Below are 57,044 nucleotides of genomic sequence, written 5' to 3'. Positions count from 1 at the left end.
CTGCTCCACGCCCGGACCCACGGCGGAGGCACGGTCCCGGCACCACCCCCGGCGCTCCCCCCCCCCCCCCCCCCCCCGGGCCCCCCCCCCCCCCCCCCCCCCCCCCCGGGGCCCCCCCCCCCCCCCCCCCCCCCCCCCCCCCCCCCCCGCCGCTGTTTCCCGTCGCCGTCCCCCGGAACGGATGCCGGCGCAACGGTCGTCAGACGGTTCCGCGCCTGATCCGGCGCAGGAGCAGGAAGCCGGCGATCAGCAGCACCGCTCCGGCCGCCGCCGGCCACAGCTGGGTGCCGGTCTCGGCCAGGCTGCCGCCCGCCGTCTGCGGTTCGGTCTGGTTGCCGGCGGGCTGGGCGTTGCCGGCGGGAGCCGGTGTCTGGGTGGGCGTGCCCACCTCGCCGCCGGTGCCGTTGCCGTTGTCCGAGCCGCCCGATCCGGCGCCCGCGCCGCCCTTCCCCGTGTCGGGGGAGGTGTCGGACTTGGGCTCCAGCGTGCCGGGGGCCGTCGAGGGCGCCGTACCCGAACCGTCGTCACCGGGCTGCGCCGGCGGGGTGTCACCCCGGCCCTGACCGCCGTCCTTGCCGCCGTTGCCACCGTCGTCCTGCCCGCCGGGCGTCCCGGCCGCCGGCGGCTGCTCGGACTGCTGGGGCGGCTGCGGCTGCTCGGACTGCTGGGGCGGCTGCGGCTGCTCGGACTGCTGCGGGGGCTGCGGCTGCTCCGACTGCTGCGGGGGCTCGGGCTGTCCGGTCGGCTCCGCACCGCCCTGGCCCGCCCCGGCACCGCAGGTGCGGCCCTCGTTGATGCAGTCGACCATCTGCCGCATCAGGTCCTCGTCGAAGACGTTGATGAAGTCGCCGTGGTCCGTGACCGGCTTGTGCAGCTGCTCGGGGAAGGAGTCCACCGCGAACAGCGGGGTCGTCCGGCCGCCGTCCTGCAGGCTCGGCGCGTCGATGTCGTAGACGATGCGCTGCACCAGCTGCGGGATGGCCTTGAAGCCGTCGGGGCAGTTGCCGTCGGCGTCGGCGAAGGCGACGTGCGTGCGGTGATTGGCGCTGTCGATGTTCCGGCCGTCCCAGCAGCTCTGGAACCGGAAGGTGCGGACCACGTCGCTGCCCTGCGGGCACAGCGGGTACTTGTCCTTCAGCTGCCGGTCCTCGAAGCCGGTGCAGCTCCAGGAGGCGTTGGCGTTGGCCGGGCCGTTGACGAACGCCTTGGCGTCACCGGTGATGATGCGCAGGAAGCGGGGCATCTCCGTGACCTTGCCGCGCGGGCTGCCCTCGAAGGTCAGGGTGACCTGCTTGGGCGTGACGATCTTTCCGGCGTTGCCCTCGGTACCGCCGCCGGGCGCGTTCGCGTCCCGCTCCTGGGTGCCGTCCTGCAACCGCACCACGGGCCAGTAGTACGTGGACTTGTCGCCCTTGTCCTCGCAGCTCGTGTCGCCGCCCGCGAGGTCCCCGTCGCTGGCGAAGGCGTTGTTGGCCTGGTTGCCGACGTAGTCGTGGAAGTGGTGGGCGCCGTTGGTGACGCCGGGGGCGACGATCACGTTGTCCGAGTTGAACACGCCGTTGGCGTTCACCCCGCAGCTGGAGCTGAAGCTGCCGCGTGAGGCGTCGCCCTGCTCGTCCGGCTTGCGCACGTTGGGCTGCACCGTGGTGATGTCGACGTAGTCCGCGGCCACGGGACCGTTGCCGGCCTGCCCGCCATTGCCCTGCTGGCCCTGACCCTGCTGGCCCTGCTGGCCCTGCTGGCCCTGCTGCTGTCCGTCACCGCCCTGGTTCTGGCCGCCCTGGTCCTGACCACCTTGCCCCTGACCGTTCTGATCCTGACCGTTCTGGTCCTGACCGTTCTGGTCCTGACCGTTCTGGTCCTGGCCACCCTGCCCGCCGTCACCCTGACCGCCGGACCGGCGCAGGTCGCAGGCCGCCATGGAGTCGAGTCCCTCGGGACGGTCCCCGACGCGGTCGATGGCGTCGGCGATGCGTCCGAGCGTGGCGCCGCGCTGCTCCTTGAGCGGATTCATGATCGTGTCGTTCACGGAGCCGGCGTCCTGCTGCCCCGTGCGCGCCGCGTTCTGCACCTGCTGGTAGGCCTTGGCGATCTGCCGGTCCAGTTCGGCGAGTTGCTCGTCGACCGTCGCCTTGGCCTGCTCCGGCACATCGGTGAGCCGGGTGCCGACGTCCGGGCAGTCGATCGTGGTGCCCGCACCCCAGCGGTCGCCCGGGGCCGACTTCTCCACTGCCTGTCCGCCCCACGTGCCCTCGGTGGCCGAGGCGTAGACGTTGGCCACCATCAGCCCGCCTCCGCCCAGCATCAGTCCGACCGCCGCGATCGTGGCGCGGCGCGGGCCTGTGGGTCGTCTGCGCGTGTTGCGTCTCACGGAACTACTCCTAGGCTTGTGGCCGGTCCGGGCATGGGAATCCCCCCGTCCCATACGGAGTTGGACGGGAGGATGTTCAACCGCCCCGGGAATTCTCAGCAACCTCATGCCTTGCCTGCATCGACCGGGCTCGCCACCGCGTCCGCGAACAGGCGCCCGCACGCCGGGCTTCCCACATCGGGCACGCGCGCGCACGACGGGGGGCGCACGGACGGCGGCGCCCGAACGGTGGAATCCCCGGCGTCGCGCCCGGTCCGACGCGACGTCATGAGCGGGAATTTTCGCCGCCGTGATCGGCAGACGCGCCGCACCACTTCTCCCACATAACGTCGGAAAACGTGTGTTATTCAGTCATGCACACACATACGCGGCGAACCTTGCTCAGCGCCTCGCTCATGGCGGCCGGCTCGGGACTCCTTGGCGCCTGTTCAGGGACCGGCTCGTCCCCGCGTCCCCGGTCGCAGTGGGGGTCCACGCGGGGCCCGGGGACAGGTGGCGCCGGCCTCGCGCCGCACCATTTCGTCCCCAGGGGACCCAAGGGGTATGTGAACCCGTCCGACCCCGAGGTGCTGGCCGCCGAGCGCAGGCGCGGGCCGGGAGCTGTGCACACGTACCGGTTCACCGCCGCGGAGACCTCGCTCGACCTGGGCGGCCGGACCATCAGGTCGTGGGCGTACGGCGACACCGTGCCGGGCAGGGCGATCCGGGTGACCAAGGGCGACGTGCTCGACCTCACCCTCACCAACCACCTCCCGGTGGCGACGACGCTGCACTCGCACGGGGTGCGCCTGCGGTGCGACATGGACGGCGTGCCGGAGCTGACCCAGGCGAGCATCGAGCCCGGCGCCGACTTCAACTACCGCTTCACCGTGGCCCACCCGGGCACCTACCTGCTGCACTCCCACTCCGGAGTCCAGCTCGACCGCGGACTGTACGCGCCGCTGATCGTGGAGGACCCCAGGGAGCCGTTGAAGTACGACAAGGAGTGGCTCGTCGTCCTGGACGACTGGGTGGACGGCGTGGACGGCTCCACACCGGACGCGGTGCTCGCCCAGCTGCACGGGGGCAGGATGCCGGCGGGCATGGACATGGGCTCGGGCGGCGGGCACGGGCCCGGCGCCCACGAGGCGGCCAAGGGGCCCTCGCGCGTGCTGCACCACTCCCACAGCGACATGCTGCACAGCATGGGCGGCCATGTGGACTATCCGTACTACCTCGTCAACGGCCGTCTCCCGCACGCGCCCACGGTGTTCGGGGCGCGGCCCGGCGACCGCATCCGGCTGCGCATCGTCAACGCCGGGGCGGACACCGCCTTCCGGGTGGCGCTGGGCGGCCACGAGATGACGGTGACGCACACGGACGGCTACCCGGTCGAGCACCGGCGGACGGACGCGCTGCTGGTGGGCATGGCCGAGCGCTACGACGTGGTGGTCACCGCCGGGGACGGGGTGTTCCCGCTGGTGGCGCTGGCCGAGGGCAAGAAGGGCAGGGCGCTGGCCGTACTGCGCACCGGCGGCGGCAAGGATCTGCCGTCCCCTGACGTCCGTCCGTCCGAGCTGGACGGACGCGTGGTGCCGGCCCGGCGTCTGGTGCCGCACGAGTCGGTCGCCTTCCGCGAGCGTGATCCGGACCGGCAGATCCGCATCAGACTCACCGGCAACATGAAGAAGTTCAACTGGGAGTTCGACCACCGGCCGTACTCGGTCGAACAGCGCCACCCCGTCCGCGCGGGCGAACGGGTGCGGCTCACCCTCATCAACGCCACCGACATGTGGCACCCCATGCACCTGCACGGCCACACCTTCGCGCTGATGGGCCTCAACGACGTGGGGACCCGCAAGGACACCGCCATCCTGCTGCCGCACCGCAAGCTGGTGGTGGAGTTCGACGCCGACAACCCCGGTCTGTGGATGCTGCACTGCCACAACCAGTACCACTCCGAGTCCGGCATGATGACCGTGCTCGGTTACCGCAAGTGACCGGGGCCGGGCGGGAGACGGACGGCGCATGGCGCGGGTGACGACCGGACAGGCGCGCCGGGCGCTCGAGGCGCCGCGGGCCGCCGGGCTCGCGGGGGTGCTGTTCGCGCTGCTGCTGGCGGCGGCCATCGTGCTGATCCGGCTGGGCATCCCGCAGGGCGCCGACGCCGTGACCGCGCGGGGGTTCACCGACCCGGCGCGGCGCGAGGCCGTCCGGGCGGCGCTCGCGCTGATGCCGTTCGCGGGGATCTTCTTCCTGTGGTTCCTCGGCGCCGTACGCGCGCACGTGGGGGAGGCCGAGGACAAGTTCCTGGCCACCGTCCTGCTGGGCAGCGGGCTGGTCTTCGTCGCCACGCTGTTCGGGGCCGCCGCGGGAGCCGCCGCCGTGCTCGCCACCGCCCAGCCGGCCACGGCCGCGCCGGACCTCGCCTCCTGGAACTTCGGCCGCCACTTCGCCTATCTGCTGCTGACCGGCTACGCCATGCGCATGGCCGCGGTGTTCACCTGCGTCCTGTCGTCGATCGGCAAGCGCATGGGGGTGCTGCCCCGCTGGCTCACCCTGCTGGGGTTCCTCACCGCGCTCGCCCTGCTGGTCATGGCCTCCAACGTCCCCTGGGCCGAGCTGGTGTTCCCCGCGTGGTCGCTGGTGCTCAGCGTGTACATCCTCGTGGTGAGCGGCCGGCGCCGTGACGTGGCGGACGCGCCCGCGGCCTGAGCCCCGCGCGGAGGCGGCCGCCGCCCGTCACTCCTTCGGCGGGTCCGGGCGGGCGGCGGGCCGGGCGGGGCCCGGATCCTGGCACAGGGAGGATGACCACCGTCCGAGGGCGCCCCGTGAACGGGCGGTACCCGAGGACCTGGCCGCCGGAAGGGCGGGACACCGATGAGGCTTGTCGTCGATCTCAACAGGTGCCAGGGATACGCCCAGTGCGCGTTCCTCGCACCGGACGTCTTCACCCTGCACGGCGAGGAGTCGCTGGTCTACAACCCGCGGGCGGGTGCGGAGCAGCGGGAGAAGGTGGCGCGGGCGGTCGCCGCCTGCCCGGTGCAGGCGATCACGGTCGACGGACTGGACGGCGCGGACACCCCCGCGGCCGCGAACCCCGCGGGCTCGGGCGCGGGACGGGCCGGGGCGGGGCAGGAGGCGGGCGATGGGCGCTGAGGAATTCCACGAGTGGCTCAGGCGGGAGGGCCGCATCGTCGTCGTGGGCGCCTCGCTGGCGGGTCTGCGGGCCGCCGAGACACTGCGCGCGGAGGGCTTCACCGGCTCCCTCACCATGATCGGCGACGAGCCGTACGCGCCGTACGACCGGCCTCCGCTGTCCAAGGCGGTGCTCCTCGGCAAGGCGGCCCCGGACCGCACCGAGCTGCCCCGGCGCCGGGAGATCGACGCCACCTGGCGCCTCGGCGTGGCCGCGACCGGGCTGGACATGACGGCCAAGCGGGTGCGGCTGGCGGACGGCGACGAGGTGCCCTACGACCGGCTGCTCATCGCGACCGGGGTGCGCGCCCGGCCCTGGCCCAAGGAGGAGGAGGCCCAGCTGGACGGGGTCTTCGTGCTGCGCACCCGGGACGACGCGGTGCGCCTGCACCGGCGGATGACGGGGCCGCCGCGCCGGGTGTTCGTGATCGGCGCCGGCTTCACCGGCTCGGAGATCGCCTCCGCCTGCCGCGACCGGGGCATCGAGGTCACGGTGGCGGAACGCGCGGACGCGCCCCTGGTCGGCGCGCTGGGCGGGGTGATCGGCGCGGTGGCCGCGGAGATGCACCGCGACAACGGGGTGGACCTGCGCACCGGTGTCATGGTCACCGGTCTCCAGGGCGACTCCACGGGCCGGGTGCGCACGGTCCACCTGTCCGACGGCAGCGTGGTCGAGGCGGACGTCGTGGTGGTCTCGCTGGGCGCGACCCGCAACACCGACTGGCTGGCCGGCTCGGGGCTGGGCGCCGGTCCGCGCGGCATCGCCTGCGACGCGGGCTGCCGTGCGTTCGACTTCCGCGGGATCGTCACCGACGACGTGTTCGTCGCCGGCGACGTCGCCCGCTCCCCGCACCCGCTGTTCGGCTACCAGTTCCTCTCCCTGGAGCACTGGGGCAACGCGGTCGCGCAGGCGGAGATCGCCGCGCACAACATGATCAGCCCCAGCTCCGGCCGGCGTCCGCACATCTGGGTCCCGGCCTTCTGGTCCTCGCAGTTCGGCGTGAACATCAAGTCGGTCGGCGTGCCCAGCATGGGTGAGGAACTCATGGTCACCCAGGGCTCGCTGGCCGAGCGCCGGTTCGTGGCCGTGTACGGCTACCAGGGCCGGGTGATCGCCGCCGTGAGCTTCGACAACTCGCGGTGGCTGGAGTTCTACGAGCGGCAGATCGAGAGGGGCGCGCCGTTCCCGGTGGAGTACGCGACGGTGGACCGCCGCCCCGAGGGGCGCAAGCCGGTCCCGGCCGACTTCCCCGACCCGTCCCTGCCGACGCACGGCCCGACCGTGACCCTCAGCGGCTACTCCCCGGCCGACCGGCGCCTGGTCTTCGCCCCGGCCCGCCACTGAGCCCGGGCCGGCCGCCACCTCTCCTGGCCGCCCCGCTCCGGCCGCCCCCACCCCTGGCCTCCCCCACGGACCGCTCCTCAAGGACTGCTCATGACGCACGCCTCGCTCCTGCGCCGGATCACCGACTACGCCAACCGCGCCGACCCGTACCCGCTGTACACGGAGCTGCGCAGAACTCCGGTGCTGCACGAGGAGGAGGGCGGCCCGTACGTCATCAGTTCGTACTACGACATCCTCGCGCTGCTGCACGACCCGCGGATCAGCTCCGACGCGGCCAACCTGACCGCCGCCGGCGACGACGAGTTCGGCGGGGCGGAGGCCACGGGGCTGCCGCCCAGCTTCATCCGGCTCGACCCGCCCGAGCACGACCGGCTGCGGCGCATCGCCAACAGTTCGTTCGGCCCGCCGCACCGGCCGCGCCGGATCGACTCCATGCGCGAGGAACTCGGCCGCATCGTCTCCGAGCTCATCGACGGCTTCGGCGACGCCTCGGAGATCGACCTCGTGGACCAGTTCGCCTACCCCTTCCCGGTGACCGTCATCTGCCGGCTGCTCGGCGTGCCCCGGGAGGACGAGCCGCGCTTCCGCGCCTGGGTCGACCCGCTGGTGGCCAGTCTCGACCCGGACACCCGCAAGGGCGCCGACGCCGAGTTCCAGCGCACCGCGCAGGAGGCGCGGATGCAGCTCGGCATGTACCTGGCGGAGCTGGTCGAGCAGCGCACCAAGGAGCCCCGCGACGACATGCTCTCGGACCTGGCGGCCAGTCAGGGCCCGGAGGGGAGCATGTCGATGATGGAGGTGCTCAGCACGGCCGTGCTGCTGCTGATCGCGGGCCACGAGACCACCGTCAACCTCATCACCAACGGCATGCTGACCCTGCTGCGCCACCCCGAGGTGCTGCGGCGGCTGCGCGAGGACCCGGGACTGTCCGTCAACATCGTGGAGGAGCTGCTGCGTTACGAGCCGCCGGTGCAACTGGTGCCGCAGCGCACCTGCATCGCCGACATCGAGCTGCGCGGCGTGACGATCCCGAAGGGCTCGCGGATCTGGCTCGTCCTGGCCGCGGGCAACCGGGACCCGGAGCGCTTCACGGACCCCGACCGCTTCGACCCCGACCGCGGGGACATCCAGCACCTCGGCTTCGGCAGCGGCATCCACAGCTGCTTCGGCGCGCCGCTGGCCCGCCTGGAGACCCAGTTCGCGCTCGCCGCGCTGGCCCGCCGCCTGGACGACCCGCGCCTGGTCGAGGACCCGCCGCCGTACCGGCGGAACGCGGTGCTGCGCGGCCCGCGCCATCTGCGCCTGGCGATCGACGCGGTACGCCCCTGAGCCCCGCCCGCGGGGAACGCACGGGGCCCCGGCGTCCGCCCGCAGCGGGGCGGGAGCCCTCCGGAACCTCGGCTGCGGAGGGTGAGGAACCGATTACTTCAAAGAATTTCTGGACATCCTGGAAAAATCAACCAAAAATGGTGTGCATTCGCTCGCCGCTACTACGAGGAGCCCGCCCCCGCATGGCGTACGGAGCCCCCCACAGTCCGACCCCGAATCCCCACCCCGATCTGCGTCGCGCCCGCGACTGCGAGCACTGCCTGGGCTGGGGAACCGTCGTCACCCGGGACGGCGGCCACGAGCTGTGCGACACCTGCCAGAGCAACGACGGCGAACTGCCGCCGGCCGCCCCCGCCGGACTTCCCTGGCAGCCCGACGCCGCCCGCCGGCGGCCCGCCGGGTGAGCCGCGGCGCGGTCCTTTCGAGGCACGGTCCGTTCGAGTGGTGCGCCCCACCGCACGGTCGTAGCGTCATTACGGGGTCAGGCCACGTCGACCGGGAGCGGAGATGCGTACACACACCCTGCGGACTGTGATCACGCTCTGTGCCGCGGCCCTGCTCACCGCGGGTCCGGCACCGGCCTCCGCCGCACCGGCGGCGTCGCCCCCGGCCGCACGCGAGCAGGCCGGACGGCAGCCCCGGCAGCCGGTGCTCGTCGACTGCCTGTGGCACCCGCGGACCCAGCCCGGCGCGTTCATCCTGGCCTGCGGTGACGGCAACAGCCGGCTCTCCTCGCTGGGGTGGACGCAGTGGAACGCACAGGCCGCGGTGGGCCGGGGCGTGAACCTCGTCAACGACTGCAAGCCGTACTGCGCGGCCGGGAAGTTCCACTCCTATCCGGTCCTGGTGCGGCTGGAGCGGCCCGCGCCGTGGAAGAAGGACCCGCAGGTGCGGCGCTTCACGCAGCTCACCCTGGTCTTCACCGGCGCCCGGCCCGAGGGCTACGACCGCGTGGTGACCTACCCGCTCTGGGACTGAAGGGTCAGCCGCGCCCGGGACGGAAACGGTCAGCCGCGCAGGATCCGCGTGAAGCGCTCGGTGTCGATGTTGCCGCCGGAGACTACGACGCCGACCCTCGGCGGCAGACGGTCGATCCGGTGCGCCAGGAGCGCGGCGAGGGCGCTCGCGCCGCTCGGCTCGACCACGATCTTCAGCCGTTCGAAGGCGAACCGCATCGCCTCGCGGATGTGATCGTCGCCGACCAGGGCGATGTCGTCGACCAGGCGGGAGTTGACCGAGAAGGTCAGCTCTCCGGGGATGTCGGCCGCCTGGCCGTCCGCGATGGTGCGCGGCACCGGGACGGACACGCGCCGTCCGGCTTCGAGGGAGCGCTTGGTGTCGTCGCCCTGCTCCGGTTCCACGCCGACGACGCGCAGCCCGGGCAGCAGGCCCTTGCCCGCGATCGCGCTGCCGGCGATCAGGCCGCCGCCGCCGACCGGGACGACCAGCGCGTCCAGGTCGCCGGCCTCCTCGATCAGTTCCAGCGCGGCCGTGCCCTGCCCCGCGATGACGTGCGGGTGCTCGTAGGGCGGTATGAGCGACAGACCGCGGTCGGCGGCGAGCGCCTCGCCGATGGCCACGCGGTCGCCGGTGTAGCGGTCGTAGGTGACGATCTCCGCGCCGTAGCCGGCCGTGGCCTCGCGCTTGGAGCGGGGGGTGTCCTCCGGCATGAGGATCACCGCGCTCGTGCCCAGTTCACGGGCGGCGAGGGCCACCGCCTGCGCGTGGTTGCCGGAGGAGTACGCGGCGATGCCCCTGGCCAGCTGCTCGGGGGACAGCCGGGAGGCGGCGTTGTAGGCGCCGCGGAACTTGAAGGCGCCGACCCGCTGGAAGTTCTCGCACTTGACGAGGACCTCCGCACCGACCAGGGCGTCCAGGGTGCGCGAGCGCAGTACGGGGGTGCGGTGCGCCACCCCCTTGATGCGCTCCGCGGCGTCGCGGACGTCCTCGAGGGTGACGGGCGGGGTGTACGTCATTGCGGTGCTCCATCCTGGTTCGGTGCGGTGGGCCCGGGTCCGGCCGCGCCGGACGCCTCGGCCCCGTCGGGTGCCTCGCGGTCGCCGGGTGCGCCGGCCTCGCCGGGTGCCTCTCTGTCGCCGGGTGCGCCGGCCTCGCCGGGTGCCCGGCGGTCGCCCGGTGCGCCGGCCTGGGGTGCGGCGCCGGCCGGGCCGGCGGACGCTCTCGCCCTGGCGAGGTAGTCGTAGGCGGACGCCCGGGAGATGCCGAGGCGCCGCGCGACCTGCTGGACGGCGCCGCGCACGGCGAACACGCCCTGCTCGTCCAGGCCCCGGAACAGCTCCAGGCGCTCCGCCCGGCCGAGGCCGGACCACTGCCGCTTCGCGCGCAGCTGGTGGGCGTCGACGATGGCGTCCACCACGGAGCCGATGTCGTCGGTGAAGGTGGTGGCCGGCACCGCGGCCGGGCCGCCGGGGCCGCCGGGGCCCCCTAGACCGCCGGCGAGCTCGCCGAGCAGGGTGTGCGCCTGGCCGACGGCGGTGATGTCGAGGTTGACGCACAGCGCGCCGAACACGGCTCCCGAGGAATCCCTCAGCAGCATGGTCGAGGCCTTCACCAGCGTGCCGTCGCCGGTGCGGGTGAGGTAGTTGAGTGCGTCGGACGCCTCGTCGCCGCGGGCGAGCAGGCCCATCCCGATCTCGCTCATCGCCCCGCCGACCGTGCGTCCGGTGACGGTGCCGGCGATGGCGACGACGGAGTTCTCCGGGCGGCGGAAGTCGTGCAGGACCACCTCGCAGAACGAACCGAGGGTGGCGGCGAGGCCGTCCACGACCGGGGTGAGCGCGGCCAGCACCGCGTCCGCCTCACTCGTCGTCACACGCCCCTCCCCCTCCAGCGCCCTTCCGCACCCGGCACACCGCCGACGCTCCCTGGACGCACAGTCTATGCCATTGGACTGAACGTCCAAGGGGGTGCGCGGGCGAGCCTGAGAGGGGTCCACGGCCGAGCACGAGGCGGGCCCGGGGCGGGCCCGATCCGTCAGAGGGGCGGCTCGGTGAGCAGGTGCAGCAACGAGCGACCGCTCTGCTGCGCGAGCGCCGCGTCCGGCACGGTGGAGAACACCCGGCCCCAGGAAGCGGCCCGGCCCAGCGCGCCGAGACGCCAGGCCGGACGCACCGCACGGCGCAGCTCCGCGGGTGTGCGGCCCGCGCCGGTCCACGGCTCGAGGTAGGCGTCCAGCAGCCGGGGCAGCACCTCGGGGCCGTGGCGTTCGAGGGCCGCCCGGGCCGGCACGAGCAGACCGCGGAACGGGTGGCCGACCGACGCGTCGCCCCAGTCGAAGAAGGTGAACCTTCCCGGCGCCGGACGGAACAACTGGCCCGCGTGCAGATCGGCGTGGTCCAGCGTGTCGGGCACACCGGCGGCGGCCAGTTCCGCGCACCACTGGAGCAGTCGCGGCCGCTGGGCGTGCAGCGCGCGGCGCTCCTCGGACCGCAGCCCGCCGGCCGCGGAGACCGCCTCGAGCAGCCGGTCGAACACCTCCGGCAGTGCGGCGGTGCGCGCGGCGGGGACACCCAGCCGCCCGATGGCGTCCGTGTGCGGAACCAGGGCGCGTTGCACGAGCGCGTACTGCCGCAGCACGTCCTCCCACACCCGCGCGTCGTCCACCCGCCGCTCCTCGATCGCGGTACGCAGCAGCGGGCCGCCGTCGGGCAGCAGCGACCAGCCCCGGCCGGCGTCGACGGCCAGCGGCTCCAGGACGTGCTCCGGCACCCAGCGCGCCAGCTCGGCGCCGAGTGCGGCCTCGAAGGCGCTGCCGGGCGGGTTGGCCTTGAACCACACCGGCCCCGCGTCCCGCACGGACACCCGCAGCAGAACGGACCACGGCCGCAGCCGTACCCGCCGTTCGCCCGTCGTCCGCAGCCCACGCGCGGCGAGCCGGTCCTCCACCCACTCCAGAGCGGCGCTCCGCCACACCGTGTCGTCCCAGGGGGTCACCACATCGGGGTACTGACCCCGGTCCACGCCCGCCGACGCCGTCTTCCGCATCGCGCCATGCCGGCACAGCGGTCCCATGGGCCTCCACTCATTTCCCGGGCCGCGCGGCGAGGCCGGAGCAACCTCGCCCGCCCGTCCGTACTATCTGTGCACCACGGCAGTACGTGTGACAGACCGCACGGCACGGTCGGCATGACCCAGGAAAGGTCGCCCGCATGTCCGAGAAGACCATCCCCGCCACGGAACTGACATCGCAGTACATCGCCCAGGTGACCGCCGACCTCGAGGCGAACGCCAAGGAGCAGGAGCGCGTCGGCCTCGAGATCGCCGCGCTCCAGGACCGCCTGACGGCGCTTCAGCACGACCGGTCCGTGCTGCTGAACATGCGGCAGGCGCTCGGCGTCGACACCGCACCGGACCGGCCCGCCGCCGAGCCCGCCGCCGAGTCGGCCGCACCCGCCGTCCCCTCGCCCCGTGGACGGCGAGCGGCCGGGAGCCGGACCGCGAGGACCGCCGGGGGCACCGGCCGGCGCACCGCGCGCAAGCGGTCCACGGACGAAGGGGGCGCACCCGGTCGGACCGCGGACCGGAGGACCGGGGGCCAGCGGAGCACGACCGGGCGGGGCGCGGCCGAGCGGGGCACGGCCGGGCGGGCCTCTGCGCGGCGGACCCCCGGGAAGGGCGCCGGCGGCAAGGGCGCCGGCGGTGCAACGGCGGCCGAGGCGGCGCGGCCCACCCTCGTGGACCTCGTCCGCGCACATCTGGCCGGCCGGCGGGAGCCGCGCTCCGCGGCGGAGGTCGCCGCCGCCCTCGGTCACGAGCACCCCGAGCGGACGATCAAGACGACGGTCGTGCGCAGCACGCTCGAGGGCCTCGTGGCCAGGAACCAGGCCCACCGCAGCAAGCAGGGCAGCTCCGTCTTCTACAGCGCCTCCGACGACAGCGGCCCCGCGGCGCCGTCACCGGCCACCACCCCGGCGAAGGGGACGGACCGCCCCGACGGAGCCGACGGCCCCGGCGGAGCCGACGGCCCCGGCGGAGCCGACGGCCCCGGCGGGGCGGACGGCAGCGGCGGGGCGGACGGCAGCGGGCAGTCCGCCGGCTGAGCCACCGGACACGCCGTCCACCCGCCTCTCCACACCCCTCCTTCCACGACCGTCACCTTCCGTCACCCCCCGTCACGCCTCGCTCCCCTCCGCTCCCTCCTGCTCCCTTCCGGCGCTCCTATGTGAACTGGGCGACGTGAACTGGGCGACAACACATGTTGTCCTCATGCTTGCGACGTCGCCGATCGGGCACTCGGTGACCCCGAGCCGCACGGTCCCGACCGGGACCGGTCCGACCGTGGGGCCGGGTGACCGTGAGTGAGCGCAAGGGGCAGACGTGACGTTGCGGATCGGGGCAGAGGAAGAGTTCCACGTCCTGGACGTGGAGAGCGGGCGGCTGGTGCCGCGCGCCCGCGCCGTGCTCGACCGGCTGAACAGACCGGGTTTCACCACCGAGCTGCAACAGTCGGTCGTGGAGAGCAACAGCGGGGTGCACCACACCCTCGACGACCTGTACGCGGACCTGGCGGGCGCCCGGCGGCGCCTGGACGCCGCGGCCTCCTCGCTCGGCCTGGCCGCGGTCGCGGCCGGCACCGTTCCGCTGGCCCGCGTCACCTCGCGCGACGTCACCGCCAACCCCCGCTACCGGCACATGGTGGACGAGTACCGCAGGGTCGCCGACGAGCAGCTCATCTGCAGCGCGCAGGTGCACGTCGACGTACCCGACCGGGACACCGCCGTGCGCGCCATGTGCCTGGTGTCGCCGTGGCTGCCGCCGCTGCTGGCGCTGTCCGCCAGTTCCCCGTTCTGGCTGGGGGCGGACACCGGTTACGCCAGCTGGCGCACCATGCTGTGGCAGCGCTGGCCCACGGCCGGGCCGGCCGGCTGCTACTCCGGCGCCGACGCCTACGACAGGGCCATGGACGAGCTGATCCGCTCGGGCGTCATCTCCGACGCGGGCATGGTGTACCACGACGTACGGCCCTCCGCGCACCAGCGGACGCTGGAGCTGCGCATCTGTGACGCCTGCCCGCGTGTGGAGACGGTGGTGCTGGTCACCGGCCTGTTTCGGGCCCTGGTCCAGGACGCGTGCGACCGGCTCGCCCGTGGTGAGCCCTCCCGGTGCGACGGCCACCACGAGTGGCTGCGGGCCGCCGCCTGGCGGGCCGCCCGCTCGGGCCTGGAAGGTCCCCTCGTCGATCCGGTCACCCGTCGCGCCGTACCCGCCCGCGTGGCCCTGCACGGCATGCCGGCCCGGCTGCGCCCGGCGCTCGAGGCGTCCGGCGACTGGGAGACGGTCCGCGACCTGCTGGCCCGCGCCCTGGCCGAGGGCAGCGCCGCGCACCGGCTGCGGCGCGCCGCCGAGGGCGAGGACCTGCTCGCCAGCATCGACCTCATGGTCGCCGAGACCCGCGGCGCGCCCTCCCCCCGGCCGGCGCCGCCGGCGCGGGCCGTGCGCACCCGCCGGCCCAGCCCGGTCGTCGGGGGCACCGGCGTCTGAGGGCCGCCGGCCGGGTCCGCGGCGGCCCCGCCGTCCCGCGGTCCCGTGGCCCGGGTCCCGTACGGGCCGCGCGGTGTGCCGGCGCGTCGGGCGGTTCCCGCCGTACGCCGACGCCGGCACCCGCCGAGGCGGTCGCCGAGGCTCCCGCTCCGGGCCTCCCGTCCCCCGGGGCCGCGCGAGGGCCCGGGTCCCGGAAGGCTCCCGGAACGCCGATGACCGGCCGGGCATCCGCCCGGAACATCCGGAACAACACCCAGAACACCCAGAACACCCAGAACACCCAGAACACCCAGAGCGCGCAGAAGTGCAGAACGTAAGGAGAGTCGTCACCGCCATGTCCCACGATCCCGCTGCTCCGACCAGCTCCGCCCCGACCACCGCGGCGGCCCCGGGCGCCGGCGGCCCGGCCGCCGCGTCCACCGCGGGGACCGCCGCGGCCGCACGCCGGTCCGCGCCGCCGGCCCGCGGCGGGACCCCGCCGGCGACGGCCGGGGACGACGCCGAGAGGAGGTCCGCCTGATGTGCGGGCTCAGCGGAGAGGTCCGCTTCGACGGCCGGCAGCCCGACCTGGCCGCGGTCGAGCGCATGACCGACCGGCTCGCGCCCCGCGGACCCGACGGCCGCGGACTGTGGTCGCAGGGGGCCGTGGCGCTCGGGCACCGGCGGCTGAAGATCATCGATCTGTCGGAGAGCGGCGCCCAGCCGATGGCCGATCCCGCGGCCCGGCTCGCCGGCGTCTTCAACGGCTGCGTGTACAACTACCGCGCGCTGCGGGAGGAGCTGTCCGCGCGGGGGCACCGGTTCTTCTCCGGCTCGGACACCGAGGTCGTGCTCAAGGCGTACCAGGAGTGGGGTACCTCCTGCGTCGACCGCTTCCACGGCATGTTCGCGTTCGTGATCGCCGAGCAGGACACCGGCCGCGTCGTCCTGGGCCGCGACCGGCTCGGCATCAAGCCGCTGTACCTGTCCGAGACCGCCGGCCGCCTGCGGTTCGCCTCCTCGCTGCCGGCGCTGCTGGCGGCCGGCGGTGTGGACACCTCCATCGACCCGGTCGCCCTGCACCAGTACCTGAGCTGGCACGCCACCGTGCCGGCGCCCCGCACCGTCCTCAACGGCGTGCGCAAGCTGCCCCCGGCCACCGTGCGGGTGGTCGAGCCGGACGGCACCTGCCGCGACCACCGCTACTGGCAGCCGGAGTACACCCGCAGGCCCGAGTACGCCGGCCTGTCGGACGCGGACTGGACGGAGGCCGTGCTGGACGCCCTGCGCACGGCGGTGCGCCGCCGGATGGTGGCCGACGTGCCGGTGGGCGTGCTGCTGTCGGGCGGCCTGGACTCCAGTCTGATCGTGGCGCTGCTGGCCGACGAGGGGCAGAGCGACCTGGCCACCTTCAGCGTGGGCTTCGAGTCCGAGGGCGGCGAGGACGGCGACGAGTTCCACTACTCCGACCTGGTGGCGCGGCACTTCGGCACCGACCACCACCAGCTGATGGTCCCCTCCGACCGGGTCTCGCAGGCCCTGGACGGGGCGGTGAGCGCCATGAGCGAACCGATGATCAGCCATGACGTGGTGGCCTTCCACCTGCTGTCCGAGCAGGTGGCCAAGGAGGTCAAGGTCGTGCAGAGCGGCCAGGGCGCCGACGAGGTGTTCGCGGGCTACCACTGGTACCCGGACATGGCCGCCGTGCCCCGGCACCGGGCGGCGGACGCGTACGCCGAGACCTACTTCGACCGGCCGCACGCCGCTCTCGCCCGCATGCTGGAACCCGGGGTGCTGCCCGAGCGGGACGTCTCCGGCGACTTCGTGCGCGCGCACATGGCGGCGCCGGGCGCCGAGACCGCGCTCGACGCCGACCTGCGGCTGGACACGCACGTCATGATGATCGACGACCCGGTCAAGCGGGTCGACAACATGACGATGGACTGGGGTCTGGAGGCCCGGGTGCCGTTCCTCGACCACGAGCTGGTCGAGCTGGCGGCCGCCTGCCCGCCCGGCCTCAAGCTGGCGGACGGCGGCAAGGGCGTGCTGAAGGCCGCCGGGCGCAAGGTGCTCCCGCGCGAGGTCGTCGACCGGCCCAAGGGCTACTTCCCCGTCCCGGCGATCAAGCACATGGCCGGGCCGGTACTGCTACGGGTGCACGAGGCCCTGACCGCGCCCGAGGCCCGCAAGCGCGGGTTGTTCCGTTCCGACTACGTCGACGAGCTACTCGCGGCGCCCGACGCGCACCGCACCAAGCGCGGGGCGAACGCGCTGTGGCAGGTCGCTTTGCTGGAGATATGGCTGCAGACGCACGGAATCAGCTGACCGGCGAGGGCGCGGCGGCGTCCCGCGCCGCCACCGGCCGGTCCCGCCCGGCCGGCCCGGACGCCGGGGCGCACCGCGGGCGCCGCCCGCCGGCGGCCGACCGCGCCGCGGCCGCGGACCCCGTGCGCGCACGACGGCCCCGGGACGGTGCGGGGCCGGCCGGTGGGCCCGGTGCGCGGGACCTGCTGGGGCGGGCCCGCAGGCTCCGCCGGCCGCAGGGTCCGGCGGACCGGGCCCGCGGACTGCGTGCCACGGAACTGCCCGACGGCGCGCGGGCGGTGACCGCACAGCCGGCGCCCGAGCCCGTGCTCCTGCCGGACACGGCCCTCCCGCTGGACGCCGTGCCCCGGCTGCTCACGTCGCACGGCTGCTGGTATCCGTCGGTGGACCCGAGCGGCCGGCACGCCGCCTTCGTCTGCGACCGGGCCGGTGTGCCCCAGCTGTGGGCGGGAGCGGTCGACGCGGACGTGGTCCACCTGCTGGACTCCGACCCCGATCCGGTGACCGAGGTCGCCTGGTCGCCCGACGGCCGCTGGATCGCGTACACCACCGCCCCCGGCGGCGGCGAGCACACCCGGGTGCTGTGCGTACGGCCCGACGGCACCGGGCGGCGGATCCTGGCGGGCGGCGAGCCGGGAACCAGCGCCCACCTCGGCTGCTGGGCACGCGACGGCTCCGCGGTCGCGGTGACGGTGGCCGAGGCCCCCGTGCAGCCCCACCCGCCCGGCGGGGAGGGCGACCTCGGACGCCGGGACATCGGCGGGTCCCACGCCCCGGGCGGCGCGGGCGGGCCGGGTGCGCCGGGGGGTCCCGGCGCGTTCGGCGTCTCTCCCGGCCCGGTCCAGCCGGGCGCGTCGGCGGTGCCGCATCCCGGCGGCTGGACCGCCCGGGACGGCCGGGCGACCCTGCTGGGGGTCCCGGACACCGGGGCGCCGCCCGCCGTCCGGAGGACCGGTGTCCCGGCGGCCCCCCGGACGGGTCCGGGCGAGCCGTCGCCCCGGACGCTGTCCGCGTATCTGGTGGACCCCGACGGCTCGGCGGCGCCGGTGCTCCTGGCGAGCGAGCGCGAGGCCGCCACCCTGCGGGTCGTCGATCTGAGCCGGGACGGACGGCTGGCCCTGGTGCGCAGGGGGCCACGGGGCCGCCGCGAGGCCGTCGTCGTCCGTACTCGTGATCTGCGGGTGGCGTGCTCGCTGCCGGTCGCCGACGGCGACCCGTGGATCGGCGGTTTCGCGCCGGACGGCCGCACGCTCTGGCTGCGCAGCGACTACCGCCGGGAGTACGCCGCCCTGCTCGCGGTGCGTCTCGGCCCGCGCGGGCGCCGCACCGGGCTGACGGCGGTCGCGGAGCGGGCGGGCGCCGGCCTGGAACTGCTGGCCCTGGACCGCGACGGCCTGGGCGCCGTGCTCGCGTGGAACGTGGGCGGGGTCAGCGAGTTGGAGGTGGCCACGCTGCGCCCGGCCGGCGTCCCGGCCCGCGCCGGCCGGGCCGACCGCCCCGGCCCGGCGGGCACCGCACCGGCGAACACCGGCCCGACTCCGACCGCTCCCGGGCCGACGACGGGCGCCGGGCCGGCAGACACGGCGGGCGCCGGGCCCGCGGACAAGGAGGCCGCCCAGCCCACAGACACGGAGAGCGCCCAGCCCACGCCCGGCGCCGAAGCTGCGCCCCGCTCCGAGGCGGCACCCGCTGCCGGGACGGCGGACCGGTCCGGGGCTGCGGCCCCTTCGGGGCAGACACCCGGTACCGGGCCGGCGGACCGTTCGGGGGCGCCGCCCGTCACCGAGCCGACGCCGCGCCCCTGGGCGGAACCCGGATCCGGCGCGACGGCCCACGCCGGCACGGCGGCCGACCCCGAGGCGACACCCGGGGCGGAGACGGCGAACCGGTCCCAAGCCGTCCGCCGCCCCGATACTGGGGCTGTGGCCGGTTCACGGCGGGCGGCCGGTACCGGGGCGGCGACCGGGCCCGGCCCGGTGACCGGTTCCGAGCCGGCTGACGGTTCGGAACCGCCGGCCGGTACCGAAGCGCCGGCCGGTACCGAGGCGGGGGTCCGTTCCGGACCGGCGGCCGATCCCGACCCCGGAGTCGTCGTGTCCCGTGCCGTATCCCTGCCGCACGAGGTCGTCACCCGGGTGGCGGCCCTGGGCCGGCTGGACGCGCCCGTGGTGGCGCTGTCCGGCTCGCAGCGCCGGCCCGGCGTGTGGTGGCTGCCGCAGGGCGCCGCGCTGCGCACGCCGTGGTCCTCCCGCGACGAGGACGTGGCCCCCGGCACCCATCGGCCCGTCCGCCCCGCACCGCTGCGCCCGGTGGCCCGGGACGGACTTCGGCTCGGCGGCTGGTACTACCGCGCTCCGGGCCGTTCCCCCGGTACGCCCGCGCCGTGCGTGCTGTACCTGCACGGCGGACCGGAGGACCAGGCGCGGCCGGTGTTCGAGCCCGCGTTCCACGAGCTGCTGGGCCGGGGACTGGACGTGTTCGCGCCCGACGTGCGCGGCTCCTCCGGGTACGGCCGGTCCTTCGTGGACGCGGACCTGGGCACGGGCCGGTTCGCCGCCATCCAGGACGTGGCCGACTGCGCCGCGCACGCGGTCCTGGCCGGGCCGGCCGACCCGCGGCGGCTGGCCGTGATGGGCCACTCCTACGGCGGCTACCTGACGTTCGCCTCCCTGGTGTGGCATCCGCAGCTGTTCCGCACCGGGGTGGCGGTGTCCGGGATGTCGGACTTCGTGACGTTCTTCGCCGGCACCGAGCCGTGGATCGCGCAGTCGGCGGCCCACAAGTACGGGCACCCCGAACACGACCGTGAGCTGCTTCGCTCCCTGTCGCCGATGAACCGGATCGACGCTCTGCGCGTGCCCGTGCTGGCCGTGCACGGCGAGCACGACACCAATGTGCCGCCCGGCGAGTCGGAGCAGTTCGTGCGGGCGGCGCGCGAGCGCGGTGTGGAGGCGGAACTCCTGATGCTGCGCGAGGAGGGGCACTACTTCCGCCGCGCCGACAACCGCCGCACCTTCCGCCGGGCCGCCGCCGACTGGATCGAGCGTCACCTGGGCGACTGACCCCGGCGCGGCGTTTCGCCGGGAGCCGGCGCGGCAACTCCTACGACCTCGGGCGTGACCTTCGAGTACCAGCGGCGGCACCCCTCGGCGCACCCCCGCCGTCCCACCGCCGACGTACCGCCGCCCCGATGCCGCCCCCACCGCCGCCGCACCACCGCCGCACCACCGCCCCGGCGCGGTTTCGGGCGCGCGCGGTGCGGGCACCCGTGCCAGGCTCGAAGACGAGCACCGGGTGAGCGCGGCGCCCAGCGCGACGGACGAAAGGCGGCACGGGGTGGCGGGATCTCGCGAGCACGCTGCATCGGGGCCGCCGTCCCGCGGCGAACGGGTGGCGACCGCCCTCGACAGGCGCCTGCCGCTGACCCGGGCGGGCAGGCGGTTCCTGCGCAAGGCGTTCCCCGACCACTGGTCGTTCCTGCTCGGCGAGGTCGCCCTGTACAGCCTGATCCTGCTGGTGCTGACCGGCGTCTTCCTGAGCTTCTTCTTCCATCCGGACATGACCGAGCGGCCGTACACCGGCTCCTACGTGCGGCTGCGCCTGATCCTGCCGGGACTGCTGCTCGCCCTGGCCGGCGTCCACGTGGCCCTCGTCGTCCACCACAAGCACACCCAGTGGGTGAAGCCCGGCCGCACCAACCGGAACGTGATCGTCAAGCCGCTGGTCCCCCAGTACACGGCCAAGTCACTGGGCCTGCTGTTCAGCCTGACGGGCGTACTGGTCCTGATGAGCGCCCCGGGCGGTCAGGACGTCCTGTCGTACGTGTTCCACACCCCGCTCGAGCTGATGACGTACACCCTCAGGGCGGGCGTGTTCGTGGTGCCGTTCGTCGTCCACCACGCGACCAAGCGGGCCTGTCTCGGCCTCCAGGCCGCCGACCGACGCCGCCTGATCGAGGGTCAGGTGACGCCGGATGTGGAGCGCACGGCGGAAGGGGGATACGTGGAGGCGCGGACGCCGCTGTCCGCCGAGGAGGGATACCGCATCCTCGTGCGCGACGAGCCGCGGCCCCGCCTGCACGGCACGGAGGCCTGGCGGCTGTGGCACAGGCACCGGATCCGCAACGCGCTGAGCCGCTGGTACTTCGCCGAGCGGGTGGAGCTCCCCACCACCGACCACCAGCGCCGGCACATCGAGATCGCGCGCGCCGGCCCCGGCGAGGCCGCGGGCGACGGCGGCACGGACGGGGGCGGTGGGGGCTGATGGAGGCGACGAGGTGGGGGCCGACGGAGGCGAGCGAGGAGGTGGCGGCATGACCGAGGGCAGTACCGCGGCGGTGCGCGAGGGAGGCGGCGGCCCGCCGCCCCCGTCCGGGAACCAGCTGTACGGACCGCAGCCGAACGTGGCGCAGGCGGCCGGCTACACCGACGCCCCGCCCCGCATGGGCTTCTTCACGGACACCTCGGTGTGCATCGGCTGCAAGGCGTGCGAGGTGGCCTGCAAGGAGTGGAACGCGGTGCCGGAGGACGGCCTGGAGCTGACCGGCATGTCCTACGACAACACCCAGGGCCTGGGCGCGGACACCTGGCGGCACGTGGCCTTCATCGAGCAGCGCAAGCCGTTCGGCGGCCAGGAACCGGGCGTCGGGCACGAGGGGTTCGACGTGTTCGAGGCCGCCCGTGGTCTCGGCACCTCCCCCGCCTCGCCCGGGCCCGGCGCGACCACCCCGTCCCCGGAGTCGGCCCCGGCCGGCGCGCCCGCCGGGGAGATCTCGCCGGTCGCTCCCGACGGGCGCACCGAGCTGCGCTGGCTGATGGCCTCCGACGTGTGCAAGCACTGCACGCACGCCGCCTGCCTGGACGTGTGCCCCACGGGGGCGCTCTTCCGCACCGAGTTCGGCACGGTGGTGGTCCAGGAGGACGTGTGCAACGGCTGCGGCTACTGTGTGCCGGCCTGCCCGTACGGGGTGATCGACCAGCGCAAGGACGACGGCCGGGCGTGGAAGTGCACGCTGTGCTACGACCGGCTGGGCGCCGGCATGGAACCGGCCTGCGCCAAGTCCTGCCCGACCGAGTCCATCCAGTTCGGGCCGCTCGACGAGCTGCGTGAGCGGGCGGCGGCCCGGGTGGCGCAGCTGCACGCCTCGGGGGTCACCGACGCACGGCTGTACGGCGAGAGCCCCGACGACGGGGTGGGCGGCGACGGCGCGTTCTTCCTGCTCCTCGACGAGCCGGAGGTCTACGGCCTGCCGCCGGACCCGGTGGTGACCACCCGCGACCTGCCGGCCATGTGGAAGCACGCGGCGACGGCCGCCGTCTCGCTCGTGGCGCTGGGCGTCGCCGCGTTCGCCGGGAGGCCACGATGAGCGGATCGGACGTCACCCGCGAGGGTGTGCAGGGAGCACGGCCGGGGCGGGACGCGCCGACGGGGGAACGGGCCGGACGGCGCAGGCGACGCCGCGGCCGCGGTGAGCAGCCGATGGTCCCCGAGGCCCAGTTCTCGTCGTACTACGGCAAACCGGTCCTCAACTCGCCGACCTGGAAGGCCCTGGACATCGCCGGCTATCTCTACCTGGGCGGGCTGGCCGGGGCGTCGTCGGTGCTGGCGGCCGGCGCGCACGCCACCGGGCGGCCGGAGACGGCCCGGGTGGCGAAGCTGGGCTCCGCCGGAGCCATCACCGTGTCGCTGGGCGCGCTCGTGCACGACTTGGGCCGGCCCGCCCGCTTCGTCAACATGCTCCGGGTCTTCAAGCCCACCTCGCCGATGAACATCGGCTCCTGGCTGCTGGCCGGTTACGCGCCGCTGACGATGGCCGCCGCGGCCGCCGACGTCGCGGGCCGCTACCGCATGGCCGGCGCGGGCGCCACGGCGGGCGCCGCGGCGCTGGGCCCGGCGGTCGCCACGTACACCGCCGTGCTGCTCTCGGACACCTCGGTGCCGTCCTGGCACGACGGCTACCGGCAGCTGCCGTTCGTCTTCGCCGGGTCCGCCGCCACCGCGGCGGCCGGGCTCGCCCTGTCCTGCGCGCCGGTCGCGCAGACGGGGCCGGCGCGGCGCCTGGCGGTGCTGGGCGCGGCGCTGGAGCTGGGCGCCTTCCAGCTGATGAAGAGGCGCATGGGCCTGACGGCGGAGCCGTTCGGGCAGGGCATGCCGCACCGGCTGCTGCGGGCCTCGGAGGTGCTCACGGCGGGCGGCGCCGCGCTGGCGGCGCTCGCCGGCCGTCGGCGCGGCCCGGGCCGGGGCCTGGCGGTGGCGGCCGGAGCGGCGCTGCTGACCGGCTCGGCCGCACTCCGGTTCGGCCTGTTCCACGCCGGAGTCGCCTCGGCGGAGGACCCCAAGTACACGGTCGTACCCCAGCGGGAGCGCCTGGAGGCACGGTCCCGCTGACCCGGCCGGCCCCGGCCGGGTGGCCGCCGCCCGCGCGCCTCGGCGCAGCGGTCCCGGCCCGGTGAGCCGGTGGCGGCCCCGGCCGGCGGACCAGGGCCGCACCCCGCCACCTCCGGGGTGGTGGCGGCCCCGGCCGCCGGGCAGGGCCGGGGGCCGCACCCGGCCGCCCGCCGACCCCCCACCCCGGCACGCGACAAGCCCGGGCCGGTCGGCCGGGAACAGCCCGGGCCGACAGCGGGCCAGGGCCGTCATCACGCGCCTCCGGAACGGCGCGGGGCAGGGCCGACGCGCCCGGCCGAGTGCCGTGGGCAGCGGCCCCGCCCCGTATCCCGGCGGGCGGAGATCCCGGGCCGGTTCCGCCGGAGGCGACGACCGAGAGGCAGCGAACCCGCCACCGCCGCCTCCGCGGCGGCAACGGCCGGACGGCACGGCCGGGACCACACGCCGGTGCCGCCGCCCGCCCCGCCACGGGCGGCACCCCCGGCCCGCTGTCAGGCGGCCCGGTCAGGCGGAGGCGGTCGCGAGACGGCAGGCCAGGCCCGTGAATCCGGCACCCCCGCGCGGCAGTCGCCGCAACCGACGGGCGCCCCGACTTGAACCACACCCGGCCACCGCTCGCACCCGGGTCCCGGCGGACCGCCAGGCCGCCTCATCAGCCGACAGAGGCCGCGAGACGGCAGGCCAGGCCCGTGAATCCGGCACCCCCGCGCGGCAGTCGCCGCAACCGACGGGCGCCCCGACTTGAACCACACCCGGCCACCACTCGCACCCGGGTCCCGGCGGACCGCCAGGCCGCCTAGTCAGCCGGCGGGGGCCGTGAGGCGGTGGGCCAGGGTCGTGAAGTCCGGTGTCTCGATGTCGGCGGGGGTCCGGGTCGAGGGGTACGGCGCGGTGGGGGCGCGGTGGAGCCAGGCCGTGCGCAGGCCCGCGCGGGCGGCGCCGTCGACGTCCCACGGGTGGACGGCGACCAGCATCGCGGACCGGGCCGGTACGTCCGCCGCGCGCAGAGCGTGGGCGTAGGCGGCCGGGTGGGGTTTCCAGTGGCCGCCCGCCCCCTCGACGTCGAGGTGCGCCTCGAAGCAGTCCGCCAGTCCCGCCCGGTCCAGCACCGCGCGGGTGGTGTCCGCGGAGCCGTTGGTGAGGGTCACCAGGCGCCGGCCCGCCGCGCGCAGGGCGCGTACGCCCTCGGGGACGTCGGGGTGGACGGGCAGTTCCGGCAGGCCGGCCAGGACGTGCCGCACCGCCGGCCCGGCGTTCCGGCCGCGCCCCTGCTGGGCCAGCAGGGTGCGCAGACCGTCCGCGGCGACGTCCGCGAAGCGGGCGCGGCCGCCGGCCAGGGTCAGCGCGATGCCGTCGCGCAGGACTCCGGCGAACCACACCGGCAGCAGCCCGGCGGGCAGGCCGGCCTCCGCCATGCGCGCGCCGAGCGGACGCATGTCGGTGATGGTCTCGTTGACGTCGAGGACCAGCACGTCCGGCCGCGGGTCAGGGGACACGGGAGGCACCGCCTGTCGTCGGGAAGGGGACTGGGGGTGGGTGAACGTCCAGCACCACTGGAAGCCGGTGACGTCGACGGTCACCGGGGCGCGGCCGGGCGGCCGGTGCTCCTGGTGGTTCTGCCACGCGGTCCAGGCGACGAGGAAGACGGCGAACGCGGCCGGCACGCCGACGTAGTACTTCTCCAGCACGGGCGCCCCGGACTTCTCCGAGGCGCCCGCCGTACGCCGGGCGCGGCGCCGCAGCAGCGCGTGGGCGAACAGGGCGAGCACGACCAGGAACACGAATCCAGCGATCGCCGACTCCAGGGCGAACACCGTGCCGAAGACGTGCCGCTGCGTCATCGCCCCACCCCCGCGGCCGGGCGGGCGCCGGGGCCGCGCCGAGCGGCGTGCGGGCGGACGGGGAGGACTCGCGCCGCGGCCGTGCGGCAGACCCGGACCGCCATACGATTCACTCCCGTCGTACCCCGCCGCACCGCGGCCACCCGGACATTACGGTCATGACGGACAGTGTGCGAGTGGACACACCGCCGTACCGCAGCCGGGAGTCCCCCGTCCTGGCGGGTTCACACCTGCCCTGCGGCACGCCCGCTGTTTCGCCCGGCGCGGCGGGGGTACTTCGCAGCGGCAGCGAGGGAAGCGAGGGATTCGACGACCTCGTGCGGGCACCCGGCTCCCGGCCGCGCCGGCAGGCGCCGTCAGAGGATGCCGCGCTCGTGCGAGTGCGGGAGAATCTTCCGCAGGAGGCCACCTGGCACCGAGAGGGCACGAGACCATGGGCGTACGCACCTGGATCGACTCCTGGCCGGTCTACCGGCAGCTCAAGGGGACCGATCCCCTCGGGCGCGGGGCCGCCGCCAAGAGCGGGACCAGCGCACGGCTCACCCCCCGCGTCGCCTCCGCCGACCGGGTGGTGAAGTCGGTCTGCCCCTACTGCGCCGTGGGCTGCGGCCAGAACGTCTACGTCGAGGACGAGCGGGTCACCCAGATCGAAGGCGACCCCGACTCCCCCATCTCCCGCGGCCGGCTGTGCCCCAAGGGCGCGGCGAGCCTCCAGCTCACCACCGGTGAGGCGCGCGCGCAGCACGTCCTGTACCGGCGGCCGCACGGCACCGACTGGGAGCGGCTCGACCTCGACACGGCGATGGACATGATCGCCGACCGGGTGATCGAGGCCCGCCGCGCGGGCTGGCAGTGGGAGGTCGACGGCACCCGCACCCGGCGCACCCTCGGCATCGCGAGCCTCGGCGGCGCGACGCTGGACAACGAGGAGAACTACCTGATCAAGAAGTTGTTCACCGCTCTGGGCGCGATCCAGATCGAGAACCAGGCCCGTATTTGACACTCCTCCACCGTTCCCGGTCTGGGAACCTCGTTCGGCCGCGGCGGCGCGACCACCTTCCAGCAGGACCTGCAGAACTCGGACTGCATCGTCATCCAGGGCTCGAACATGGCCGAGTGCCATCCGGTCGGGTTCCAGTGGGTGATGGAGGCCAAGGCGCGGGGCGCGAAGGTGATCCACGTCGACCCGCGGTTCACCCGGACCAGCGCGCTGGCCGACCTGCACGTGCCGCTGCGCGCGGGCTCCGACATCGCCTTCCTCGGCGGGATCGTCAACTACGTCCTGAGCAACGACAAGTACTTCCGTGACTACGTGGTGGCCTACACCAACGGCCCCATACTGCTGCGGGAGGACTTCGAGGACACCGAGGACCTGGACGGCGTGTTCTCCGGGCTGGACACCGACACCCGCAGCTACGACAACACCACGTGGCAGTACCTGGGCACCGAGGTGCAGGCGGCCTCCGGGCAGCGCGACGAGGAGTACGAACGGCGCACCGGCGGCGGCGCCTCGGTGAGCGAGGCGGCGCGCGGCGAGGCCCACGGGTCCGGCGGCCCGGCCCTCGGCGCGGGGGAACCGGAGCGCGACGAGACGATGACGCATCCGCGCTGTGTGTTCCAGGTGCTCAAGCGGCACTACGCCCGGTACACGCCCGAGATGGTCGAGCGGATCTGCGGGGTGCCGCAGGATCTGTTCCGGCAGGTGTGCGAGGCGGTCACGGACAACTCCGGGCGGGAGCGGACCACCGCCTTCGCCTACGCGGTGGGCTGGACCCAGCACACCGTGGGGGTGCAGTACATCCGCGCCGCGGCCGTGCTGCAGAGCCTGCTGGGCAACATCGGCCGGCCGGGCGGCGGCATCCTCGCCCTGCGCGGGCACGCCTCCATCCAGGGGTCCACGGACATCCCCACCCTGTTCAACCTGCTGCCCGGGTACATCCCGATGCCGCACGCGCACGCGAACGAGGACCTGGACGCCTTCGTGCGCGCGGAGGGGACGGACAAGGGTTACTGGGCCAACATGCGCGCCTACGTGGTGAGTCTGCTCAAGGCGTACTGGGGCGAGGCGGCCACACCGGGCAACGACTTCTGCTTCGACTACCTGCCGCGGCTGACCGGCTCGCACTCCACCTACGACACGGTGGAGGCCCAGCTGGAGGGGACCTGCAAGGGCTACTTCCTGGTGGGCGAGAACCCGGCGGTGGGCTCCGCCAACGCCAAGCTGCAGCGGCTGGGCATGGCGAACCTGGACTGGCTGGTCGTGCGGGACTTCTCCCTCATCGAGTCGGCCACCTGGTGGAAGGACGGCCCGGAGATCGAGACCGGGGAGCTGCGCACGGAGGACATCCGCACCGAGGTGTTCTTCCTGCCGGCCGCCGCGCACACCGAGAAGGACGGCAGCTTCACCAACACCCAGCGCCTGCTGCAGTGGCACCACCAGGCCGTCGAACCGCCCGGCGAGGCGCGCAGCGACCTGTGGTTCGCCTTCCACCTGGGCCGGATCCTCCGGCGCAAGCTCGCCGCCTCCACCGATCCGATGGACCGGCCGCTGCTCGACCTGGCGTGGGACTACCCCACCAAGGGCGCCCTGGCCGAGCCGGACGCCGAGGCGGTGCTGGCGGAGATCAACGGCCATGACGCCGAGGGCAACCCGCTGACCTCGTACGAGCAGCTGCGCGACGACGGCTCGACCGCCTGCGGCTGCTGGATCTACTGCGGTGTCCGCTCCGACGGCGTCAACCAGGCCGCCCGCCGCAAGCCGGGCAGCGAGCAGAACTGGGTGGCGGCCGAGTGGGGCTGGGCCTGGCCCGCCAACCGGCGCATCCTGTACAACCGGGCCTCGGCGGACCCGGACGGCCGGCCGTGGAGCGAGCGCAAGGCGCTGGTGTGGTGGGACGAGGAACAGGCCGCGTGGACCGGGCACGACATCCCGGACTTCGCCCGGGACAAGTCGCCCGACCACCGGCCGCCCCCGGACGCGAAGGGGCCGGAGGCGCTGTCGGGCACCGACCCGTTCGTGATGCAGGCCGACGGCAAGGCGTGGCTGTACGTGCCCTCCGGGCTCACCGACGGGCCGCTGCCCGCCCACTACGAGCCGCAGGACTCGCCGTTCCCCAACCTGCTGTACACGCAGCAGCGCAACCCGGTGCGGCAGTTGATGCCCACACATCCGGACAACCGGTACCAGCCCGGCCCCGGCGAGCCGGGTTCGCAGGTGTTCCCCTACGTGGCCACCACCTACCGGCTGACCGAGCAGCACACGGCCGGCGGGATGTCCCGCTGGCAGCCGTATCTGGCGGAGCTGCAGCCGGAGTTCTTCTGCGAGGTGTCCCCGGAGCTCGCCGCCGAGCGCGGTCTGGAGCACACCGGCTGGGCCACGATCGTCAGCGCCCGGGCCGTCGTGGAGGCGCGGGTGCTGGTGACCGACCGGGTGCCGCCGCTGACCGTGCACGGCCGAAGGCTGCACCAGGTCGGGCTGCCCTACCACTGGGGCCCGAACGGCTACAGCACGGGCGACGCGGCCAACGAGCTGGTGCATCTGTCGCTGGACCCCAACACCCACATCCAGGAGACCAAGGCGTTCGCCGTCGACATCCGGCCGGGCCGCCGCCCGCGCGGGCCGGCCTCGGTGGAGCTGGTGCGGTCCTACCGGGCCCGGGCGGGCATCGACGAGCACACGGGCACCGAGCCCTGATCCCCTGACGGTCCCGCCCGCGCCGGGCGGGGCCGGCTCACTTCAGGACGACGGAGTGCGCCCCGCGGGGGACGAGTTCGCCGATCACCGGGGCGCCCGGGATCTCGCCGGCGACGAGCAGGCCCCCGGAGGTCTGGGCGTCGGCGAGGAGCAGACGGGTGTCGGCGTCGGCGCCGCCGAAGTCGGTGAACGGCGCGACCCACTCCAGGTTCCGCCGGGTGCCGCCGCTGACGTACCCCTCCCGTACGGCCTCGCGGGCGCCCTCCAGGAAGGGCACGGCCGCCGTGTCGAGCACCGCGGTCACCCCCGAGGCCCGGGCCAGCTTGTGCAGATGGCCGAGGAGACCGAAGCCCGTGACGTCGGTGGCGCAGGACACCCCGGCCGCCAGGGCCGCCGCGGACGCGTCCCGGTTCAGGGCCGCCATGGTGGCCACCGCCTGCTCGAACCGCTCCCCGGTCGCCTTGTGACGGTTGTTCAGCACGCCGGTGCCCAGCGGCTTGGTGAGCGACAGGGGCAGTCCGGGCCGCCCGGCGTCGTTGCGCAGCAGCCGTGCCGGGTCCGCGAGGCCGGTGACGGCCATGCCGTACTTGGGCTCGGGGTCGTCCACGCTGTGCCCGCCGCCCACGTGGCAGCCCGCCTCGGCGGCGACCTCCAGCCCGCCGCGCAGCACCTCGCGGGCCAGTTCGAACGGCAGCACGCCCCGCGGCCAGGACAGCAGGTTGACGGCCAGCACGGGGCTGCCGCCCATCGCGTACACGTCGGACAGGGCGTTGGCCGCGGCGATGCGCCCCCAGTCGTAGGGGTCGTCGACGACCGGGGTGAAGAAGTCGGCGGTGCACACCATCGCCCGGGCGGCGCCGTCCGCGGCGGGCAGGCCGACGACGGCGGCGTCGTCGCCGGTGGCCAGCCCGACCAGCAGCGGGGCGGCGCCGCCCGGGGCCGGCAGGGCGGCGGCGAGCCCGCCGAGCACGTCCTCGAGCTCACCGGGCGGGATCTTGCAGGCGCAGCCGCCGCCGTGGGCGAACTGGGTGAGCCGCAGGGGTGTTTCACGGGTGGAGGTCATGCCGGGTCCTTCCGGTAGCCTGGCGGGCGGTGGAGGCGTGTGGGTGCCTGGTGGCCCTCCCGGTCTTCAAAACCGAGGTGTCCGAGGATCTCGGGCAGGCGGGTTCGATTCCCGTCCGCCTCCGTCTCCCGCCGTGTGCGGGCGGCAGCGTCTGTGCTGGTCGTCCACTCGCTCGGTGTGGCCGCGCGCGTCCAGGAACTCCAGCAGCGGCACGGCGGTCCGGCGGGTGGTGCCGAGGGCCCTGCGCGCCTCGCTGAGCGTGAAGGGCTGGGGGATGCGGGCCAGCACCTCGGCGGCCCGCGCGTCCGCGCCGGGCAGCAGCACGATGCCGTCGGCGATCCGCAGCAGCGCCCCCGCCGAGACGGCGGCGGCCACCGCCTTGCGGGTCAGTCCCAGTTCCGCGAGACGGTCGGCCTCCGGCGCGCGGAACGGTGACCGCTCCAGGTCGCGGCGTACGGCGTCGACGGCCGCCCGGACGGGCGGCGGCAGGGTGGGCCGGGCGGTTCCGGGGGCGTGGAGGCGGCCGTTGCGGTGCACCAGTGCGGGCTCGCCCGGGGTGCGGGCGAGCGCGTCGACCAGCGCCCGGTCCGGCAGGCGCAGCAGATGCCGGGCGGCCTCGGCGGGCAGGCCCGGGTCCATGGGGTGCTGCCGGGCGTACCGTTCGGTCTCGGCGGCCAGGCGCTCGCGCAGCCGGGCCCAGTGCTCCCGGTCGGCCAGCCAGTCCCCGGCCACGGGCGGGGCGGGCGGCCGCACGCCCATGGCCGTCAGTTCGGCGCGGGTGACCAGCCGCCGCCGGCGCAGTTCGGCGGCGCCGTCCGGGCAGCCGGTCATGGCCGCCAGTTCCCCGGCCCTGGCCCGGGCCGCGCCGCGCCGGTCCAGCCGCGGCGGGCGGACGTCCAGCACGGTCACCGCGCAGGGCGGGCGGCGGCCGCCCGGCTCGCGCAGGACCGCGCGGTCGCCGACGCGCAGGGGCAGCGGCCTGCCGAGGGTCAGCCGGGCGGTGTCCTCGCCCAGCGGGCGCACGGTCACGGGCACCGCGGCGGTGCCGATGTGCAGGGTCACGGTGCGGGGCAGTTCCGCGGCCGGTTCCCCGGTGACACGGATGTCGGTGAGGCCGGTGAGCAGCCAGCGGCCCGGCGTGAGCAGCACCTGGCCGCGGCGCAGGGCGCCGTCGCCGGGCCCGTGGACGTTGACCGCCACCCGCGCCACCGCGCCGACGTCCGCGCGCCGCTCGTGCAGGCACTGCAGTCCGCGCACCCGCAGTTCGCCCCCGCCGTCGCCGGTCACCAGCCGGTCGCCGACGCTCAGGGTGCCCGCGCCGAGGGTGCCGGTGACGACGGTGCCGTGACCGCGCACGGTGAAGGCGCGGTCCAGCCACAGGCGCACGTCCGCGTCGGCGGGCGGCACCGGCAGGGCGCGGGCCAGCCGCGCCAGCTCGGCGCGCAGCTCGTCCAGTCCGGCGCCGGTCACGGCGCTGACCGCCACGGAGGGCACGGCGCCCAGCGAGGTCGCGGCCAGCCGTTCCAGGGCGTCGGCCCGCACGGGTGCCGGGTCGGCCAGGTCGCTGCGGGTGACGGCGAGCACGGCGTGCCGTACACCGAGCGCGTCGAGGATCGCCAGGTGCTCCTGCGACTGGGGCTGCCAGCCCTGGTCGGCGGCGACCACGAACAGCACCGCGGGCACGGGTCCCACGCCGGCCAGCATGGTCGACACGAACCTCTCGTGGCCGGGGACGTCCACGAAGGCGAGGTGGCCGATGTCCTCGCCCTCCATACGGGTCCACACGAAGCCCAGGTCGAGGGTGAGCCCGCGGCGCCGCTCCTCCTCGTACCGGTCGGGTTCCATCCCGGTGAGCGCGCGCACCAGCGCGGACTTGCCGTGGTCGACGTGGCCGGCGGTGGCCATCACCCGCATGGCGCCTCCTGCTCCGGCGCGGCCGAGCGGACGGCCTCGGCCAGCCGTTCGTCGTCCTGCGGGGGCACCGCCCGCAGGTCCAGCAGGCACCGTCCCGCCTCCAGCCGGCCCACCACGGGGACCGGGCCGGCGCGCAGGGCGGCGGCGTACCGCTCGGGGAGGGACAGCGCGGCGCTGGGCAGCGTGACTCCGGGCGCGCCGCCGCCGCCCACGGTGGCCGAGCAGGGCACGGCCCGTACGTCGACGCCGTCGGCGGCGAGTACCGAGGCGAGCCGCCGCGCCCGGTGCCGGAGTTCGTCCGGGTCGGCGGCCAGGAAGGCGGCGGTCGGCGTGGCGGGGCCGGTGAGGGTCGCCTCCAGGGCGGCCAGCGTCAGCTTGTCCACGCGCAGGGCGCGGGCCAGGGGGTGCCGGGCCAGGGTGCGGACGAGGTCCTCGTCGCCGAGGAGCAGTCCGCACTGCGGGCCCCCGAGCAGTTTGTCGCCGCTCGCGGTCACCAGGGACGCCCCGGCGCGCAGCTGGGACCCGGCGTCCGGCTCCTCGGGCAGCAGCGGATGCGGGGCGAGCAGGCCGGAGCCGATGTCGGCGACCACGGGCACGCCCAGCGCGGAGAGTTCACCCACGGTGGCGGCGCTGGTGAAGCCGGTGACGCGGAAGTTGGACGGGTGCACCTTGAGGACGAAGGCCGTCTGCGGGCCGATCGCGTCGGCGTAGTCGGCGACGTGGGTCCGGTTGGTGGTGCCCACCTCACGGAGCCTGGCCCCGGTGGAGACCAGCAGGTCCGGCAGCCGGAAGCCGTCGCCGATCTCGACCATCTCGCCGCGGCTGACGACGATCTCCCGTCCGGCGGCGAGTGCGGTGGCGGCCAGGACGAGGGCGGCGGCGCCGTTGTTGACCACGTGCGCCGCCCCGGCCGACGGCACCCGCTCGCGCAGTGCCCGCAGGGCCGAGCGTCCGCGGCGGGCCCGGACGCCGGTACGCAGGTCCAGCTCGACGTCGGTGGGGCCGGCGGCGTCCTGCACCGCCTGCCGGGCCGCCGCGGACAGCGAGGCCCGGCCCAGGTTGGTGTGCAGCAGCACCCCGGTGGCGTTGATCACCGGGCGCAGTCCGCCCGCCGTGGGCGGCAGCAGCGCCACGGCGGTGCCGGCCACCTCCTCGGGGGCGATGACGCCCTCGCGTGCCCGCCGCTGCGCCTCCCGGACCGCGTCCTTGACCGGTCCCGGCCCGAGCCTGGCCAGCGCGCCGGCCAGGCGCGCGTCGCGCAGCACGGCGTCCGTGCGGGGAATGCGCCGCCGGGCGTCCGCGGAGTCCGCGGAGTCCGCTGCCCGCGCCGCGCGCGGCTCCTCCCGCTCCCGTGCCCACTGCCCCGTGACCCGCTGGTCCACGCAGCCCTCCATCCCGAGCCCGGCACCGCGGCCGGTACGGCCCGACGCCTCATCGTCTCCCGGCGCCGACGGCCGGCCGCACGACACGCCCGTACCGCGGGCGTGCGGGCGCCGTCCGCGCGGTGGGCCGGCACGCACCGTGCGCACGAAGCGGTCCGTACGGCCCGTCCGTGCGGCGCGTCCGTACGGCGCGTGCGTACGGCGCGTGCGTACGGCGCTCGGCCCCGGCGCGCCCGGCACGAGCCGCCGGCCCGGGCCGGGCGCCGCTCTTCTACCCGCGGCGCACCGCGCGATGCGTGTCCGCGGCGTCCTCGTGCGGGGCCGCCCCCGTTTCGGCCGTGCGGGCGGCGGGCACGCGGTTGGGCGCCGTCCGCGTACCGCTCGAGCAGGTGCCGGGTGCGGGGGCGTCCAGAGCCGAGGGGGCCGGATGAACAGCAGCCGTCGCCGTGCGCCCCGAGGGGCCGGCCGGTGTGCTCCCGCAGGGGCGCGGCGGACCTTCGACGGCTTCATCGCGGGACTGGGCACGGCCTCCGGGACCCGGCTCGTGCTGGGGCACTGGACCTCCTCGCCCTTCGGGCCGTTCAGCGACGTGATGCTGGAGCGGGGCGACGGCCACCGTCTCCTGCTGGCCCCGGGCCCGGAGCCCGCGCGCTTCGTGGCCGGCACCTACTCCTTCGACGAGGTGCGGGTGGAGCCGGTGCACGTCACGGTCACCGGCCGCCACTGGTCCGTCCGCAGCCCGTCGCTGGCCCTGCGCCTGTGCACCGGCCCCCGCGGCCCGCTCGGCCTGCTGCTGGGCGCCGTGCCGCGGCGGCTCGCCGTCGACCCGCGGTGGATCGAGGCCGTGGACCGTCCGGCACGCCTGCTCCGGGGGGTGCGCACCTTCGGCAGCGCCGGCGGAGGCCGCTCCGAGTGGTACGGGGCACAGGATCTGCGCCCGGTCCGGCGGGCCCGAGCGGTTCTGGAGGGCGTGGATCTCGGGCCGCCTGCGGACGTCTTCCCTCCGGTGCGCTTCGGCTTCGGCTCGACCCCGCGCAGGCCGTGCGTCGTCCGGGTGACGACCACGGTGGCGGGGTGACGGGGCGACCGCGGTGACGGGTGAAGGACCTTCGCCCGCCGTACCGGCGATTCGGTTCGGTCCGGGTGGTGCGTTCGGGTCGTCCGCGAGCCGCGACAGCCCGTACGGGCGAGGCGGCGCCTGTGCGACCGGGGCCGGAACGCGGTCCGGCGGCCGCGATGTCCGCATGCCGGACGGGTTCTCGCCCGAGATGCCGACGGGCGAGGCGGCGATTAGCGTCTACCAGTGACAGCCGCAACCTGGGCACGCCCGTCCGGCGTGGTCTCCCAACGGGGCCCGTTGTCGTGGTGCCGGGCCGCGGAACCTCACGCGGACCGCACGGCGGCGTCGGAGAGCGAGACGTGCTCTCATTTCCCAGCGGCGACGCCTACGACCGCTCCGCATCTCCCATCCAGCGGCGGCGGCCATCATTCCCGCGTCCTTCCCTTCGCGCGCGGGACGATGGAAGGAAAGGTATTACCCATGCGAGCACAGCGCGTCAAGCGCCTCTTCGCGGTGTCCGCGGCCGGCGTCCTCATGGCCGGCGGCGCGGCGATCGGCACGGCGGGGACCGCTTCCGCCACCGACTACGACCACCACAACGGGAACCACTACAGCTACAGCCGGGACTGCGACGACGACTGGTGGGACGACTGCGACAACGGTGACCACTACGGCGGTTACGACAACGACTACGGTGGCTACGACCACGGCGGCGACCACGGTGACTACGGCCACGGTGGTGACCACGGTGGCGGCGGCCACGGTGGCGGCGGCCACGGTGACGGTGGCCACGGTGGCGGCGGTCATGGAGGTGGCGGCCATGGAGGTGGCGGCGGCCATGGAGGTGGAGGCCACTGAGTTCGCCGATTCCCTTGCCTGACCACGATGTGCGGCTGCGTCAACGGGCCGCACACCGTGGCGTGTTCACGGGCCGGACCGTTCCGCCCGGGCGTGAAGGACGTCCATGGCAACGGTCCTGACGGCCTGTCGGCGCCAGTCGCCGTCGGATCGGTTCAAGCGGGAGAGATGCCATGCAACAGCAGGTGGCCACCGAGGCACCGCCGCGCAGAGCGGGCGGCAACACCAGTGTCTTCTTCTCGTTCGCGCCCTGGATCATCTTCGGAGTCGTGGCCAGTCCCAGCACCTGGGAGTACGCCGCGCTGGCCGCGCTCGTCGCGGCCGTCGGACTGTCCGCGAAGGACATCGCACGGGGCCGACTGTACATTCTCGACATGACGGGCATCGTCTTCTTCGCCGTGATCACGGTGCTCGCACTCGCCCTGGACCGGCAGGAGCTGCTCTGGCTGGAGACGTACGCACAGGTGATCTCCAACGCAGCGGTGGCCGTCGTCGCCTTCGGCTCCCTGCTGTTCGACCCGTTCACGGCGCAGTACGCCCGTGAGGTCACCCCGCCGGCCCTGTGGACCTCGCCCGTCTTCAAGCACATCAACGTGGTGCTGACGACCGTGTGGGGCTGCGTGTTCGCCGCCATGGCCGTCTCCACCTGGCTGGCCGTGCGGGCGCCCACCGCGAGCGACTGGCTCAACTGGGTCATCCCGGTGGTGCTGCTGGTCTGGGCGGTGAAGTTCACCGACCGGTACCCGGACTCCTACACCCGCCGCGTGACCTGACACGGCCGCCCCTGTGACGGAACGCGGCCGCCCGTCGCCCGGGCGGCCGCGGTGTCCCCGCCGGATCAGCCGGCCGCGTTGTCGACGCGGAGGCGCACCTGTTCCTCCAGCCGGCTCAGGCTGGAGTCCAGCGCCTCGCAGGCGGCACGCTCGCCGGGGTCGTGGCTGTCGTCGAAGAAGGACAGGTGCACGGTCACCTCGCTGGCGCCGCTGCCGATGCCGGCGACCTGGAGCCAGCCGGCGTAGCTCCCCTGGTCGCGGGTGCCCCACTCGATGCGCATCTGGTCACGCTCGGCGCGCAGCAGGGCGGAGGTGTCCTGGTGGCTGCGGTCCTCGTGCACGGTGACGGCCGGGGGGTCCTCGGCGTGCACGTGCAGTTCGTCGGGCAGCCAGGCGTCGAGCTGTCCGACGTTGGCGGCCTGGTCGAAGACCTGCTCCGGCTGTGCCGGCATCGTGCGTGAACGTTCGTACTCGGCCATCGCTGACACCGTTCCTCGGCTCGGGGGTCGTACCCCGGACGCGTGCCCTTTCTGCGGCGGCCGAAAAGCCCCGCGGCCCCCGCGGCCCCCGCGGCCCCCGCGGCGCCGTCCACCGTCCGCCGTCCACTTCCACCGGGCGCTACGGCGGTGCGGGCCGCAGCGCGCACAGCACGGCCCACGCCACCGACACGAACGGCACGGCGACCACGGCGCCGATGACACCCGCGACGATGCTGCCCGCGATCACGGAGACGGCGACCACCAGCGGATGCAGGCTGACGGCCCAGCTCATCACCAGGGGGTGCAGGAGGTGTCCCTCGATCTGGCCGATGACGACGATGAGCGCGAGAACGGCCAGCGCCGTGAACGGCCCGCGTCCGGCGAGGGCGACCACCGTGGCCACGCCGAGCGCCACCGGCGATCCCACCAGCGGCACGAAGGCGGCGAAGAACTCCAGCAGCGTCAGCGGCAGCGCGAGCGGGACCCGCAGCACGAACAGGGCGATGCCGACGAGCACGGCGTTGGTGGCGGCCACGATGATGATGCCCCGCGTGTATCCGGCGAACGTCCGCCAGGCGGCGTGCCCCGCCCGGTCCCACACCTCGCGGGCGGCGCGGGGCAGCAGCCGGTCGCGCACCCAGCGCCACAGCTTCTCCCCGGAGTGGATGAAGAAGACCGAGGAGAACAGGGCGAGCACACCCGCGGTGACCCATTCGACCAGTTGCCCGATGCCGCTCAGGGCCCGGCTGAGCAGGCCGGCCCGGTGCCCGGACAGATAGTTCACGATCTGGTGCTGCAGCGCGGTCAGCCGGCCCGGGCTGAGCCGGAACGGGGGCCGCCGCAGCCACTCCTCGATCCGGCGGACGCCCCCGCCGAACTCGCCCGTCAGCGTCGGCCAGGCGCCCGCCACCGCGTTGCCGACCAGGGCGAGCAGCGCCATCAGCAGGAGCAGGCTGCCGACCAGGGACACCGCCACGCACAGCGGCCTGGGGAACAGGCGGTTGAACAGATCGGTCACCGGACGCAGCAGCGAGGTGACGACCAGGGCGAGGAAGACGGCCACGGCGATCAGATGGAAGCGGCCGAGCACCGAGAACACGCCGTAGACGACGACGCCGACGACGATCAGGCGCCAGGAATAGGCGGCGGTGATCCGCAGCCAGGGCACCGGATGCCCGGCCCGCGCGGACACGCCGGGCGGACGCCGCGGCGGCCTCGCGGGGCGCGCCGGCCCGCCGCTCAGCACCGTGCGGCCCGGCCGGCCACCCGGCCCGGCGCGTCCCGTCCGCCGCCCACGGCTCCGCCCGGCCGCCGTATCGCCGGCCGCATGGCCCGCCGGAGGCTCCGCCGGAGAGCCCGCATCCGCCACCGTGCCTCCCATCGCCGACCGACGGTCACCTGCCCAGCACCGTAGGCGCCGGTCCGGGCGGAGGTACGGCTGCCGGCCGCCCGGAGGGGCGGCCGGGTGCCGGTCAGGCGGGGGAACCCGGGCCCGTCCCGCGCAGGTGGGCGCCGAGCGGCGAGAAGGCGGCGTCCGGTTGCTCCACCTGGGGGAAGCGCCCCGGACCGGGGGTGGAGGCGGAGGCGGAGGGCGGGCGGCGGGCTGGCCGCTCTCGCCGCTCAGGAACCGGGCGGCCGCACGGGCTCCAGCAGTTGCGGGCCGTTGTTGCGGACGCTGTTGACGGCGGGGGACACCGGCCGCGCGTCCAGGTGGCCGCCCGCCGGCGGGCCGAGCAGTTCCAGCAGCCCGGCGGGGTCCTGGTGGCCGGGGTCGAGCCAGTCGTCGTAGCGGTCCGGGCTGAGCGCCAGTGGCATGCGGGGGTGTACGCGGCCGGCCGCGTCGGTGGCCTCGGTGGTGATGATGGTGCACGTCGTCAGCCAGGCGGCGGGGTCGTCGTCGCGCTCCACCTCTGGGTCGCGCCAGTACTCGTACAGCCCCGCGAGCGCCATCACCCCGTCGTCCTCGGGGTGGATGAAGTACGGCTGCTTGCGCGTCCTTCCGCCGTCGCCGGCCTCGATCCGCTGCCACTCGTAGAAGCCGTCGGCGGGCAGCAGGCAGCGGCGCTTGACGAAGGCCCGGCGGAAGGCAGGCTTCTCGTGCACGGTCTCCACCCGGGCGTTGATGAACCGGGCGCCGGTCCGCACGTCCTTCGCCCAGGACGGGACGAGCCCCCAGCGCAGCGGCAGCAACTCCCTGAACGGCCGGGCGGCGTCCCCGTCCCGCCCACGGGCCTCGCGCGGCACGCGTTCCAGCACGGCCCACACGTCGTCGGTCGGGGCGACGTTCCAGCTGGGCTCCAGTGCCTCCTCGGGACGCCATCGGGTGACCCCGAAGTGGCGGACCAGGTCCTCGGGGCTGCGGGTGGAGACGTAGCGGCCGCACATGCGGCCAGGGTGCCATGCCCGGGCCGCACGCCGGGGCGCGCGGGCGGGGCGCGTGGGCCGGGCGCGGCGCGGCCGACGCGGGCGGAGGGTCGCGGTGGCCGGCGCGGACCTCGTGGCGGGCCGCCCCGCGGGGCGTCTTACGGAAGCGTGACGTGGCGGGCGGGTCGGCCGGTGCGGGGGCGCGGGGCGCCTAGCGTGGGCCGTATGCGCGTACTGGTCACCGGCGGTGCCGGGTTCATCGGGTCCCATGTCGTCGAGGCGCTGACGGAGCACGGCCATGAGCCGGTGGTGTTCGACACGCGGGCGCGGCCGGGCGCGGACGTGCGGAACCCGGAAGCGGTCCGGCGGGCCCTGGCCGGGGTGGACGCCGTGTGCCACCAGGCGGCGATGGTCGGCCTCGGCAACGGGGTCGCCGACGCGCCCGAGTACGTCTCCCGCAACGACCTCGGGACCGCCGTCCTGCTCGGCGCGATGGCCGAGGCGGGCGTACGGCACCTGGTGCTGGCCGGGTCCATGGTCGTCTACGGCGAGGGGCGCTACGAGTGCCCGGAGCACGCCGCCGTGCGTCCGGGGCCGCGCACCGTGTCCGACCTGGACGCCGGCCGGTTCGAGCCGGTGTGCCCGCAGTGCGGTGCGGAGCTGTCCCCCGGGCTGGTCGGCGAGGACGCCCCGGCCGACCCGCGGAACGTGTACGCCGCGACCAAACTGGCCCAGGAGCATCTGGCCGCCGCGTGGGCGCGGGCGACCTCGGGTTCGGCGGTGTCCCTGCGCTACCACAACGTCTACGGCCCGCGGATGCCCCGCGACACCCCGTACGCGGGCGTGGCCGCCTTCTTCCGCTCCGCGCTGGCCCGGGGCGAGGCCCCGCGGGTCTTCGAGGACGGCCGGCAACGACGCGACTTCGTGCATGTGCGGGACGTGGCCGCGGCCAACGTGGCGGCCCTGGAGGCACCGGCGCGGCAGGGCCTGCTCACCGCGTACAACACCGGGAGCGGCACCCCGCGCACGGTCGGGGAGATGGCCCGCGCGCTGGCGGCGGCCCACGGCGGTCCGGAGCCCGTCGTCACGGGCGAGTACCGCCTGGGCGACGTCCGGCACATCACCGCGGACTCCACGCGGCTGCGCGCCGAGCTGGGCTGGCGGCCGGCGGTCGGATTCGAGGAGGGCATGCGGGAGTTCGCGGGCGCGTCCCCGACGGCGGACGCCCCGGACCCGGCCGGCGCGGCGACACCCGTACGGCGTTGAGACCGTACGGTGGTGAGGTCGCACGGCGGTGAGGCCCGTCCCCGGCCGGAGACACGACACCCGTACGGCGGTGAGCCCCATCCTTCCCGCGGACTCGGCGCACTCACGGCGGTGCGGCCACCGGGCGTCCGCGGAGACGACTTCCGCACGGTGATGCGGCCGCGCGGGGTCCGCTGAAGCGAAGTCCAACGGCGGTGGAGCCGTTTCCGGTCGGTCGACGCCGGGGACGACGCCCGCCCCTGCCCCGTGCCGCCTCGGGCCGAGGGACCGGATCCGGAGTCGGCACACGGGTGGACACGCCGCCGCCCGGCCCAGCACGCGTGGCCCCCTCCCGCCACCCCCCTGCCGGGACGTGATCCCGGCGCTGCCCCGCGGACCCGGCTGGCCCCGGCCGCGCGGCGCCGCGTCCGCTCGGCGGCTTCCTCGTCCTGCGTACGCCCGGCGGCTCCAGCCCGTGGCCGCTGCCCGCGCTCGTACGGGCCTCGTCCGGCCCTACGGCCCTGAGCCGGCCTAGGCGGACGCGGGCGGACGCGTCGCCGTCCGGCCCGGCCCCGTCGGGTTGCCCCCCGGCGAGTAGGCCCGTCGACCCCGCGGCCCAGCCGCCGACTCCCCGGCCGGGGGCGAGTGGGCCCGTCGATCCCGCGCCCCGGCCGCCGACCCCGCCGCACGGCCGACGATGCACCGCACGGCCGCAGATCACCGCACGGCACGGAGGCGCACCGCACGGCACGGGGGCGCACCGCTCGGCACGGAGGCGCACCGCACGACCGGAGAAGCGCTCCTCCGGGAACTCAGCACCCCTCCGGGAACTCACTGCCCCGCCGGACTCACCGGCCGGCTGGACTCACTGCCCGGCCGGAGCGTCACCGCGCCGCCGGGAAATCACCGCACGGGTGCCGGCAGGGTGACCTCGAAGCGGCAGCCGCCCGGGATGTTGCGGACCGCGGTGCGCCCGTCGTGGGCCTCCACAATGCCCCGGACGATGGCGAGGCCCAGGCCCGCTCCCGCCGGCGGGGTGCGGGCGTGGGTGCCGCGCCAGCCGGTGTCGAAGACGCGCGGCAGATCCTCCTCGGGGATGCCGCCGCAGCCGTCACTGACGGAGAGCACGACCCCCTCGGGCGAGCGTTCGGCGCAGACGGCGACGGTGCCGTCCGCGGGTGTCCGGCGGATCGCGTTGACCAGCAGGTTGCCGAGCACCCGGCTCATCTCCTTGCCGTCCACCTCGACGGGGACCGGCTCGACGCGCTCGCCCACCAGGCGGACACCGAGTTCCTTCGCCAGTGCGTCGGCCCCGGCGAGGGCGTCGCCGACCAGGTCGTACAGCGAGATGCGGGAGCGGGTGAGGGCGAGGCTGCCGGCGTGGATGCGGGAGAGCTCGAAGAGGTCGCCCACCATGTCGTTCAGCCGCTCCACCTCGGTGCGGATCTGCTTGAGGTAGCGGTGCGGGTCCGGGGCCACCCCGTCCTCCAGCGCCTCGGACATGGCGCGCAGCCCGGCGAGGGGGGTGCGCAGGTCGTGCGAGATCCAGGCGACGAGTTCCCGGCGCGAGGCCTCCAGGGCCCGCTCGCGCTCCCGGGACTCGGCGAGCCGGGCGCTGGTCGCGGCCAGTTCGCGGCTCAGTGACTCCAGTTCGGCGGTCGCCGGGCCGTCGGGGGCGGCGAAGCTCCCACCGTCGCCGAACGAGCGGGCGGCGCGGGCCAGTTCCCGGCTGCGGGCGACGACCCAGCGGCCCAGCAGCAGCGCCGTGGCCAGCGACACCACCGCCGCCATGGCCACGACCATGGTGACGACGGAGAGGTCGTGCGCGGACAGGAACATCGCCCGGGCCACGGCCAGGGTGCCGGCGAACATGGCACCGACCGCGACGGCCGCCACCACGGTGAGCGACGCGGTCAGCGAGCGCCGCCGGACCAGCCGCAGCACCGCCGCCCCGGCCAGCCCGGTCGCGGCCGCCCCGAGGAACGAGTACAGGGCGATGAGCAGGACGTCACGCATCGTCAGTTCCCCTCCCCCGCCTCCCGGGGCTGCCGTCCCGCCGGGTCGAACCGGTATCCGACGCCCCACACGGTCTGGATCAGGCGCGGCCGGGCGGGATCGTCCTCCACCTTGCCGCGCAGCCGCCGCACATGGACGGTGACCGTGGACAGGTCCCCGAAATCCCAGCCCCACACCTCACGCATCAGGTCCTCCCGGGTGAACGCGCGTCCGGGATGCCGCAGGAAGAAGGCGAGCAGGTCGAACTCACGGAGAGTGAGCGCGAGTTCGGCTCCGTCGCGGGTGGCCCGGCGGGCGGCGGGGTCGATGCTCAGACCGGCCGCCGCGAGCGGCTGCGGCGCCGTGGCGGGGCGGCTGCGGCGCAGCACCGACTCCACGCGCAGCACGAGTTCGCGGGGGCTGAACGGCTTGGTGACGTAGTCGTCGGCGCCGACCTCCAGGCCGAGGACGCGGTCGTCCTCGTCGCCGCGGGCGGTGAGCATGATGACCGGCACGGGACCGTGGCCGCGCATCCGGCGGCACACCTCCAGGCCGTCCATGCCGGGCAGCATCAGGTCCAGCACCACCAGGTCGGGCCAGTTGGCCGCGGCCCGGGCGAGCGCCGTCGGCCCGTCCCCCGCCCGGTCCACAACATGGCCGGCGCGGTCGAGGTAACCCGCGACGACCTCGGCGACGGTGGGGTCGTCGTCCACGACCAGGACACGGGCGGCCGGGTGGGCCGGCCGATCGGCGGGGCCGGCGTGTTCCGGCTCGTACGGCTGCTGCATGCGTCCAGCCTGGCACCGCGCGCCTGCCCGCGCCGCCCCCGGCCCGGGCCCTCGGCCCGACGTCCGCGTTTCGTAAGGAGCCGTCGCCCGGAATGCCCGGTTCGCGTTCGTAGGGTGAGTGCCGTGACGACCTCTTCCACCGCACCGGACGTCGACGTGGTGCTCCCCTGTCTGAACGAGGCCGGCGCCCTGCCCTGGGTGCTCGACCGCATCCCCGAGGGCTGGCGCGCCCTGGTCGTGGACAACGGCTCCACCGACGGTTCGGCCGCGCTCGCCCGTGAGCGGGGCGCGACCGTCGTGCACGAGCCGCGCCGCGGGTTCGGTGCCGCCTGCCATGCCGGGCTGACCGCGGCCACCGCCGGCATCGTCTGCTTCTGCGACTGCGACGCCTCGCTGGACCCGGCCCTGCTGGTGCCGTTCGTCCGTGAGGTGCGGGCCGGTGAGGCCGACCTCGTGCTCGGCCGGCGCCGTCCCGCGGGGCGGGGTGCCTGGCCGGCGCACGCCCGGGCCGGCAACCTCGCGCTGGTCCGGATGCTGCGCCGGCGCACCGGCCTGCGCCTGCACGACCTCGGCCCCCTGCGCGCCGCCCGCCGTACGGCTCTGCTCGGACTCGGGCTCACCGACCGACGCAGCGGCTACCCGCTGGAGATGGTGGTCCGGGCCGCCGACGCGGGCTGGCGGGTGGTGGAGCACGACGTGCCCTACCTGCCGCGCACCGGGGCCTCCAAGGTGACGGGCACCTGGCGCGGGACCTGGCAGGCGGTGCGGGACATGAGCCGGGTGCTGGCCGCACCGGCTCCACCGGACGCGGTCCCGGTCTCCCCCGGCTCCGTCCCGGTCTCCCCCGGCTCGGCCCCGGCCGCTCCGCCGGACGGTCCGGCCGGAGTCGCGGGTCGGGCCGGGGTCGCCGTTCGGGCCGAGGGGCCCGGTGGTGCTGCCGGGGCGGCCCTCGACGTCGGGCAGCACGGGCAGGGCGGCCAGGACGGCCAGGACGGGCCGCACGGGCAGGCCGGGGACGCCGGCTCCGGGAGAGGGGCGGCGGGGTGACCACACTGCTCGTGATCGCCAAGGAGCCGCGTCCGGGCCGGGTGAAGACCCGGCTCACCCCGCCCTTCACTCCGCGGGAGGCGGCGGCGCTCGCCGAGGCGGCGCTCGCCGACACCCTGCACGCCGTCGCCGCGGCCCCGGCCGCCCGGCGCGTTCTCGTGCTCGACGGCGCGCCGGGCCCCTGGCTGCCGCCCGGCTTCGAGGTCGTGCCGCAGTGCGCGGGCGGCCTCGACGAGCGGCTGGCCGCGGCCTTCGCCGGCTGCTCCGGGCCGGCGCTGCTGATCGGCATGGACACTCCGCAGGTGACCCCGGAGCTGCTCGGCGTGGACTTCGCCGACTGCGACGCGTACTTCGGTCCGGCCGAGGACGGCGGCTTCTGGGCGCTCGGCCTCGCCGCGCCGGACTCCTCGCTTCCGCTGGGCGTGCCCATGTCGACCCCGGTGACGGGACGGGTGCAGCGGGAGCGGCTGGTGGGTGCGGGGCTGCGGGTGCGCGACCTGCCGCGGCTGCGGGACGTGGACACCGCCGCCGACGCCGTGTCCGTCGCCGCCCAGGCCCCGCACAGCCGGTTCGCCGCACGGCTCGCCCGGTTCACCGCGGACGTGCCCCGATGAGCGCCCCGACGAGGACCGACCACGGGACCACCCCGCCACGGCGCGCCGCCCCGGCCCCGCCGGCCCCGCCCGGACACGCACCGTCGTCCCCGCCCACGGCCACCCCCTCGTCCTCCTCCCGGCCCGCGCCCTCGTCTTCGCCCACGCCGGCGTCTTCGCCCACGCCGGCGTCCGCGCCCACGCAGGGTTCCGCGCCCCGTACGGCGTCCGGCCCCGCGCCCGCCCCGCATCCCGGCGACCCGTCCGCTCCCTCGTTCCCCTCCCCCTCCCCCTCCCCATGCCCGTCCCCGTCCCCGTCGCCGTCGCCGTCGCCGTCCGGCGGCATGCGCGCCTGGGCGGCCTCGGACGAGCCGTACGCGGCCGCTCTGCGCGCCGGGCGCGGGCCGCTGTTCCTGCGCCGCGCCGACGGGTGGCTGCTGCCGCTGGAGGTGGAGCGGTGGTGCGCGGAGCCCGACGCGGCGGACCTCGGAGTGCTGGCCCGCTGCGAGGGTGCCGTGCTCGACGTGGGCTGCGGACCGGGCCGGATGGTCGCGGCGCTCGCGGCGCGGGGCACGCGGGTGCTGGGCATCGACGTGAGCGAGGCCGCCGTGGGCCGCACGGCGCGGCTCGGCGGCCCCGCGCTGCGCCGCTCCGTCTTCGAGCCGGTCCCCGGCGAGGGCCGCTGGGACACCGCGCTCCTCATGGACGGCAACGTCGGCATCGGCGGCGACCCGCAGGTACTGCTCCGCCGGGTGGCCCGGCTCCTGCGCCCCGGCGGTCTGCTGATCGCCGAGGCTTCGCCGGCCGAGGTCGACGAGCGCGTCCAGGTGCAGGTCGTCGACGGGCGCGGGCCCCGCGGCGCGGCGGGGGCCCAGTTCCCGTGGGCGCGGGTGGGCACCCGCGCCCTGCTGCGGCACGCCCGCCGCGCGGGGTGGCGGCCCGTCGGTCAGTGGACGGCGGGCGGCCGGTGCTTCGCCGCCCTGCGCAGCCGCAGGGCCAGCAGCAGCGCGGAGCCGCCGAAGAGCACGGCGGTGATCAGCAGCCAGCGGGCGAGGAAGCCGTCCGCGGAAAGCCCGGTGACCAGCCGGTAGCGGCGGTCCACGCGGCCCGTGATCAGCGGGAACCATACGAGGAGCAGCAGGCCCGACAGGGCCGCCGGCACCCGGACGTACACCGCCCACTCCCGGCGGCCGGCCGCGCCCCAGGCCCTCAGCAGGGCGCGGTCGGCCGACGCGTACAGCGGCAGCAGCACCAGGTCGTGCAGCAGCGCGGCGCCCACGATCCACAGGGCGACGCCGAACCAGTCGCCCGCGAACAGCCGTGCGCCGGCGTAGGCGGCCACCGCGAACGAGCAGGCGAGGACGAGCAGCTGCAGGGGGCTGCCGAGCGGGAGCCCGGGCGGGTGCGGGAGCCGGAGCCCGCCGGACGGGCGCCCGGGGTGCGGCGCGCCGGACGGGCGCCGGAGGCGGGGCAGGCGGAAGTGGGGCGGTCGGAGACCGTGGGCTCGGCGGGGCAGGCGGGGCCGGTGCGGGGGGCGGGGCGTCATGGCAGGTCTCCGAAGGTCATGCGGGCCACCCACTTGGTGTTCAGCACACCGGGCGCCGCCGGCACGATGACGCGGGCCGGGTGGCCGTGGTCCGGGGTCAGGTCCGCGCCGTTGACGCGCAGGGCGAGCAGCGACAGCGGGTCGCGCACCTGGTTGGCGCGCAGTGCCGCCCGGCGGAAGGCGCCGTGCCGCTGGAGCGACTCCACGAACACGTCGGGCGCGTCGTCGTGGCCGACGAGGGCCGCCAGGTCGGCCAGCCGCACGCCCTGCCACCACTGGTCGGACGTCGACCAGCCCTCCACGCACGCGATGGGCAGCGCCGCGCCGTGCTGCGGCAGCCGCAGCAGGTCCGCGCGGCTGAGCCGGACGGTGCCGGCGCGGCCGGTGACGACCAGCCGCCACGCCTCCTCGCCGGTCTCCGCCGCGTCGATGCCCGCGTAGGCGGCGGTCTTGTTGATCTGGAAGCCGCCGGGGCCCGCGCTCGGTTCGGCCCCGCCGTGCGGGGCGAGCAGGGCGGTGCGGCGCAGCGGTCCGTCGAAGCTCTGTCCCGCGGTGGTCGCGAACAGCAGGAGCGAGCCGCCGCCGACCGTCCACAGCGCCCCGCGGCGGGTGACGGTGGGCGGGTCCGGCCGCGGGGAGACCAGTCCGGCGTCGTCGTCCGCCGTGGGCGGGGTCTGCTCCGTGCCGGACCGGAGCCGCCGTACGTTGCGCAGGGCGGCGGGCAGTTTCAGGGCGGCGTGCGCGGCGAAGGCGGCGAAGAACACCCAGGCGCCGTAGAAGTGCAGCGGGTAGAAGGAGCCGGGGAAGACGTAGTCCAGCTGGACGTTGAGCACGCCGGTGGTGAACTCGAACAGGCCGCCCCCGACGAGCAGCAGCAGGGAGATCCGTTCCAGGGCGTGGGTGACCGAGCGGGCCGGCGGCAGTGCGAACAGCCTGGGGACCACGGACCACAGCTTGGCCAGCAGCACGGGGATCAGCGTGATGCCGAGCGTGACGTGCACGCCCTGGGTGAGCCGGTACAGCCAGACCGGGCGCGTGGGCCAGGCGAACAGGTAGAAGCCGAGCAGGCCCTTGCCGGGGGTCATGTCGTTCACCGGTGACAGGCCCGGGTTGTAGGCGGCGTAGGAGACCAGGCCCGTCACGAACAGCACCGTGATGCCGACGAGCAGGACCAGCCCCAGCACCGAGGTGAACCGGGGGCCCCGCAGCGGGCTGCGCCAGAAGCCGGGAGAGGTGGGGAGCCGATGGTCGCTCATGCTGCGACCGTAGGCCGCGAACGCCCCCGGCAGGGCCTGCGACCCATGACGAAACGCTGACGTCCTGGCCGGGCGCCCCGGCAGCGGCCCCCCGCCGCCCTAGCGTGCCGGTGTGACCCGACCGATCCGACCCGCCCTTCGCGACCTCGCCGCCGCCACGGCCGCCGCCCTGCTGGTCGTGGCCGCCGTCGTCGTCGGCCGCCGCATCCAGTCCGCCCACCGCACCCTGTTCGTGCACTGGCCGCCCCTGTACGCCGAATGGGCCCCGCACCTGGGGCCGGGCACCCCGGGCGCGCTGCTGGTGGCGGTCGCGGTGGTGGCGTACGGGCCGCCGCTCGCCTCACGGCTGCGGTGGCGCGCGCTGCTCCCCGCCGCCTGGGCCGCCTCCCTGGCCTGGACCTGGTCGCTGGCGCTGGTCGACGGCTGGCACCGGGGCGTGGCCGTCCGGCTCACGACCCGCAACGAGTATCTCCAGGTCATCGGCCGCTTCCACGACATCCCGGCGGCGCTGCGCGACTTCACCCAGCACATCCTGGCGGGCTCCGAGGGCCAGTGGCCCGCCCACATCGCCGGTCACCCTCCGGCGGCCACGCTCACCTTCGTCCTGCTCGACCGGGCAGGGCTGCGCGGCGGTGGCTGGGCCGGCGCCTGGTGCATCGTGACGGGCACGACGGCCTGTGTGGCGGTGCTGGTGGCGGTGCGGGCGCTGGCCGGACAGGAGGCGGCGCGCCGGGCGGCGCCGTTCCTGGTCCTGGCGCCGGCCGCGGTGTGGGTGGGCGCGTCCGCCGACGGCTGGTTCACGGCCGTGGCGGCCTGGTCCGTCGCGCTGTTCGCGACGGCGGTGACCGGCCGGGGCGGCCGCGGGGCGCGGGCGGCGGCGGGCCTCGGGTCCGGGCTGCTGTTCGGGCTGACCTGCTACCTGTCGTACGGCCTGACGCTGTTCGCGCTGGTCCTCGCGGGCGTGCTGCTGACGGCCCGGCTGCGGGACGGCGCGGTGCCGCGGGGCTCAGCGCTGCCGATGTGCCTGTTCCCGCTCGGCGCCGCGGTCGTCCCGCTGGTGTTCACGCTCGCCGGATTCGACTGGTGGGAGGCGTACCGGCTGCTGGTCACGCGCTACTACCAGGGCGTCGGCGGCACCCGTCCGTACGGCTACTGGGTGTGGGCCAACCTGGCCTGCACCGTGCTCGTCGCGGGGCCGGCGACGGCGGCGGGCCTGGTCCGGGCCGGCGGGGCGGCGCTCGGCCCGCGCGGTGGTGCCCTCGCCCGGGTCCGCGGCGGCGGCGGCCCCCCGGAGGCCGGGGCCCGCCTCGGAGTGCTGGTCCTGTCGGCCCTGCTCGCCCTGCTCGTCGCCGACCTGTCCGGGATGAGCAAGGCCGAGACCGAGCGCATCTGGCTGCCCTTCGTCCTCTGGCTCCTCCCGGCGTGCGCCCTGCTCACCCGCCCGCGCGCCTGGCTGGCCGCCCAGGCCGTGCTCGCCCTGCTGCTCAACCACCTGCTGCTCACCGGCTGGTGACGCCCCCTCGGAAAAAGGTCACGAAAACGTATCGGACATAACACGCTTCAACCTTCACACGAGGCACACACGTTCGCTAAGTTGACGTCCAGGCCGCACGATTGCCTCCGTCGAATCCCGTCGGATCGTGCGACCTCCGCCGAGTCCGGCGTGGGTCGTGGGGCATTGCCTTCCGCAGCACCGTCCGCCCGAACCGGACAGCTGAGCAGGCAGGCGGCTATGGAAGGAGTGCGTCCTCCTTGGCGCCGGAACGACCCTCTCCCGAGGTTCAGCGGAGGATCAGCAGTCTCTACGACCGGGCTGAGACCGACACCGGGAACTTCAACGCCACCCGTGCGATGAGCAAGGGCGGGCGTACCCGCTTCGACTCCGCGTCGGGGCGCGCCCCGCGCCGGGCGGATCCGGTGCTGGAGAGCGTGGCCAAGGAGTGGTTCGACGTGGCTCGCGCCCAGTTGGGCCCGAGCGTTCCGGCCGCTCTGCCGCCCGACCGGGTGCCCAGGCCCGCCAGGTCCGCCGGTGCGGCGTCGCGCAGGGGTCCGGCGGAGGCGTTGGGGCTGGGCGGGCCGGGGGGCGCCCGTTCCGCGCCGCTGGAGCTGACGGCGGGCCCGTCCGGGCCGTCCGGCGCCCGGGCCGTGCCGGAGCTGCCCTCGGCGGGGGCGCTTCCGGCCGGGCCGGTGGCGGAGCTGACCGCCGGCTCCGCCGCGACGGCCGTGGTGGACACCGGTTCCCTGGCCCAGTTGCCGGCCGGGGCGGCGGCCGCACTGCCCGGCGGACCGACGGCGGCGCCGTCGCCCGTCGCCGCCCCGGACGCGCTCACCGATCCCCTCGGACCGCCGGCGGGAACGGGCGGGGTGCCGGCCGGCGCGGCCGGGTCCCTGACCGCGACCGCCGTACTGCCGGCCGGGTTCGAGGGCCTGGCCCGGGCCGACGACACCGCGGCCGCCCCGGCCGCGCGGGTCCGGGTGCCCGCGCCACGGGTCTCGGAGGAGGGGCTGCGCGGCGACCTCCCGGGGGCCGCCGGGACGCCGGGCGGGCAGGCCACCGCGCCGTGGAGCGCGCAGCCCGCCGGGGCCGCCGGGACGCCCGCGGCCCAGGAGTCCTGGGTCACCCCGGCGCCGCGGAGCCGGCCCGCCCCGGCCGGGCAGTCCTCCTGGCCGGCGCCCGCCTCGGCCACGGGAGAGTCCTGGCTCACGCCCGCCACCACCGGCACGTCCTGGACCGCTCCCGCCGCGGCGCCGGCCGCCGCGGACTCCTGGCCGGCCCCCGCCGCCGCGACCGCCTGGCCCCCGCCGCAGGAGGTCCGGCCGACGGTGCCGCCCGCGCCGGCACCGGTGCGGCAGCCGCAAGCGCCCGCGGGCCCGGCCTTCCCCGCCGCCTCCCCGCTCGACCCGGCCGGGCAGCCCTTCGACACGGCCGCGCAGCCCTTGGCCACGGCCGCCCTGCCACTCACCGCGGACCCGCTCCCCGGTGCCGACGCACTCCCCGGCGCGGACCAACTCTTCGACGCGGACCCGCTCTTCGGTCCGCTCCCCTCCAGCGGCTCCCTCGGCCCGGCACCAGCCGCGGCGGCACCCGCCGCGCCCGTCGCCGCGCCCGCCCCGGCACCGGTCGTGCCCGCCGAGAGCGCCGCCGCCCCGGCCGTGGACGCGTCACCCGCCTCCGCGTACGAGCGCAAGGCCGCCAAGGCACTCGCCTTCGCGCGCGCCCAGATCGGCAAGCCGTGCGTCTGGGGTGCGACCGGCCCGGACTCCTACGACTGCTCCAGCCTCACCCAGGCCGCCTGGCGGGCCGCCGGGGTGGCGCTGCCGCGCACCGCGCCGGACCAGGCCGTCTCCGGCACACCGGTCCAGCTGGCCGAACTGCACCCCGGAGACCTGGTGTTCTTCTACGCGGACGCCAGTCACGTCGGCCTGTACGGGGGCAACGGCACGATGGTCCACGCGCCGAGCCCGGGGGCGTCGATCCGTGAGGAGTCGGTCTTCTTCGCCGGCCCCCAGGCCATCCACAGCGCGATCCGGCCCGCCTGACCCCGCGGCGCGCCGCGCGCTACGGGGTCTTGCGGCCCACTCCGGCGTACACCCAGTACTGGGAGGGGTTCTCGGGGACGTCCTGCGGGCGGTCCGGGCGCCACAGCGGGACATACACCAGTCCCGGCTCCACCAGGTCGAAGCCGTCGAAGAGGGCCGCGATCTCGTCGTGGGAGCGTGCCGTGACCGGGGAGGTGGCCCGGTCGCGGTACAGCTGCCCGACGGCGGCGGCCGTGTCCGGGCGGTCCTCGTCCGTCGCGTGGGTCAGGGCCAGCCAGCTGCCCGCGGGCAGCGCGTCGCGGAAGGCGGCCACGATGCCGGCCGGATCCTCCTCGGGCGTGACGAAGTGCAGGATCGTGATCATCAGGACGGCCACGGGCCGGCCGAAGTCGATGTGGTCCCGCACCTGCGGCGAGGACAGCACCGTGTCGGGCTTGCGGATGTCCGCGGCCACGATCGTCGCGTCCGGGTTGCCGGCCAGCAGAGCCTCGCTGTGGGCGACCGCGACGGGGTCGTTGTCGACGTACACGACCCTGGCGCCCGGGGCGGCGGCCTGCGCGACCTCATGGACGTTGCCCTGGGTGGGTATGCCGGAGCCCAGGTCGATGAACTGGCGTACGCCGGCGGCGGCCAGGAAGCGGACGGCGCGCCCCAGGAAGGCGCGGTTGGCGCGGGCCAGGGTGCGGACCTGCGGGTCGATGGCGGTGAACGCGGCCACCGCCTCCCGGTCGATGGCGAAGTTGTGCTCGCCGCCCAGCATGGCGTCGTACATCCGGGCCACGCTCGCTTTGCCCGGATCCACGCCCCGCGGCAGACCGCCCTCGTCCGGCATGACCAACTCCCCTGGTGTACGGCGATGTTGACTTTGCATCATATAGTTGCCATCGGCATACGAGGAGCTGCCGGCCGACCACCCCACGGCCGCGACGGCCCCTCTTCCCCCGGCCGCGACCGGCCCCACCCGGAAGGCCACGACCCTGCGGAAGACACAACGCGGTCAGCCCGACGACCCCGCACTCGCCGCACCCCCACTCGCCGCACCCGCGCACACGCCCGACGCACCCGCACCCGCACCCGCACCCACCGCGCCGGCACCCGCGCGCCGCCGGTCGCACTTCTCCCCCGCGGCCGACGCCATCGGCTCGGAACTCGATCTGCACCTGACCGGCCGTCATGTCGTGCACGCGCTGGCGCCGGGCTTCTGCGACGCCGCCTCGGTGTACCTGCTGCAGCGCTGGCTGCTGGAGGAGCAGGCGCGGACGACGGCCGATCCGCCGCAGATCGAGGCGCGGCGGCTCGCGCTGCGCATAGGGTCGGACGCCACGGAGCACTGGGAGCGCCTGCTCCCGGTCGGCGAGGTGCTGGTGTTCCCCCGGGAGACGCCGTACGCCCGTGCCCTGGCCACCGGGCAGGCCCAGCTGCTGGACGGCGTGGACCACCACACCTTCGAACGGCTGCGCAGGACCGGCCCGGACGACGCGGGCGTGGCCGCGCTGCTGCGCAGCGGCTCGTTCCTCATCGTCCCGCTGCGGCTGCGCGGAACGGCCGTGGGTTTCATCGCCTGCACCCGGGGCGCGGACCGGGAGCCGTTCACGCGGGGCGAGGCGGTGGCCGTGGAGTCGCTCGGCGCGCGGGCCTGCGTCGCGCTCGACAACGCCCGGCGCTACGAACGCGAACGCCGCACCGCGCTGGCCATACGGCGCAGCCTGCTCCCCGACACCGGCCGGGCCTTCGCGAGCTGCCGGGTGGCCCACGGCTACCGTCCGGCCGGGCAGGACAACGTCATCGGCGGGGACTGGTACGACGTCCTGCCCCGGGGCGGCCGGAAGGTGGCCATGATCGTCGGGGACGCCATGGGCCATGGCCCGGAGTCCGCCGTCGCCATGATCCAGCTGCGGACCGCCGTGCGTACGCTGGCGGGGCTCGGCATCGGCCCGACCGAGCTCATGGAGCGGCTCGACGCGGTGGCCGCGGACACACCCGGCGCCTCCTTCGCCACCTGCATGTACGCGGAGTGGGACGCCGGCCTGCACACCTGCACCTTCGTCGGGGCCGGGCACCCGCCGCCGCTGATCCGCGGACCGGGCGGGCCCACGGCGCCGGTCGCGCTGAAGAGCGCGGGTCTGCCGCTGGGGCTGGGCACGGGCCGCTGGGAGCCGACCGTGCTGCACCTGTCCGAGCCCACGGTGCTGCTCCTCTACAGCGACGGACTCGTCGAGTCCCGGACCCGTGACATCGACCAGGGCATGGCCCGGCTGGCCGGCGCCCTGGACACCGGGACCGTCGAGGTGCCGGACCTCGCGCGCCCGGAGGCGCTGACGGTGCTGTGCCGCCGGCTGCTCGAGGGCGCGTCCGGCGAGGAGGACGCCAGGGACGACCGGACGCTGCTGCTGGCCGAGCTGACCCCGGGGAAGAACTGACCCGGGGCGCCCACGGCGGGTCGTGGCCGGTTGTCCCGCGGGCTGCTTTTCGCACGAGCGGACGCGTCCGTTGGAGGGGTGAACTCACCTGATGCGGTGAGCGGGGCGGTCCGGACGCGTACGGACGGGGGGCGAGCGCCGTTTGCCCCGGCATGGACAGCACTCATCGCCCGGCCGGCCGGGCCGGTGCGGAGACCTCCGGCCGGCGGCGGCCCGGCTCACCACCGGCACCGGCCCCCGCCCCTGCCCCCACGCCCTCTCCCACTCCTCCCTCTCCCGCTCCCTCTCCCGCTCCCGCTCCCGCTCCCGCTCCCGCTCCCGGGCAGTGGGGCTTCGGCCCGGACGGCGGCACGTCGCCGCCGCCGCTGCTGCGGCCGTGGGGCACCGGGTCGGGCGCGGGCGCGGGCGCGTGGGAGGCGTCCGCCGGCACGGTGCCCGCCGTTCCCGTACCCCGCGGGATCACGGTCCCGTGACGCGGGCGGAGGGACTCCTGCGGACACCGGTCGCTCACGGACCGGTGACGGCGGCATCACGATGGTGGGCGTGGGCGTTGCCCGGGCCGGTGCGGGTCGTTGAGCGCGGCATGGAAGCGTGGGAGGACGGCGACTGTCCCTGGTGCCGCTCGCTGCTCGACCCCGGCCTCGTCCCGGCCGGGGCGGACGCCGCGGGCCGGCAAGCCCGGCCCGCGACCGCGGGACCCACGTCGGGTCCACGCCGCAGCCCGCCGGCCTGGACGGAACGCGCCCGCCTGCTCATGGTCCCCGTGGCGGCGCTGACCGTCCTGGCCGCACTCGTGGTGGCACTCGCCTGACCCCGACGGCGCGTGAGCCGTCCCGTACGCGTCGCGTCCCCCTGTATGCCGTTGAGGCCCCTGCATGCCGTCCAGTGCTACCGGCCGGCCCCGCTGGGGCCCAGCCCCGCGGGGTGCAGGGGCGGAGCCCCGCATGGGGTCCGGGGCGCAGCCCCGTGACGGCAACCTCCCACCCCACCGAGTCGGGCGGGTCGGATGGGGCACATGGGGGTGCAGGGGGCGCAGCCCCCGCCGGGGTGCAGGGGCGAAGCCCCGCTGGGGTCCGGGGCGCAGCCCCGTGGCGGCGACTCCTCTCCCCACCGAGTCGGGCGGGCCGGGTGCGGCAAAGGGGGGTGCAGGGGGCGCAGCCCCCGCCCGTGGTGCGCAGGGGCGCAGCCCCGCATGGGGTCCGGGGCGCAGCCCCGTGGCGGCGACTCCTCTCCCCACCGAGTCGGGCGGGCCGGGTGCGGCAAAGGGGGGTGCAGGGGCGCAGCCCCCGGGACCGCCGGGACCGCCGTACGCCGGCCCCGTATCCCGGCGCACGGTCCGGGTAAAAGGGACATGTGCCACGGCACGGTGCGGCCATCCGCCCGTGCCCCGTCCGGCGGACGACGCCCGCCCCGACACCGGAGGGGAGCACACCATGTCCGGCACCGATCCGGCGCGGGACGCCGGCGACCCGCCGTCCGACGCCCTGAGCGCGACCCTGGGCGCGGCCCTGGCCGGGACCGTGCGCTCCACCGGAGCCACCATCGGTGGTCTGTTCCTGACCGAGGAGGCGCAGCCGGTGCTGCGGCTGGTCGCGGTGTGCGGAGTGCCGTCCGAGTTCACCGTCCCCTGGCAGCAGGTGCCGCTGCGCACTCCGGGGCCACTGGCCGACGCGGTCCGGGAGGAACGGCTGGTCTGGATCGGCAGCCAGCCGGAGCTGGCCCGGCGCTATCCGCGGGTGGCCGCCTCCCTGCCCCACCCCTTCGCCGTGGCGGCGCTCCCGCTGACCGGGGCGCACCGCTGCTGGGGCGCGCTGGTCCTGCTGTGGGCCACCGAGACCGCCCGGCAGCCGTCCTCCCGGGAACGCGGCCACATGACGTCCCACGCCCGCCGCCTGACCCGCCTCCTGGAGGACGCTCCCCGGCCCCCCGAACTGCCCTCCCAGCCGCGCCTCGTCACCGCCGCCGGCCGGCGGCGCACCGTCCACGCCGAACTGGCCGCCGCCGATTACGCCGAACGCCTGCCCGAGGGCTCGGTGGCCCTGGACCTGGAAGGCCGGATCACCTACCTCAGCTCCTCCGCCGCCCGGCTGCTGGGCCGGGACGCCGAACTGCTGCTGGGCGCGCGGCCCTGGCAGGCGCTGCCCTGGCTGGACGACCCCGTCTACGAGGACCACTACCGCACGGCGGTCATCGCCCGGGCGCCCCGGACCTTCACCGCCCTGCGCCCGCCGGACCACTGGCTGACCTTCGAGATGTACCCCGACGACAGCGGCATCAGCGTCCGCGTCCGGCCCGGCGCGGAGAAGCGGCCCGCCGCCGCGCCGCCGGCCGGCGGGCCGGCGCAGGTGGCCGCGCCGACCGGACGTCTCTACCAACTGGTCCACGTGGCCACCACCCTCACCGAGGCCGTCGGGGTGGACGATCTCGTCGGCCTGCTCGCCGACCACGTCCTGCCGGCCTTCGGCGCCCAGGGCCTGGTGCTGTCCGCCGCCGACGCCGGCCGGCTGAAGATCATCGGCTGTCGCGGCTACCCGGCCGACGCCATCGACCGCCTCGACGGGCTGCCCCTGGAGACCGATCTGACCCCGGCCGGCCAGGTGCTGGCCACCGGCGTCCCCGCCTTCTACTCCGACCCCGGCGAGATGGCCCGCCGCCATCCCCGGGCGCCCCACATCAGCGGCAAGCGGGCGTGGGCGTTCCTCCCCCTCGGCATCACGGGACGCCCGGTGGGCTGCTGCGTCCTGTCCTACGAGAGGCCGCACGCCTTCGGCTCGGACGAGCGCGCGGTGCTGACCTCGCTGGCCGTGCTGATCGCCCAGGCCCTGGACCGGGCACGGCTCTACGACAGCAAGCAGCGCCTGGCCCAGGAGCTCCAGCGCAACCTGCTGCCGCGCACCCTGCCCGCGCTGCCCGGGCTGGACGTGGCGGCCCGGTACCTGCCCGCCGGCCACGGGCTGCAGATCGGCGGCGACTTCTACGACCTGCTGCGCCTCGGCGACACCACGGCGGCCGCGGTCATCGGCGACGTGGAGGGCCACAACATCGCGGCGGCGGCCCTCATGGGCCAGGTCCGCACCGCGATCCACTCGCACGCCACCGCGGGGGCGTCCCCGGACCGGGTGCTGGCCTGCACCAATCGGCTGCTCACGGATCTGGAGTCCGATCTGCTGGTGTCCTGTCTGTACGTCCACCTCGACCTGGCCCGCAACGAGGTGGCGCTCGCCAGCGCCGGGCACATGCCGCCGCTGCTGCGCCAGGAGCCGGGCCTGACGAGGGCGCTGCGGGTGGACCCGGGACCGCTGCTGGGCGTCGATCCGCGCGCCCGCTATCCCGTGACCACCGCCGCCCTGCCGCCGGAGGCGGTCCTGGCCCTCTACACCGACGGCCTGGTGGAGGTGCGCGGCGTCGACACCGCGGAGACCGTGGACGGTCTCGCCCGCCGGCTGGCCGGCACCGACGAGCAGGACCTGGAGAAGCTGATCGACGTGCTCATCGAGCGCACCCGGCCCACGGGGCGGCACACCGACGACATCGCCGTGCTCCTGCTGCGGGCGAACGGCGGCCGCGGGTGAGGTGCCGCCGCCCGCCCGGAAGCGGGTCGGCGGAGCCGGCGCCGGGCTTGTTATGACCTGCGTCATGGAGCATGCTGCTGCCCGGGGCGGGCCGACGGCCCGCGGGCGGGAGGATCGGGTGTGGGTGACGGTCTGGCACGGGCGATGTGGGAGCGGTTCGAACCGGTCCACTCCTTGATCTACTTCGCACCGGAGGCCCG

The 57,044-nt window shown here is 75.7% G+C and carries 40 protein-coding genes, 1 tRNA gene and 3 pseudogenes (1 of these 44 only partly in view); 29 read left to right on the top strand and 15 right to left on the bottom strand.

Going from position 1 to position 57,044, the window contains the following annotated elements:
- Positions 1–199 precede the first annotated feature (199 nt).
- A complete protein-coding gene (locus ACI2LW_RS27920; protein WP_404733999.1) occupies positions 200–2,284 on the bottom strand; it encodes a DUF1996 domain-containing protein in 2,085 nt (694 codons plus the stop codon).
- A 440-nt stretch (positions 2,285–2,724) separates the two neighbouring features.
- On the opposite strand from ACI2LW_RS27920, the gene ACI2LW_RS27915 reads away from it, so the two are divergent.
- From ACI2LW_RS27915 to ACI2LW_RS27885, 7 genes are all read left to right on the top strand, one after another.
- Positions 2,725–4,350 (top strand): multicopper oxidase family protein, encoded by a 1,626-nt coding sequence (locus ACI2LW_RS27915; protein ID WP_404733992.1) that lies wholly within the window; start codon positions 2,725–2,727, stop codon positions 4,348–4,350.
- 28 nt (positions 4,351–4,378) lie between these two features.
- Entirely contained in the window at positions 4,379–5,065 is a 687-nt protein-coding gene (locus tag ACI2LW_RS27910) for a hypothetical protein (protein WP_404733991.1), read from the top strand.
- A 165-nt stretch (positions 5,066–5,230) separates the two neighbouring features.
- A complete protein-coding gene (locus tag ACI2LW_RS27905; RefSeq protein WP_404733990.1) occupies positions 5,231–5,509 on the top strand; it encodes a ferredoxin in 279 nt (92 codons plus the stop codon).
- Positions 5,499–6,893, top strand: a complete 1,395-nt coding sequence (locus ACI2LW_RS27900) for an NAD(P)/FAD-dependent oxidoreductase (RefSeq protein ID WP_404733989.1) — start codon at positions 5,499–5,501, stop codon at positions 6,891–6,893. Before ACI2LW_RS27905 ends, ACI2LW_RS27900 begins: the two co-directional genes overlap by 11 nt.
- Before the next feature lie 90 nt (positions 6,894–6,983).
- Positions 6,984–8,222 carry a cytochrome P450 gene (locus tag ACI2LW_RS27895; RefSeq protein WP_404733988.1) on the top strand — a complete coding sequence of 413 codons (1,239 nt, stop codon included), beginning with the start codon at positions 6,984–6,986 and terminating at the stop codon, positions 8,220–8,222.
- Between the two features lie 182 nt (positions 8,223–8,404).
- Entirely contained in the window at positions 8,405–8,626 is a 222-nt protein-coding gene (locus ACI2LW_RS27890; protein ID WP_404733987.1) for a hypothetical protein, read from the top strand.
- Between the two features lie 103 nt (positions 8,627–8,729).
- The gene (locus ACI2LW_RS27885) at positions 8,730–9,200 is read left to right on the top strand and encodes a hypothetical protein (protein WP_404733986.1); all 471 of its coding nucleotides are present in this window, start codon (positions 8,730–8,732) and stop codon (positions 9,198–9,200) included.
- A gap of 29 nt (positions 9,201–9,229) precedes the next feature.
- On the opposite strand, the gene ACI2LW_RS27880 is transcribed toward ACI2LW_RS27885, so the two are convergent.
- The 3 genes from ACI2LW_RS27880 to ACI2LW_RS27870 form a co-directional block, all read right to left on the bottom strand.
- A complete protein-coding gene (locus tag ACI2LW_RS27880) occupies positions 9,230–10,198 on the bottom strand; it encodes a pyridoxal-phosphate dependent enzyme (RefSeq protein ID WP_404733985.1) in 969 nt (322 codons plus the stop codon).
- A complete protein-coding gene (locus ACI2LW_RS27875) occupies positions 10,195–11,073 on the bottom strand; it encodes a PAS domain-containing protein (protein WP_404733998.1) in 879 nt (292 codons plus the stop codon). The genes ACI2LW_RS27880 and ACI2LW_RS27875 overlap by 4 nt, the downstream gene beginning before the upstream one ends.
- 143 nt (positions 11,074–11,216) lie before the next feature.
- Entirely contained in the window at positions 11,217–12,227 is a 1,011-nt protein-coding gene (locus ACI2LW_RS27870; protein WP_404733984.1) for a phosphotransferase, read from the bottom strand.
- 164 nt (positions 12,228–12,391) lie between these two features.
- On the opposite strand from ACI2LW_RS27870, the gene ACI2LW_RS27865 reads away from it, so the two are divergent.
- The 7 genes and pseudogenes from ACI2LW_RS27865 (at position 12,392) to nrfD (ending at position 23,414) form a co-directional block, all read left to right on the top strand.
- Positions 12,392–13,282: a hypothetical protein gene (locus ACI2LW_RS27865; RefSeq protein WP_404733983.1), complete on the top strand. Its 891-nt coding sequence runs from the start codon at positions 12,392–12,394 to the stop codon at positions 13,280–13,282.
- A gap of 277 nt (positions 13,283–13,559) precedes the next feature.
- Positions 13,560–14,723, top strand: a complete 1,164-nt coding sequence (locus tag ACI2LW_RS27860) for a glutamate--cysteine ligase (RefSeq protein ID WP_404733982.1) — start codon at positions 13,560–13,562, stop codon at positions 14,721–14,723.
- 519 nt (positions 14,724–15,242) lie between these two features.
- Positions 15,243–17,027, top strand: coding sequence for an N-acetylglutaminylglutamine amidotransferase (locus tag ACI2LW_RS27855; protein ID WP_404733981.1), 1,785 nt, complete (start codon positions 15,243–15,245; stop codon positions 17,025–17,027).
- 2,096 nt (positions 17,028–19,123) lie between these two features.
- A pseudogene (locus ACI2LW_RS27850) lies at positions 19,124–20,089 on the top strand (alpha/beta hydrolase family protein); the annotation flags it as partial.
- A gap of 274 nt (positions 20,090–20,363) precedes the next feature.
- The gene (locus ACI2LW_RS27845; protein WP_404733980.1) at positions 20,364–21,290 is read left to right on the top strand and encodes a cytochrome b N-terminal domain-containing protein; all 927 of its coding nucleotides are present in this window, start codon (positions 20,364–20,366) and stop codon (positions 21,288–21,290) included.
- Positions 21,291–21,339: 49 nt separating this feature from the next.
- Positions 21,340–22,392, top strand: a complete 1,053-nt coding sequence (locus tag ACI2LW_RS27840; RefSeq protein ID WP_404733979.1) for a 4Fe-4S dicluster domain-containing protein — start codon at positions 21,340–21,342, stop codon at positions 22,390–22,392.
- Positions 22,389–23,414, top strand: coding sequence for an NrfD/PsrC family molybdoenzyme membrane anchor subunit (nrfD, locus tag ACI2LW_RS27835; RefSeq protein WP_404733978.1), 1,026 nt, complete (start codon positions 22,389–22,391; stop codon positions 23,412–23,414). The genes ACI2LW_RS27840 and nrfD overlap by 4 nt, the downstream gene beginning before the upstream one ends.
- Positions 23,415–24,214: 800 nt before the next feature.
- Here nrfD and ACI2LW_RS27830 read toward each other — a convergent pair.
- Complete coding sequence (locus ACI2LW_RS27830; RefSeq protein ID WP_404733977.1) at positions 24,215–25,255, bottom strand: haloacid dehalogenase type II; 1,041 nt, start codon at positions 25,253–25,255, stop codon at positions 24,215–24,217.
- A gap of 433 nt (positions 25,256–25,688) precedes the next feature.
- Between ACI2LW_RS27830 and fdh the strand changes: the two genes are divergently transcribed.
- Positions 25,689–28,949, top strand: coding sequence for a formate dehydrogenase (fdh, locus tag ACI2LW_RS27825; protein ID WP_404733976.1), 3,261 nt, complete (start codon positions 25,689–25,691; stop codon positions 28,947–28,949).
- A 37-nt stretch (positions 28,950–28,986) separates the two neighbouring features.
- Here fdh and selD read toward each other — a convergent pair whose 3' ends face one another.
- Positions 28,987–30,012: a selenide, water dikinase SelD gene (gene selD / locus ACI2LW_RS27820; protein WP_404733975.1), complete on the bottom strand. Its 1,026-nt coding sequence runs from the start codon at positions 30,010–30,012 to the stop codon at positions 28,987–28,989.
- 31 nt (positions 30,013–30,043) lie between these two features.
- Here selD and ACI2LW_RS27815 point away from each other — a divergent pair.
- Positions 30,044–30,136 (top strand) — tRNA-Sec (locus tag ACI2LW_RS27815).
- Between the two features lie 38 nt (positions 30,137–30,174).
- On the opposite strand, the pseudogene ACI2LW_RS27810 reads toward ACI2LW_RS27815, so the two are convergent.
- Together ACI2LW_RS27810 and selA are read right to left on the bottom strand one after the other, a co-directional pair.
- A pseudogene (locus ACI2LW_RS27810) lies at positions 30,175–31,917 on the bottom strand (SelB C-terminal domain-containing protein); the annotation flags it as partial.
- The gene (gene selA / locus ACI2LW_RS27805; RefSeq protein ID WP_404733997.1) at positions 31,917–33,209 is read right to left on the bottom strand and encodes an L-seryl-tRNA(Sec) selenium transferase; all 1,293 of its coding nucleotides are present in this window, start codon (positions 33,207–33,209) and stop codon (positions 31,917–31,919) included. The gene selA and the pseudogene ACI2LW_RS27810, both read right to left, overlap by 1 nt.
- Before the next feature lie 526 nt (positions 33,210–33,735).
- Here selA and ACI2LW_RS27800 point away from each other — a divergent pair.
- The 3 genes from ACI2LW_RS27800 (at position 33,736) to ACI2LW_RS27790 (ending at position 35,999) form a co-directional block, all read left to right on the top strand.
- Positions 33,736–34,386 (top strand): hypothetical protein, encoded by a 651-nt coding sequence (locus ACI2LW_RS27800; RefSeq protein ID WP_404733974.1) that lies wholly within the window; start codon positions 33,736–33,738, stop codon positions 34,384–34,386.
- 462 nt (positions 34,387–34,848) lie between these two features.
- Positions 34,849–35,226, top strand: coding sequence for a hypothetical protein (locus tag ACI2LW_RS27795; RefSeq protein ID WP_404733973.1), 378 nt, complete (start codon positions 34,849–34,851; stop codon positions 35,224–35,226).
- A gap of 173 nt (positions 35,227–35,399) precedes the next feature.
- Positions 35,400–35,999, top strand: a complete 600-nt coding sequence (locus ACI2LW_RS27790; RefSeq protein ID WP_404733972.1) for a hypothetical protein — start codon at positions 35,400–35,402, stop codon at positions 35,997–35,999.
- 65 nt (positions 36,000–36,064) lie between these two features.
- Here ACI2LW_RS27790 and ACI2LW_RS27785 read toward each other — a convergent pair whose 3' ends face one another.
- The 3 genes from ACI2LW_RS27785 to ACI2LW_RS27775 all read right to left on the bottom strand — a co-directional run bounded on the left by ACI2LW_RS27785 (position 36,065) and on the right by ACI2LW_RS27775 (position 38,863).
- Complete coding sequence (locus ACI2LW_RS27785) at positions 36,065–36,478, bottom strand: SRPBCC family protein (protein ID WP_404733971.1); 414 nt, start codon at positions 36,476–36,478, stop codon at positions 36,065–36,067.
- A 139-nt stretch (positions 36,479–36,617) separates the two neighbouring features.
- Positions 36,618–37,670 (bottom strand): AI-2E family transporter, encoded by a 1,053-nt coding sequence (locus ACI2LW_RS27780; RefSeq protein WP_404733970.1) that lies wholly within the window; start codon positions 37,668–37,670, stop codon positions 36,618–36,620.
- Between the two features lie 428 nt (positions 37,671–38,098).
- Positions 38,099–38,863, bottom strand: a complete 765-nt coding sequence (locus ACI2LW_RS27775) for an SOS response-associated peptidase (protein ID WP_404733969.1) — start codon at positions 38,861–38,863, stop codon at positions 38,099–38,101.
- Positions 38,864–39,067: 204 nt separating this feature from the next.
- Here ACI2LW_RS27775 and ACI2LW_RS27770 point away from each other — a divergent pair, with 204 nt between their 5' ends.
- On the top strand, positions 39,068–40,108 hold the full coding sequence (locus tag ACI2LW_RS27770; protein WP_404733968.1) for an NAD-dependent epimerase/dehydratase family protein: 1,041 nt from the start codon (positions 39,068–39,070) through the stop codon (positions 40,106–40,108).
- Positions 40,109–40,990: 882 nt separating this feature from the next.
- Here ACI2LW_RS27770 and ACI2LW_RS27765 read toward each other — a convergent pair.
- The gene (locus ACI2LW_RS27765) at positions 40,991–42,103 is read right to left on the bottom strand and encodes a sensor histidine kinase (RefSeq protein ID WP_404733967.1); all 1,113 of its coding nucleotides are present in this window, start codon (positions 42,101–42,103) and stop codon (positions 40,991–40,993) included.
- A 2-nt stretch (positions 42,104–42,105) separates the two neighbouring features.
- Entirely contained in the window at positions 42,106–42,870 is a 765-nt protein-coding gene (locus ACI2LW_RS27760) for a response regulator transcription factor (protein ID WP_404733966.1), read from the bottom strand.
- A 114-nt stretch (positions 42,871–42,984) separates the two neighbouring features.
- Between ACI2LW_RS27760 and ACI2LW_RS27755 the strand changes: the two are divergent.
- From ACI2LW_RS27755 to ACI2LW_RS27745, 3 genes and pseudogenes are all read left to right on the top strand, one after another.
- Positions 42,985–43,680: pseudogene (locus tag ACI2LW_RS27755) on the top strand (glycosyltransferase family 2 protein); the annotation flags it as partial.
- Between the two features lie 233 nt (positions 43,681–43,913).
- A complete protein-coding gene (locus tag ACI2LW_RS27750; RefSeq protein WP_404733965.1) occupies positions 43,914–44,531 on the top strand; it encodes a DUF2064 domain-containing protein in 618 nt (205 codons plus the stop codon).
- 323 nt (positions 44,532–44,854) lie between these two features.
- Entirely contained in the window at positions 44,855–45,601 is a 747-nt protein-coding gene (locus ACI2LW_RS27745) for a class I SAM-dependent methyltransferase (protein WP_404733964.1), read from the top strand.
- A 451-nt stretch (positions 45,602–46,052) separates the two neighbouring features.
- Here the strand turns inward: ACI2LW_RS27745 and ACI2LW_RS27740 are convergent, their stop codons facing one another.
- Complete coding sequence (locus tag ACI2LW_RS27740) at positions 46,053–47,312, bottom strand: molybdopterin-dependent oxidoreductase (protein ID WP_404733963.1); 1,260 nt, start codon at positions 47,310–47,312, stop codon at positions 46,053–46,055.
- Between the two features lie 112 nt (positions 47,313–47,424).
- Between ACI2LW_RS27740 and ACI2LW_RS27735 the strand changes: the two genes are divergently transcribed.
- Both ACI2LW_RS27735 and ACI2LW_RS27730 read left to right on the top strand, forming a co-directional pair.
- Positions 47,425–48,825 (top strand): hypothetical protein, encoded by a 1,401-nt coding sequence (locus ACI2LW_RS27735; RefSeq protein WP_404733962.1) that lies wholly within the window; start codon positions 47,425–47,427, stop codon positions 48,823–48,825.
- 239 nt (positions 48,826–49,064) lie between these two features.
- Positions 49,065–50,852: a C40 family peptidase gene (locus ACI2LW_RS27730; RefSeq protein ID WP_404733961.1), complete on the top strand. Its 1,788-nt coding sequence runs from the start codon at positions 49,065–49,067 to the stop codon at positions 50,850–50,852.
- A 19-nt stretch (positions 50,853–50,871) separates the two neighbouring features.
- On the opposite strand, the gene ACI2LW_RS27725 is transcribed toward ACI2LW_RS27730, so the two are convergent.
- Positions 50,872–51,684, bottom strand: a complete 813-nt coding sequence (locus ACI2LW_RS27725; protein WP_404733960.1) for an SAM-dependent methyltransferase — start codon at positions 51,682–51,684, stop codon at positions 50,872–50,874.
- 46 nt (positions 51,685–51,730) lie between these two features.
- On the opposite strand from ACI2LW_RS27725, the gene ACI2LW_RS27720 reads away from it, so the two are divergent.
- The 4 genes from ACI2LW_RS27720 to ACI2LW_RS27705 form a co-directional block, all read left to right on the top strand.
- Positions 51,731–53,272 carry a PP2C family protein-serine/threonine phosphatase gene (locus tag ACI2LW_RS27720; RefSeq protein WP_404733959.1) on the top strand — a complete coding sequence of 514 codons (1,542 nt, stop codon included), beginning with the start codon at positions 51,731–51,733 and terminating at the stop codon, positions 53,270–53,272.
- 583 nt (positions 53,273–53,855) lie between these two features.
- The gene (locus tag ACI2LW_RS27715; protein ID WP_404733958.1) at positions 53,856–54,083 is read left to right on the top strand and encodes a hypothetical protein; all 228 of its coding nucleotides are present in this window, start codon (positions 53,856–53,858) and stop codon (positions 54,081–54,083) included.
- Between the two features lie 622 nt (positions 54,084–54,705).
- Entirely contained in the window at positions 54,706–56,844 is a 2,139-nt protein-coding gene (locus ACI2LW_RS27710; protein ID WP_404733957.1) for a SpoIIE family protein phosphatase, read from the top strand.
- A gap of 120 nt (positions 56,845–56,964) precedes the next feature.
- Positions 56,965–57,044, top strand: the 5' portion of a protein-coding gene (locus ACI2LW_RS27705) for a hypothetical protein (RefSeq protein ID WP_404733956.1). 847 nt of this gene lie beyond the right edge of the window; the window shows 80 of its 927 coding nt (coding positions 1–80); its start codon is at positions 56,965–56,967; its stop codon lies beyond the right edge, outside the window.

This window comes from Streptomyces sp. NPDC004065 (assembly GCF_044903565.1).
In the GTDB taxonomy this organism is placed as follows: Bacteria; Actinomycetota; Actinomycetes; order Streptomycetales; family Streptomycetaceae; genus Streptomyces.
The sequence above is the reverse complement of the archived record's forward strand: the minus strand, read 5'-3'. Positions and strand labels throughout refer to the sequence as shown.

Coding starts and splice junctions, on each gene's coding strand:
- ACI2LW_RS27920 (WP_404733999.1), bottom strand. CDS start 2,284: ATGGTGGCCAACGTCTACGCCTCGGCCACCGAGGGCACGTGGGGCGGA.
- ACI2LW_RS27915 (WP_404733992.1), top strand. CDS start 2,725: ATGCACACACATACGCGGCGAACCTTGCTCAGCGCCTCGCTCATGGCG.
- ACI2LW_RS27910 (WP_404733991.1), top strand. CDS start 4,379: ATGGCGCGGGTGACGACCGGACAGGCGCGCCGGGCGCTCGAGGCGCCG.
- ACI2LW_RS27905 (WP_404733990.1), top strand. CDS start 5,231: ATGAGGCTTGTCGTCGATCTCAACAGGTGCCAGGGATACGCCCAGTGC.
- ACI2LW_RS27900 (WP_404733989.1), top strand. CDS start 5,499: ATGGGCGCTGAGGAATTCCACGAGTGGCTCAGGCGGGAGGGCCGCATC.
- ACI2LW_RS27895 (WP_404733988.1), top strand. CDS start 6,984: ATGACGCACGCCTCGCTCCTGCGCCGGATCACCGACTACGCCAACCGC.
- ACI2LW_RS27890 (WP_404733987.1), top strand. CDS start 8,405: ATGGCGTACGGAGCCCCCCACAGTCCGACCCCGAATCCCCACCCCGAT.
- ACI2LW_RS27885 (WP_404733986.1), top strand. CDS start 8,730: ATGCGTACACACACCCTGCGGACTGTGATCACGCTCTGTGCCGCGGCC.
- ACI2LW_RS27880 (WP_404733985.1), bottom strand. CDS start 10,198: ATGACGTACACCCCGCCCGTCACCCTCGAGGACGTCCGCGACGCCGCG.
- ACI2LW_RS27870 (WP_404733984.1), bottom strand. CDS start 12,227: ATGCGGAAGACGGCGTCGGCGGGCGTGGACCGGGGTCAGTACCCCGAT.
- ACI2LW_RS27865 (WP_404733983.1), top strand. CDS start 12,392: ATGTCCGAGAAGACCATCCCCGCCACGGAACTGACATCGCAGTACATC.
- ACI2LW_RS27855 (WP_404733981.1), top strand. CDS start 15,243: ATGTGCGGGCTCAGCGGAGAGGTCCGCTTCGACGGCCGGCAGCCCGAC.
- ACI2LW_RS27840 (WP_404733979.1), top strand. CDS start 21,340: ATGACCGAGGGCAGTACCGCGGCGGTGCGCGAGGGAGGCGGCGGCCCG.
- nrfD (WP_404733978.1), top strand. CDS start 22,389: ATGAGCGGATCGGACGTCACCCGCGAGGGTGTGCAGGGAGCACGGCCG.
- ACI2LW_RS27830 (WP_404733977.1), bottom strand. CDS start 25,255: ATGACGCAGCGGCACGTCTTCGGCACGGTGTTCGCCCTGGAGTCGGCG.
- selD (WP_404733975.1), bottom strand. CDS start 30,012: ATGACCTCCACCCGTGAAACACCCCTGCGGCTCACCCAGTTCGCCCAC.
- ACI2LW_RS27800 (WP_404733974.1), top strand. CDS start 33,736: ATGAACAGCAGCCGTCGCCGTGCGCCCCGAGGGGCCGGCCGGTGTGCT.
- ACI2LW_RS27795 (WP_404733973.1), top strand. CDS start 34,849: ATGCGAGCACAGCGCGTCAAGCGCCTCTTCGCGGTGTCCGCGGCCGGC.
- ACI2LW_RS27790 (WP_404733972.1), top strand. CDS start 35,400: ATGCAACAGCAGGTGGCCACCGAGGCACCGCCGCGCAGAGCGGGCGGC.
- ACI2LW_RS27785 (WP_404733971.1), bottom strand. CDS start 36,478: ATGGCCGAGTACGAACGTTCACGCACGATGCCGGCACAGCCGGAGCAG.
- ACI2LW_RS27775 (WP_404733969.1), bottom strand. CDS start 38,863: ATGTGCGGCCGCTACGTCTCCACCCGCAGCCCCGAGGACCTGGTCCGC.
- ACI2LW_RS27770 (WP_404733968.1), top strand. CDS start 39,068: ATGCGCGTACTGGTCACCGGCGGTGCCGGGTTCATCGGGTCCCATGTC.
- ACI2LW_RS27765 (WP_404733967.1), bottom strand. CDS start 42,103: ATGCGTGACGTCCTGCTCATCGCCCTGTACTCGTTCCTCGGGGCGGCC.
- ACI2LW_RS27760 (WP_404733966.1), bottom strand. CDS start 42,870: ATGCAGCAGCCGTACGAGCCGGAACACGCCGGCCCCGCCGATCGGCCG.
- ACI2LW_RS27745 (WP_404733964.1), top strand. CDS start 44,855: ATGCGCGCCTGGGCGGCCTCGGACGAGCCGTACGCGGCCGCTCTGCGC.
- ACI2LW_RS27740 (WP_404733963.1), bottom strand. CDS start 47,312: ATGAGCGACCATCGGCTCCCCACCTCTCCCGGCTTCTGGCGCAGCCCG.
- ACI2LW_RS27725 (WP_404733960.1), bottom strand. CDS start 51,684: ATGCCGGACGAGGGCGGTCTGCCGCGGGGCGTGGATCCGGGCAAAGCG.
- ACI2LW_RS27715 (WP_404733958.1), top strand. CDS start 53,856: ATGGAAGCGTGGGAGGACGGCGACTGTCCCTGGTGCCGCTCGCTGCTC.
- ACI2LW_RS27710 (WP_404733957.1), top strand. CDS start 54,706: ATGTCCGGCACCGATCCGGCGCGGGACGCCGGCGACCCGCCGTCCGAC.